This window comes from Ruegeria sp. CDSA079 (assembly GCF_059612245.1).
In genome coordinates this window covers 112354-167315 of record NZ_JBXWQF010000006.1, presented here as the reverse complement: position 1 = coordinate 167315, position 54962 = coordinate 112354, and the positions used below count along the sequence as shown (strand labels likewise).

General features: G+C 57.2%; 61 protein-coding genes (2 of these 61 only partly in view). 29 read left to right on the top strand and 32 right to left on the bottom strand.

Features of this window, described 5'->3' with window-relative positions:
• The 5 genes from AC2FJZ_RS08610 to AC2FJZ_RS08590 form a co-directional block, all read right to left on the bottom strand.
• Window positions 1-1289, bottom strand: the 5' portion of a protein-coding gene (locus AC2FJZ_RS08610) for an ATP-dependent DNA helicase (RefSeq protein ID WP_050604082.1). The gene continues 244 nt to the left of window position 1, outside the view; only the first 1289 of its 1533 coding nucleotides appear in the window; its start codon is at window positions 1287-1289; its stop codon lies beyond the left edge, outside the window.
• A gap of 60 nt (window positions 1290-1349) precedes the next feature.
• A complete protein-coding gene (locus tag AC2FJZ_RS08605; protein ID WP_496668613.1) occupies window positions 1350-1982 on the bottom strand; it encodes an acyl-homoserine-lactone synthase in 633 nt (210 codons plus the stop codon).
• Between the two features lie 83 nt (window positions 1983-2065).
• Window positions 2066-2785, bottom strand: a complete 720-nt coding sequence (locus tag AC2FJZ_RS08600; RefSeq protein WP_050604080.1) for a helix-turn-helix transcriptional regulator — start codon at window positions 2783-2785, stop codon at window positions 2066-2068.
• Window positions 2786-3152: 367 nt separating this feature from the next.
• Window positions 3153-4436, bottom strand: a complete 1284-nt coding sequence (gene ccrA / locus AC2FJZ_RS08595) for a crotonyl-CoA carboxylase/reductase (RefSeq protein WP_050604079.1) — start codon at window positions 4434-4436, stop codon at window positions 3153-3155.
• A 136-nt stretch (window positions 4437-4572) separates the two neighbouring features.
• Entirely contained in the window at window positions 4573-5937 is a 1365-nt protein-coding gene (locus AC2FJZ_RS08590) for a 1-acyl-sn-glycerol-3-phosphate acyltransferase (RefSeq protein ID WP_496777029.1), read from the bottom strand.
• A gap of 143 nt (window positions 5938-6080) precedes the next feature.
• Here AC2FJZ_RS08590 and AC2FJZ_RS08585 point away from each other — a divergent pair, with 143 nt between their 5' ends.
• From AC2FJZ_RS08585 to deoD, 3 genes are all read left to right on the top strand, one after another.
• Window positions 6081-8048 carry a protein meaA gene (locus tag AC2FJZ_RS08585; RefSeq protein WP_496777027.1) on the top strand — a complete coding sequence of 656 codons (1968 nt, stop codon included), beginning with the start codon at window positions 6081-6083 and terminating at the stop codon, window positions 8046-8048.
• A 122-nt stretch (window positions 8049-8170) separates the two neighbouring features.
• On the top strand, window positions 8171-8488 hold the full coding sequence (locus AC2FJZ_RS08580) for an H-NS histone family protein (RefSeq protein ID WP_496777025.1): 318 nt from the start codon (window positions 8171-8173) through the stop codon (window positions 8486-8488).
• Window positions 8489-8506: 18 nt separating this feature from the next.
• Window positions 8507-9217 carry a purine-nucleoside phosphorylase gene (gene deoD, locus AC2FJZ_RS08575; protein ID WP_496777024.1) on the top strand — a complete coding sequence of 237 codons (711 nt, stop codon included), beginning with the start codon at window positions 8507-8509 and terminating at the stop codon, window positions 9215-9217.
• 33 nt (window positions 9218-9250) lie between these two features.
• Here deoD and AC2FJZ_RS08570 read toward each other — a convergent pair whose 3' ends face one another.
• The 12 genes from AC2FJZ_RS08570 to AC2FJZ_RS08515 all read right to left on the bottom strand — a co-directional run bounded on the left by AC2FJZ_RS08570 (window position 9251) and on the right by AC2FJZ_RS08515 (window position 18393).
• Window positions 9251-10114 carry an urea carboxylase-associated family protein gene (locus tag AC2FJZ_RS08570; protein WP_496777022.1) on the bottom strand — a complete coding sequence of 288 codons (864 nt, stop codon included), beginning with the start codon at window positions 10112-10114 and terminating at the stop codon, window positions 9251-9253.
• A gap of 291 nt (window positions 10115-10405) precedes the next feature.
• The gene (locus AC2FJZ_RS08565) at window positions 10406-10546 is read right to left on the bottom strand and encodes a hypothetical protein (protein ID WP_172677882.1); all 141 of its coding nucleotides are present in this window, start codon (window positions 10544-10546) and stop codon (window positions 10406-10408) included.
• Window positions 10547-10667: 121 nt separating this feature from the next.
• Complete coding sequence (locus tag AC2FJZ_RS08560; protein ID WP_050604073.1) at window positions 10668-11447, bottom strand: succinate dehydrogenase iron-sulfur subunit; 780 nt, start codon at window positions 11445-11447, stop codon at window positions 10668-10670.
• Window positions 11448-11478: 31 nt separating this feature from the next.
• On the bottom strand, window positions 11479-12105 hold the full coding sequence (locus AC2FJZ_RS08555) for a sulfotransferase (protein ID WP_496777020.1): 627 nt from the start codon (window positions 12103-12105) through the stop codon (window positions 11479-11481).
• Window positions 12106-12200: 95 nt separating this feature from the next.
• Complete coding sequence (gene sdhA, locus AC2FJZ_RS08550; RefSeq protein ID WP_496777018.1) at window positions 12201-14006, bottom strand: succinate dehydrogenase flavoprotein subunit; 1806 nt, start codon at window positions 14004-14006, stop codon at window positions 12201-12203.
• Between the two features lie 18 nt (window positions 14007-14024).
• Complete coding sequence (gene sdhD / locus AC2FJZ_RS08545; RefSeq protein WP_050604070.1) at window positions 14025-14396, bottom strand: succinate dehydrogenase, hydrophobic membrane anchor protein; 372 nt, start codon at window positions 14394-14396, stop codon at window positions 14025-14027.
• Between the two features lie 13 nt (window positions 14397-14409).
• Window positions 14410-14796: a succinate dehydrogenase, cytochrome b556 subunit gene (gene sdhC, locus AC2FJZ_RS08540; RefSeq protein WP_050604233.1), complete on the bottom strand. Its 387-nt coding sequence runs from the start codon at window positions 14794-14796 to the stop codon at window positions 14410-14412.
• Between the two features lie 215 nt (window positions 14797-15011).
• On the bottom strand, window positions 15012-15674 hold the full coding sequence (locus AC2FJZ_RS08535; RefSeq protein WP_496777016.1) for a DUF1194 domain-containing protein: 663 nt from the start codon (window positions 15672-15674) through the stop codon (window positions 15012-15014).
• A gap of 54 nt (window positions 15675-15728) precedes the next feature.
• The gene (locus AC2FJZ_RS08530) at window positions 15729-16757 is read right to left on the bottom strand and encodes a MaoC family dehydratase (protein ID WP_496777014.1); all 1029 of its coding nucleotides are present in this window, start codon (window positions 16755-16757) and stop codon (window positions 15729-15731) included.
• Window positions 16757-16963, bottom strand: a complete 207-nt coding sequence (locus tag AC2FJZ_RS08525; protein ID WP_171093669.1) for a DUF1737 domain-containing protein — start codon at window positions 16961-16963, stop codon at window positions 16757-16759. Before AC2FJZ_RS08525 ends, AC2FJZ_RS08530 begins: the two co-directional genes overlap by 1 nt.
• A gap of 11 nt (window positions 16964-16974) precedes the next feature.
• Entirely contained in the window at window positions 16975-17529 is a 555-nt protein-coding gene (locus tag AC2FJZ_RS08520; RefSeq protein ID WP_496777012.1) for an NnrU family protein, read from the bottom strand.
• 6 nt (window positions 17530-17535) lie between these two features.
• Window positions 17536-18393: an HpcH/HpaI aldolase/citrate lyase family protein gene (locus AC2FJZ_RS08515; RefSeq protein WP_496777010.1), complete on the bottom strand. Its 858-nt coding sequence runs from the start codon at window positions 18391-18393 to the stop codon at window positions 17536-17538.
• 170 nt (window positions 18394-18563) lie between these two features.
• Between AC2FJZ_RS08515 and AC2FJZ_RS08510 the strand changes: the two genes are divergently transcribed.
• Window positions 18564-18869 carry a hypothetical protein gene (locus AC2FJZ_RS08510; protein ID WP_496777009.1) on the top strand — a complete coding sequence of 102 codons (306 nt, stop codon included), beginning with the start codon at window positions 18564-18566 and terminating at the stop codon, window positions 18867-18869.
• Here AC2FJZ_RS08510 and AC2FJZ_RS08505 read toward each other — a convergent pair whose 3' ends face one another.
• Window positions 18870-19625, bottom strand: a complete 756-nt coding sequence (locus tag AC2FJZ_RS08505; RefSeq protein ID WP_496777007.1) for a sulfite exporter TauE/SafE family protein — start codon at window positions 19623-19625, stop codon at window positions 18870-18872.
• Window positions 19626-19786: 161 nt separating this feature from the next.
• On the opposite strand from AC2FJZ_RS08505, the gene mdh reads away from it, so the two are divergent.
• From mdh to lpdA, 11 genes are all read left to right on the top strand, one after another.
• Window positions 19787-20749: a malate dehydrogenase gene (mdh, locus tag AC2FJZ_RS08500; RefSeq protein WP_050604062.1), complete on the top strand. Its 963-nt coding sequence runs from the start codon at window positions 19787-19789 to the stop codon at window positions 20747-20749.
• A 310-nt stretch (window positions 20750-21059) separates the two neighbouring features.
• On the top strand, window positions 21060-22253 hold the full coding sequence (gene sucC / locus AC2FJZ_RS08495) for an ADP-forming succinate--CoA ligase subunit beta (protein WP_171183956.1): 1194 nt from the start codon (window positions 21060-21062) through the stop codon (window positions 22251-22253).
• A 2-nt stretch (window positions 22254-22255) separates the two neighbouring features.
• Complete coding sequence (locus AC2FJZ_RS08490; RefSeq protein ID WP_496777005.1) at window positions 22256-22969, top strand: hypothetical protein; 714 nt, start codon at window positions 22256-22258, stop codon at window positions 22967-22969.
• A 4-nt stretch (window positions 22970-22973) separates the two neighbouring features.
• Window positions 22974-23855 (top strand): succinate--CoA ligase subunit alpha, encoded by an 882-nt coding sequence (sucD, locus tag AC2FJZ_RS08485; protein ID WP_480476431.1) that lies wholly within the window; start codon window positions 22974-22976, stop codon window positions 23853-23855.
• A gap of 122 nt (window positions 23856-23977) precedes the next feature.
• Window positions 23978-24475 (top strand): DUF805 domain-containing protein, encoded by a 498-nt coding sequence (locus AC2FJZ_RS08480; protein WP_496668586.1) that lies wholly within the window; start codon window positions 23978-23980, stop codon window positions 24473-24475.
• Window positions 24472-25011: a DUF805 domain-containing protein gene (locus AC2FJZ_RS08475; protein WP_050604056.1), complete on the top strand. Its 540-nt coding sequence runs from the start codon at window positions 24472-24474 to the stop codon at window positions 25009-25011. The genes AC2FJZ_RS08480 and AC2FJZ_RS08475 overlap by 4 nt, the downstream gene beginning before the upstream one ends.
• Window positions 25008-27965, top strand: coding sequence for a 2-oxoglutarate dehydrogenase E1 component (locus AC2FJZ_RS08470; RefSeq protein ID WP_496777003.1), 2958 nt, complete (start codon window positions 25008-25010; stop codon window positions 27963-27965). The genes AC2FJZ_RS08475 and AC2FJZ_RS08470 overlap by 4 nt, the downstream gene beginning before the upstream one ends.
• A gap of 3 nt (window positions 27966-27968) precedes the next feature.
• Complete coding sequence (odhB, locus tag AC2FJZ_RS08465; protein ID WP_496777001.1) at window positions 27969-29468, top strand: 2-oxoglutarate dehydrogenase complex dihydrolipoyllysine-residue succinyltransferase; 1500 nt, start codon at window positions 27969-27971, stop codon at window positions 29466-29468.
• A gap of 1 nt (window position 29469) precedes the next feature.
• The gene (locus AC2FJZ_RS08460) at window positions 29470-29739 is read left to right on the top strand and encodes a hypothetical protein (protein WP_496668578.1); all 270 of its coding nucleotides are present in this window, start codon (window positions 29470-29472) and stop codon (window positions 29737-29739) included.
• An 84-nt stretch (window positions 29740-29823) separates the two neighbouring features.
• On the top strand, window positions 29824-30234 hold the full coding sequence (locus tag AC2FJZ_RS08455) for an MAPEG family protein (protein ID WP_496776999.1): 411 nt from the start codon (window positions 29824-29826) through the stop codon (window positions 30232-30234).
• Between the two features lie 69 nt (window positions 30235-30303).
• Entirely contained in the window at window positions 30304-31692 is a 1389-nt protein-coding gene (gene lpdA / locus AC2FJZ_RS08450; protein WP_496776997.1) for a dihydrolipoyl dehydrogenase, read from the top strand.
• 22 nt (window positions 31693-31714) lie between these two features.
• Here the strand turns inward: lpdA and AC2FJZ_RS08445 are convergent, their stop codons facing one another.
• Window positions 31715-32293, bottom strand: a complete 579-nt coding sequence (locus AC2FJZ_RS08445) for a TetR/AcrR family transcriptional regulator (protein ID WP_496776996.1) — start codon at window positions 32291-32293, stop codon at window positions 31715-31717.
• Between the two features lie 102 nt (window positions 32294-32395).
• Here AC2FJZ_RS08445 and AC2FJZ_RS08440 point away from each other — a divergent pair, with 102 nt between their 5' ends.
• Entirely contained in the window at window positions 32396-32989 is a 594-nt protein-coding gene (locus tag AC2FJZ_RS08440; RefSeq protein ID WP_496668570.1) for an NAD(P)H-dependent oxidoreductase, read from the top strand.
• A gap of 21 nt (window positions 32990-33010) precedes the next feature.
• On the opposite strand, the gene AC2FJZ_RS08435 is transcribed toward AC2FJZ_RS08440, so the two are convergent.
• From AC2FJZ_RS08435 to AC2FJZ_RS08420, 4 genes are read right to left on the bottom strand one after another with little or no spacing between them, the layout of a single operon-like run.
• On the bottom strand, window positions 33011-33616 hold the full coding sequence (locus AC2FJZ_RS08435; protein WP_496668568.1) for a pyridoxamine 5'-phosphate oxidase family protein: 606 nt from the start codon (window positions 33614-33616) through the stop codon (window positions 33011-33013).
• The gene (locus AC2FJZ_RS08430; protein ID WP_496668875.1) at window positions 33603-34343 is read right to left on the bottom strand and encodes a lysophospholipid acyltransferase family protein; all 741 of its coding nucleotides are present in this window, start codon (window positions 34341-34343) and stop codon (window positions 33603-33605) included. Before AC2FJZ_RS08430 ends, AC2FJZ_RS08435 begins: the two co-directional genes overlap by 14 nt.
• Complete coding sequence (locus tag AC2FJZ_RS08425; RefSeq protein ID WP_050604048.1) at window positions 34340-35239, bottom strand: cell division protein FtsX; 900 nt, start codon at window positions 35237-35239, stop codon at window positions 34340-34342. Before AC2FJZ_RS08425 ends, AC2FJZ_RS08430 begins: the two co-directional genes overlap by 4 nt.
• The gene (locus AC2FJZ_RS08420) at window positions 35236-35913 is read right to left on the bottom strand and encodes a cell division ATP-binding protein FtsE (RefSeq protein WP_050604230.1); all 678 of its coding nucleotides are present in this window, start codon (window positions 35911-35913) and stop codon (window positions 35236-35238) included. Before AC2FJZ_RS08420 ends, AC2FJZ_RS08425 begins: the two co-directional genes overlap by 4 nt.
• 181 nt (window positions 35914-36094) lie before the next feature.
• Here AC2FJZ_RS08420 and AC2FJZ_RS08415 point away from each other — a divergent pair, with 181 nt between their 5' ends.
• Complete coding sequence (locus tag AC2FJZ_RS08415; RefSeq protein WP_496776995.1) at window positions 36095-36805, top strand: zinc-ribbon domain-containing protein; 711 nt, start codon at window positions 36095-36097, stop codon at window positions 36803-36805.
• A 3-nt stretch (window positions 36806-36808) separates the two neighbouring features.
• Here AC2FJZ_RS08415 and AC2FJZ_RS08410 read toward each other — a convergent pair whose 3' ends face one another.
• From AC2FJZ_RS08410 to argH, 4 genes are all read right to left on the bottom strand, one after another.
• On the bottom strand, window positions 36809-39301 hold the full coding sequence (locus AC2FJZ_RS08410) for a TIGR02302 family protein (protein WP_496777125.1): 2493 nt from the start codon (window positions 39299-39301) through the stop codon (window positions 36809-36811).
• 90 nt (window positions 39302-39391) lie between these two features.
• Window positions 39392-40657 carry a diaminopimelate decarboxylase gene (gene lysA / locus AC2FJZ_RS08405; RefSeq protein WP_496776993.1) on the bottom strand — a complete coding sequence of 422 codons (1266 nt, stop codon included), beginning with the start codon at window positions 40655-40657 and terminating at the stop codon, window positions 39392-39394.
• Window positions 40658-40961: 304 nt separating this feature from the next.
• A complete protein-coding gene (locus tag AC2FJZ_RS08400) occupies window positions 40962-41159 on the bottom strand; it encodes a hypothetical protein (RefSeq protein ID WP_050604229.1) in 198 nt (65 codons plus the stop codon).
• Window positions 41159-42547, bottom strand: coding sequence for an argininosuccinate lyase (argH, locus tag AC2FJZ_RS08395; RefSeq protein ID WP_496776992.1), 1389 nt, complete (start codon window positions 42545-42547; stop codon window positions 41159-41161). Before argH ends, AC2FJZ_RS08400 begins: the two co-directional genes overlap by 1 nt.
• A 21-nt stretch (window positions 42548-42568) precedes the next feature.
• On the opposite strand from argH, the gene AC2FJZ_RS08390 reads away from it, so the two are divergent.
• The 11 genes from AC2FJZ_RS08390 to yddG all read left to right on the top strand — a co-directional run bounded on the left by AC2FJZ_RS08390 (window position 42569) and on the right by yddG (window position 51004).
• Window positions 42569-43135, top strand: a complete 567-nt coding sequence (locus tag AC2FJZ_RS08390; protein WP_050604043.1) for a TlpA disulfide reductase family protein — start codon at window positions 42569-42571, stop codon at window positions 43133-43135.
• A 64-nt stretch (window positions 43136-43199) separates the two neighbouring features.
• Window positions 43200-43562, top strand: a complete 363-nt coding sequence (locus AC2FJZ_RS08385; protein ID WP_496776990.1) for a hypothetical protein — start codon at window positions 43200-43202, stop codon at window positions 43560-43562.
• Window positions 43563-43646: 84 nt separating this feature from the next.
• Window positions 43647-43976, top strand: coding sequence for a hypothetical protein (locus AC2FJZ_RS08380; RefSeq protein WP_496776989.1), 330 nt, complete (start codon window positions 43647-43649; stop codon window positions 43974-43976).
• Window positions 43977-44035: 59 nt separating this feature from the next.
• Entirely contained in the window at window positions 44036-44422 is a 387-nt protein-coding gene (locus AC2FJZ_RS08375; protein ID WP_496668557.1) for a hypothetical protein, read from the top strand.
• Window positions 44419-45390 carry a sterol desaturase family protein gene (locus AC2FJZ_RS08370; RefSeq protein WP_496776988.1) on the top strand — a complete coding sequence of 324 codons (972 nt, stop codon included), beginning with the start codon at window positions 44419-44421 and terminating at the stop codon, window positions 45388-45390. Before AC2FJZ_RS08375 ends, AC2FJZ_RS08370 begins: the two co-directional genes overlap by 4 nt.
• Window positions 45391-45483: 93 nt before the next feature.
• Window positions 45484-45672 carry a hypothetical protein gene (locus AC2FJZ_RS08365; protein WP_157054186.1) on the top strand — a complete coding sequence of 63 codons (189 nt, stop codon included), beginning with the start codon at window positions 45484-45486 and terminating at the stop codon, window positions 45670-45672.
• A gap of 111 nt (window positions 45673-45783) precedes the next feature.
• Window positions 45784-46617 (top strand): EAL domain-containing protein, encoded by an 834-nt coding sequence (locus AC2FJZ_RS08360; RefSeq protein WP_496776986.1) that lies wholly within the window; start codon window positions 45784-45786, stop codon window positions 46615-46617.
• 190 nt (window positions 46618-46807) lie between these two features.
• Window positions 46808-47983 carry an acetyl-CoA C-acetyltransferase gene (locus AC2FJZ_RS08355; protein ID WP_496776984.1) on the top strand — a complete coding sequence of 392 codons (1176 nt, stop codon included), beginning with the start codon at window positions 46808-46810 and terminating at the stop codon, window positions 47981-47983.
• Window positions 47984-48170: 187 nt separating this feature from the next.
• Window positions 48171-48893: an acetoacetyl-CoA reductase gene (phbB, locus tag AC2FJZ_RS08350; RefSeq protein WP_050604037.1), complete on the top strand. Its 723-nt coding sequence runs from the start codon at window positions 48171-48173 to the stop codon at window positions 48891-48893.
• 300 nt (window positions 48894-49193) lie between these two features.
• The gene (locus AC2FJZ_RS08345) at window positions 49194-50141 is read left to right on the top strand and encodes a transcriptional regulator GcvA (RefSeq protein ID WP_496776982.1); all 948 of its coding nucleotides are present in this window, start codon (window positions 49194-49196) and stop codon (window positions 50139-50141) included.
• A complete protein-coding gene (gene yddG / locus AC2FJZ_RS08340; protein ID WP_496776980.1) occupies window positions 50138-51004 on the top strand; it encodes an aromatic amino acid exporter YddG in 867 nt (288 codons plus the stop codon). The genes AC2FJZ_RS08345 and yddG overlap by 4 nt, the downstream gene beginning before the upstream one ends.
• Here yddG and AC2FJZ_RS08335 read toward each other — a convergent pair.
• The 3 genes from AC2FJZ_RS08335 to AC2FJZ_RS08325 all read right to left on the bottom strand — a co-directional run bounded on the left by AC2FJZ_RS08335 (window position 51001) and on the right by AC2FJZ_RS08325 (window position 52273).
• Complete coding sequence (locus AC2FJZ_RS08335; protein ID WP_083445267.1) at window positions 51001-51165, bottom strand: YdcH family protein; 165 nt, start codon at window positions 51163-51165, stop codon at window positions 51001-51003. The genes yddG and AC2FJZ_RS08335 overlap by 4 nt on opposite strands.
• A gap of 131 nt (window positions 51166-51296) precedes the next feature.
• On the bottom strand, window positions 51297-52061 hold the full coding sequence (locus AC2FJZ_RS08330; protein ID WP_496776979.1) for a tRNA1(Val) (adenine(37)-N6)-methyltransferase: 765 nt from the start codon (window positions 52059-52061) through the stop codon (window positions 51297-51299).
• Window positions 52058-52273, bottom strand: coding sequence for a putative signal transducing protein (locus AC2FJZ_RS08325; RefSeq protein WP_050604033.1), 216 nt, complete (start codon window positions 52271-52273; stop codon window positions 52058-52060). Before AC2FJZ_RS08325 ends, AC2FJZ_RS08330 begins: the two co-directional genes overlap by 4 nt.
• Window positions 52274-52329: 56 nt before the next feature.
• Between AC2FJZ_RS08325 and AC2FJZ_RS08320 the strand changes: the two genes are divergently transcribed.
• Window positions 52330-53328: a polyprenyl synthetase family protein gene (locus AC2FJZ_RS08320; RefSeq protein ID WP_496668546.1), complete on the top strand. Its 999-nt coding sequence runs from the start codon at window positions 52330-52332 to the stop codon at window positions 53326-53328.
• Here AC2FJZ_RS08320 and AC2FJZ_RS08315 read toward each other — a convergent pair.
• Together AC2FJZ_RS08315 and AC2FJZ_RS08310 are read right to left on the bottom strand one after the other, a co-directional pair.
• Window positions 53321-54142, bottom strand: coding sequence for a 4-(cytidine 5'-diphospho)-2-C-methyl-D-erythritol kinase (locus AC2FJZ_RS08315; RefSeq protein WP_496776977.1), 822 nt, complete (start codon window positions 54140-54142; stop codon window positions 53321-53323). The genes AC2FJZ_RS08320 and AC2FJZ_RS08315 overlap by 8 nt on opposite strands.
• Window positions 54132-54962, bottom strand: partial view of a tetratricopeptide repeat protein gene (locus tag AC2FJZ_RS08310; RefSeq protein WP_496776976.1) — the 3' portion only. It continues 882 nt past the right edge of the window; 831 of the gene's 1713 nt are visible here — the last part of the coding sequence; its start codon lies beyond the right edge, outside the window — the gene reads right to left on this strand; its stop codon occupies window positions 54132-54134. Before AC2FJZ_RS08310 ends, AC2FJZ_RS08315 begins: the two co-directional genes overlap by 11 nt.

Sequence of the window (54962 nt, the reverse complement as noted above, 5' to 3'; positions counted from 1 at the left end):
TGCGCCTTGTGAATCGTCACCGCCGCACCGTGCAGAAACGTCGCGCCCATGCGCGCGGCAAAAGGAATGAACGGTTCTTCCTCATCTGGCTTCTCGATCTGAACAATCGACGCCGCGCTGACCTGAGGGTCTTCAGCCCCCATAACATGCAACCGCGAGAATCCCGGCTTTCGCCCCGGCCCCAGATACACGACCTGAGCCCCCTTGATCAGTCCGCGCGCCTCAAGATCCAGACGTTTCTTGCGATGTTTCAACGGCAATTCGAGCCCGTCACAAATCAGCGGCTCTCCCTCCAACAACTCGGTCTCTGGTGCGCCATGGACGTTCCTAAACGCCTGAATCAGACGAATGCGCGTGGCATTGCGCCAGACCAGAACCGGGCTGCGCGCCATCAGGTCGACCTCGACCCGCTGCCCCCAGACCACCCGGTCGTCGCGGCGGGCTATCTCTTCGACCAAACGTTCGAAATCTTCAAACCCCATCGCCGGATCAGCCAAAGCATGGGCCAGATCGAGGATTGGATTGTCCGCATCCTGCCTGTGAACCCGTTCAAGCGTCAGCTTCCGGGGTTCGGGCAATGCCTCAAACACCATGCTGCCTGATTGATTTACCGGTGCCAGCTGTGCCGGGTCACCAAACAACAGAAGAGTTGCGAAAATCTCTTTCAGATCCTCGAACTGACGGTCGTCCAGCATCGACGCTTCATCGACAAATCCGATGTCCAAAGGTTCTTCGCGCCGTTTCCACCCCGTGATGAAATCCGATCCCCGCAAACCGGCCGCGGCCAGTGCCCCCGGGATGGATTTGTTGTTTTCGTAAAACGCCGCGGCCCGATCCAAGGCTTCATCTGTCAGCCCTTCGATCTCGGGGCGTTCATCGTTGCCCGCCAGCCATTCGGCAATGCGCTCGTATTCCGGGTCATAAACCGGCGTATAGAGAATGCGGTGAATTGTAGTGGCAGGCACGCCACGCAGTCGCAGAACGCTTGCAGCCTTGTTTGTGGGGGCCAGAATGGCAAGGCTGCGCTTGTCCCTGGACTTGCGACTTTCATAGTCACCGGACACGATCTGCACCCCGGTCTCTGCCAGCGCTTTGTACAGTTCAGCCAACAGCAGGGTTTTACCTGAACCGGCCTTACCGATTACGGCCATTACGCCGGATTTCCCTGCCCCCGGCAGCTTGAGTAGGGCGTCATCTTCCAGATCGACACCCGCTGATCTCAGCATCTCGGCGATGCTGTCAAATGCGGCGGCCTGGTCATCCGAGAAGGTTACATTTTGCAAAGACATGGCGCGACCCTACAGGGCCGCGCCGACCATCACCAGATGTGGAATGGCGTTTTCAACTGCTTACGCGGACAAGGCAAACCGGTGCTGTTTTTTGGGCCCAAACGCTGTGTTGAACCACAGGCGCGAAAGCTCGCGCGGGATACCAGCGCGTTCCGCCACGCGATTGCAGTCATCCGCCGAATAAGGCCACAACCCGATCGAGACCTGATCCCGTCCTCTGCCCTGGGTGCCCAGAACCTCGGGGGACGAGCCAATCAGACGACAGATACGGATCATACGCGCATCAAAGACACCGGCGATATGGGTCAGGCCAAAACCTTCCATCATTTCGCCGCCGCTCAGCATAATGGCTCCGGCCGTATGTGGACCTGCGTTGCGTGACAGGCAGAACCGGGTCACTTCCCAGATCAGCGGGCTGTAAATGGGTTTACCACCGTTAAGATGACCGAATATCTCGTTGATCATCACCCGGCCCGTTGTGGGCAGAACCCCCATTGACCCGCCATGACTGCCGTCCGGCTCTTCCCAAATGACATAGAGCGGGTTGAGCGCATCATGCTCATCCCGCTCTTCCCCCTGTTCATTGACATCCCACCCCAGCCGGGTTTTGAACTGATCCGCACGATCCTTGAACATCCCTTCCGCCAGAGTTGGAAATCTGTACAACTGATCGGCATATAAATAACGCAACATGACTTGTTCCCCTTGTCGTCCTGTGCAGGAACGAAGGGGGTACAGAGTCGTGGTTAATATTGCGTGTGGAAGGCGCACTCGCCTTAAACGACTATTAATCCTCGGCTGAGCGCAGTTGCGATGGCATGGGTGGTGTTATGGGCACCCAATTTGGACCGGGCGCTTTCGATATAGACACGCAGCGTATGCTCTGAAATCGAAAGAGAATGCGCCACTTGTGCCCGGCTGTAGCCCAAAGCCAAAAGGGTGATCGCGTCAATTTCCCGTGGTGACAGATTGCGTGCGGAATCCGGTTGCCTGTCTTTTTCGAATTCAAGCGCTTTGCGATTGATGTAATGCGCAACCAGAATTAACTCCCGCCCGTACGTTGAAATAAAGCGTTGCCAGGTCTGATCATCGCAACTGTGGTTTACAGTGAACAGGGCAAACTGCCCGTTCGGGCCCCTGATCGGAATGGAATAGCCCTGATTGCCAACACCGTGGCTTCTGGCATCTTCGAGAAAGGATTTTGCGATCCTGCTCGACCAGTCCAGAGATTTCCAGTCGACCGGATGAAATCTTTGGAAGCATCCAAGAATAACCGGGTCAATACGATGGTAATTCTTGTTTCGGTAGCGCTCGTCCCAGGCATCTGAATAGGTGGTGTAGCCGTATTGATCGCCAGCGCCATCGACCCAGTGATAGGTCAAATGTTCGACCTGCAGAATACCCCGCAATCGCTCTGCAACATTGCTGAGTTCTTCAAGCGTGTTGGTGTTTTCCAAATCCTGAAGGATCTGACCCAATTCGACTTCTGTTCCCATCCGCGGGCGCTTGTGCCTCGTTCTTCAGGGACGCAATCTCGGCCGCTGCGATCAATCTTGTGTCATCAAGCTGCTCGGCAAGCGCGCTCAACCCGTTCGCAACGGCGAAAGCATTGAGGTCCGACAGTACGTCCAATATCCACTCATTCTGCGCCATTAGGGTCTCTCTGAAACAGTTAACGAAGCGTTAACACAACCATAACATGTATGATCTTTTTCGACCTATTCACCGGTTTCTACTCCCCAAAAATAGCGGGGGAGGAAAATGTAAGTGTTTGAAAGTCCAAAAGGCTTTGTCGAAACGCAATACACCCGCGAATCGGACAGGCGATTCGCGGGTGTTTTTTGTCTACGACCCAAAGGGGGATCAGCCTGCGTCGAGAACCTCTTCCAAGGTCCGCAGGCCAGTGCGGGGCGCTTGAACAAGGACAGACATATTGCCCGGCTTATGTTCGTTCCGCAGCATCTTCATGTGGGCCTCGGGCAGATCGTTCCAGGTGAACACTTCGGACATGCAGGGGTCCAGACGACGCTCGACCATCAGCTTGTTTGCGGCAGCCGCCTGTTTCAGGTGGGCAAAGTGCGAACCTTGCAGGCGCTTTTGGTGCATCCACATGTAGCGCACGTCAAAGGTGCAGTTGAAGCCGGTGGTCCCGGCGCAGATCACAACCATGCCACCTTTTTTGACAACAAACGTCGAAACAGGGAACGTGCTTTCACCGGGGTGTTCAAACACCATATCCACATTGTTGCCTTTGCCGGTAATGTCCCAGATCGCCTTGCCAAACTTGCGGGCTTCCCTGAACCATTCGGCATATTCCGGGGTGTTTACCGTGGGCAATTGACCCCAGCAGTTAAAGTCCTTTCGGTTCAGTACACCCTTGGCGCCCAGCCCCATGACGAAGTCACGCTTGCTTTCGTCCGAGATCACGCCAATTGCATTTGCACCGGCCGTATTGATCAGCTGGATCGCATACGAACCCAGACCGCCCGACGCACCCCAAACCAGTACGTTCTGACCTGGCTTCAGATCGTGAGGTTCATGACCAAATAGCATCCGGTATGCGGTGGCCAGCGTCAGCGTGTAGCACGCCGCTTCTTCCCAAGTCAGATGCTTGGGGCGCGGCATCAGCTGTTGTGCCTGAACGCGGGTAAACTGGCTGAACGATCCGTCCGGCGTCTCGTACCCCCAAATCCGCTGGCTGGGAGAGTACATCGGATCGCCACCGTTGCATTCCTCGTCATCGCCATCGTCCTGGTTGCAGTGAATGACCACCTCATCACCCACTTTCCAGCGCTTCACCTTGTCGCCAACGGCCCAGACAATGCCCGACGCGTCCGAACCGGCGATGTGATAGGGGGCTTTGTGGCCATCAAACGGGCTGATCGGCTGCCCCAGGGCGGCCCAGACACCATTATAGTTGACGCCGGCCGCCATCACCAGAACCAGCACCTCGTTGCTGTCCAGTTCGGGTACGTCGACCACTTCTTGCTGCATTGCAGTGTTCGGCTCGCCATGGCGTTCCTTACGGATAGCCCAGGCATACATCTGCTTGGGGACAAATCCCATCGGAGGGATCTCACCCATTTCATAGAGGTCCTTTTCGGGTGCCTCGTACGACGCGATACCGCTTTCGGTGTCCAAAGCCATGCTGGCCTCCTATTCTCAATATCATTGCCGCAACGCAGAATCGCGCGCTTCACAAACTGAGATATTGGTCGATGGGTAATAATGCAACTGTTTTTGGTCGGGATTTGTAATTTTATGACCCTGCAAATGCAGAAAGCTATTTCGCAGCCGCAGTATTTCCAGATTTCTCATGGATGGGAACCGAGGCTGCATAATAATCCAACAGATCCTCACGTTGACCTGAAAAGGCCAGATTGCCCCTTTCCCGGCTTAAGATCCTGCGCTCGACCAACTGATTCAGGGCATTGTCGACCGCCGCTTCGTCTCCATCTGATGCATGACCACCTTCAGCCAACATGGACAGTATTTGGGATCGTACGGCTTCTTCAGGCAAAGACCCGTTTTCCTGCAACAACCGGCACGCAGCCGGTGCCGGAACCAGCGGGATGGCCTGACCGATGCGTTGCATCAATTCTCGGGCGAGGTCAGTCATGACATCGTCATCGCTGACAGCGCGAAATTCCTTGAGTGAAATCGGAACCCCATATCGCACCGAGGCAACGCCAAACCGCTTGTACCGCCCGATCAGGCGTCGCCAGAGCTGCTTGAGAACCCAGCGCGAGATTACCCCGATCCGAGCACGGAACCGGCGCTCAGAGCCCAAGGCGGCGCGAGTCAGGATCGTATCTTCAAGCACCCGATCGTAGTTCAGCGCCACAGGAACAAAAACGACATCGCGCCCGTCGATCGAAGTTCCATCCATAATGTATTTCAGCAAACCAAGCTTGGGACGACCCAACGCGCCGGTCAGGCTTAAACCGCCTTCCGGGAACATGGCTTGCGTCACACCAGCTTCGGTCGCGTGGCGCACATAACAGGACAGAACCTGCCGGTAGAGCTCGCTGCCCGATTTGCGCCGAATGAAATACGCCCCCATCGCACGGATCAAACGGCTAAGCGGCCAAACGCGCGCCCATTCTCCGACGGCATAAGACAAGGCCGACTGCTGTGCTGCCAGATAGGTGACAAGCACATAGTCCATATTGCTGCGATGGTTCATCACAAATACCACGGTCGCATCAGGGTCGATGTTTTTTATCGCAGCCTCGTCTTTATAACTGAGTCGGACCTCGTAAAACGTATTGCTCAGCAGGCGAGCCAGACGGATAGCAAAGCTGAAATATGCAAAGGCTGAAAACGACGGGACAATTTCGCGCGCATAGCGGCGCGCCTTTTCAGAGGCCACCGCTTCGGGAACGCCTTCGTCCCGCGCGTGTTGCTGAACGGCCTGGCCGACCTGTGGATCGTAAATCAACCGCTGGATCATGTCGTGTCGCCGCGCCAACTTGAACGGCTGAATGGGACGTTGAAGCCTTTGATTGAGGCGTGAAACGGCCCGTTCCAGCCTACGGCGAAAAAACCAACGCACCGAAGGGAACAGGAAATGCGAAGCAAAAGTGACCATGGCAAAGACCACGATCAGCAGGAAAAGCCAAAGCGGAAGTTCCACGGTTTGCGTCATGGCCGCACATTGCCATCAATCGCAACCGCTCACAATCTGAACAATCAAACGATGCCGCAACGCAGCGAATTGACATATCCCGAAAATTGCGCTTTAGAGCTTCAAGACGTAATTTTATTGCCCACTGAAACACGAGGTCCGCTATGACGCAGACGCAGAAAGATCGCCCCTGGCTCATCCGAACCTATGCCGGTCATTCCACGGCCAAAGCCTCGAACGCGCTTTATCGGGGGAATCTGGCGAAAGGGCAAACCGGCTTGTCCGTGGCCTTCGATCTGCCGACGCAAACAGGTTATGACAGCGACCACACATTGGCACGCGGTGAAGTCGGCAAGGTGGGTGTACCGGTTTGCCATCTGGGCGACATGCGGGTTCTGTTCGACCAGATTCCGCTGGAGCAGATGAACACCTCGATGACCATCAACGCAACTGCCCCATGGCTTTTGGCGCTTTATGTCGCCGTCGCGGAAGAGCAAGGCGCAGATGTGTCGAAACTGCAGGGCACGGTGCAAAATGATCTGATCAAAGAATACCTGAGCCGCGGCACCTATGTTTGCCCGCCCAAACCATCGCTCAAGATGATCGCGGACGTGGCCGAGTATTGCTATACCAACGTTCCCAAGTGGAACCCAATGAATGTGTGCTCGTACCACCTGCAAGAAGCGGGCGCGACACCAGAACAGGAACTGGCATACGCGTTGGCCACCGCCATCGCCGTGTTGGACGAATTGCGCCCGCGCGTTCCAGCAGAGGATTTCCCAGCCCTGTGCGGCCGGATTTCGTTTTTCGTAAACGCAGGCATCCGCTTTGTCACCGAAATGTGCAAGATGCGCGCCTTTGTCGACCTTTGGGATGAGATTCTGCAACAACGCTATGGTGTCGAGAATCCGAAATTCCGTCGATTCCGCTATGGTGTACAGGTGAACTCGTTGGGTCTGACCGAACAGCAGCCTGAAAACAACGTCTATCGTATCCTGATCGAGATGCTGGCCGTGACGCTATCGAAAAACGCGCGCGCGCGAGCGGTGCAGTTGCCCGCGTGGAACGAGGCGCTTGGCCTGCCGCGCCCGTGGGATCAACAATGGTCGATGCGGATGCAGCAAATTCTGGCTTATGAGACTGACCTGCTGGAATTCGATGATCTGTTCGACGGCAACCCTGCAGTCGATGCCAAAGTCGAAGACCTTAAAACAGGCGCGCGTGCCGAGCTGGCGAACCTAGACTCGATGGGCGGCGCTGTGGCCTCGATCGGGTATATGAAATCTCGCTTGGTGGAGTCCAACGCAGAACGGCTGAACCGTATCGAACGCAATGAAACCGTCGTTGTTGGCGTTAACAAATGGATCGAAGGTGAGCCATCCCCCTTGCAGACCGAAGATGGCGGCATCATGGTTGTCGATCCAGCCGTGGAACAGGAACAGATTGACCGCCTGAACGTCTGGCGTGCCGAACGGGACGACTCGGCTGTTGCAGCAGCTCTGGCTGCGCTGCGTGAAGCCGCACAGGCCGGGGCCAACGTGATGGAGCCGTCCATTGCGGCCGCCAAGGCGGGCGTCACCACAGGCGAATGGGCGGAAGAGATGCGCAAGGTCTATGGCACCTATCGCGGCCCTACTGGCGTTTCGGGCTCAGTTTCAAACAAGACCGAAGGGCTGGACGATCTGCGTGCCGCTGTCGATGCGGTCAGCGACACATTGGGCCGCCGCCTGAAATTCCTTGTCGGCAAGCCGGGGCTGGACGGCCATTCCAACGGCGCCGAACAGATTGCCTTCCGCGCCCGCGATTGCGGTATGGATATCAGCTATGAGGGTATCCGCCTGACCCCAGAGGAAATCGTGGACGCAGCACGCGAAGACGATGCGCATGTGATTGGCTTGTCCATACTGTCCGGCAGCCACCTGCCGCTGGTCGAAGAGGTTTTGGCGCGCCTGCAAAAAGCAGGGCTGTCCCATATACCGGTTGTTGTTGGCGGAATTATTCCCGATGAAGATGCCGAAAAATTGAAAGCCATGGGAGTGGCCAAGGTTTATACCCCAAAAAACTTCGAATTAAACGCAATCATGGGCGATATCGTCGTTTTGGCAGACCCGAAAACACTTGCTGCTGAATAATTGAAGCGCCTGCGTCTTATTCCCGTTTCTATCCATTAGGGATTGGGGATGGAATAAACCGGCATTTGGAATTACGGTGCGCGCCGATACGCACCGTAATTAAGTTTGCTCGGAGAAGAATAATGGGGATAAATCTGGAAGAGATGTCACGAAAAGAGCTGTTGGCTTTACGTAACGACATCGACAAAGCGCTTGTTAGCGCCGAAAAACGCGATCGTCAGGACGCGCTGAAGGCGGCCGAGAAAGCCGTCGCAGAGTTTGGCTTTTCGCTGTCTGAGTTGTCCACCGACGGACCACGCAGTGGAAAAGCGCCGAAAACCAAAGCCAAATATCGCAACCCGTCGAACCCGGACCAGACGTGGTCAGGCCGTGGCCGTAAACCTCAATGGGTGCATGATGCCCTAAAGGCGGGTGCCGATATTTCTAAACTGGAAATTTGATCTGGGTAACTTGAGCAAATGACCATTCACATTGGCGCCGAACAAGGCGAAATCGCGGAAACCGTTCTATTGCCCGGAGATCCTTATCGGGCAAAATGGGCCGCTGAAACGTTTTTGACCGATGTAAAACAGGTCAATGACGTTCGAGGAATGCTTGGCTTTACCGGAAATTGGAAAGGAAACCCTGTTACAATTCAGGGCAGTGGCATGGGAATGCCTTCTCTTTCCATTTACGTGAACGAGCTGATCCGCGATTACGGTGCAAAAACCCTGATCCGTATCGGTTCATGTGGTGGAATGCAGGACAGTGTCAAACTGCGCGAGGTCATTCTGGCGATGACTTCTACCACGCTGAACACACCGTCCAGCGGCATCATGAAAGAACTGAACTTTGCCCCCTGCGCTGACTGGGATTTGTTGCAAGCTGCGGCAGTGGCAGCAGCGGCAAAGGGAACACCGACCCATATTGGTGGAATCTACTCATCCGACGTCTTTTATGACGAGCGCCCGGATCTGAACGAACAGATGGTGCGTCACGGCATTCTGGGCGTCGAGATGGAAGCCGCGGAACTGTACATACTGGCGGCACGCCACAAATGCAGGGCTTTGGCCGTACTCACGGTTTCCGATCACCTTCTGACCGGAGAAGCTTTGCCTTCGTCCGAACGCCAGAGCAGTTTTGGTGACATGGTGGAAATTGCGCTTCAGGCGGCTTTCTCGAACAGCTGACAAAAGACAGGTACCGCTCGGTGCCTGTCAGTTTTATCGCCCGTGCGTGCGATCATACCCGTTGCGCGCCGGGCTTTCCCGCCACTTCAAATCACCTTCGACAGGGGCGAAGGTTTCGACCAACAGCGGGAAACAGGCCGCCGTGTCCGATGAATGCTCGGACGAACAATCCCCGCCCGGGCAAGCGCTCAGATTGCCCAGCAGATCAATCTCGGCAAAGAACTCAAGATAGTCACCGGGGCGCACGGGTGAGGCTTTCATGAAATACTGACCAGTGTCACGGGTGAACCCCGTGCACATAAAGACATTCAGAACATCGTGCACCGCAGGTTCGGCTTCGGCCAGTGGAAGATCCAGATGGTCTGCAAGTGCGCGGGTCAGATTTGAATGGCAGCAATGATGATATTGCGTGCCCGACAACAGATTGCCCGTATATGGATCGCACCGCGTCCCGATCACATCGTGAACCGACCCACCAAAAGGATCAATCCCGTACCATTCCAGCGTGTCCGCAATGATCGTGGCCATCGGACGCAGGTGGGGAAAGCTGGACCACATCCGCTCGCCTGTGGTCAGATGCGTTCCATGTAAAGCGCGGGTTTTCCCGGAATAGAACCGCTCGGACAAGTCATTTAGGTTCCACAGGTTCAAATCACCGACCTGTGGCCCTTCGACTGACGTGATACGAAAGAAATGCCCAGCGGGCGCCTCAAAACAGCGCGCATCGCGCGGAGGAATCAGGACCTCGCCAGTTTTTACCGCACGTTGGCGAACGGATCGCATCCGTGAAACATCGGGACGCGGCAAGGCATCGTTCGGATAGCAGATGACAGGGGCCACTGCGCGACGCGCTTCTGCATCTTCGGGCGGGCGGGTAGTGGTCTCAATATTGGTCATGCGACGCAGATTGACGCATAACTCTGTCGGCGAAAAGGCATGACTTTCACGCGTCACGTGCCTTCAAACATCGCAGAGGTTGGCTTTGGGCCGTGATTTGGGCACCGCAGTAGCTGCACCGCCAAACACCATGGCTTTTGTCTTGTCGCCACCGACACTCACGCGTAAGCGCAGAATGGCGCGCGCGCCAGAAAAAATAGGCGAACACTCCGGCCGCCAGAATAAGCAGAAGAACAGGCATTCCTCTGCTTTGCTGATTAACGGACGCTTTTCAAGTGCCGCAGCCCGTTATCAGGCCGCGTTTGCGTATTCGAACAGCTCGGGTTCCTTGTCGGCCTGAACCGGCTCTGGCGTGTAATAAGCCCATGCCTGTTCAAGCAGTTTCAGTGCCTCTTGGGCGTCGACTTTCTGTTTGGATGTCGCTGTGCTCATTGGAGTGATCCTGACTTAATCTCATCACTCCTCCCTGACCAAAAAATAAGGCAACACAGCCAGGGCTGCATCGCCTAATTTTGCAAGTTGGACATGCGCTTATCGCAAACCGACTTCGCGCTTAAACTGCGCGTTCGACCATCATCTTCTTGATTTCGGCAATCGCCTTGGCCGGGTTCAGACCCTTCGGGCAGGTCTTGGCGCAGTTCATGATGGTGTGACAGCGATAGAGCTTGAACGGATCTTCCAGCTCGTCCAGACGCTCACCCGTGGCTTCATCCCGGCTGTCGATGATCCAGCGATAAGCGTGCAGCAACGCGGCGGGGCCAAGATACCGATCGCCGTTCCACCAGTAGCTGGGGCAAGATGTCGAGCAACTGGCGCACATCACGCATTCATACAGACCATCCAGCTTTTTTCGGTCCTCGATCGACTGCTTCCATTCCTTCGCAGGGCGGTTGGTCTTGGTTTCCAGCCACGGCATGATCGATGCATGTTGAGCATAGAAGTGTGTCAGATCAGGGATCAGGTCCTTGACCACCGGCATATGTGGCAGCGGATAGATTTTCACGTCGCCCTTGATCTCATCCATGCCATAGATACAGGCCAGCGTGTTGATCCCATCGATGTTCATCGCACAAGAGCCACAGATGCCTTCGCGGCAAGACCGGCGGAATGTCAACGTCGGATCGATCTCGTTCTTGATCTTGATCAGCGCGTCCAGAACCATCGGACCGCACGTGTCCATATCGACGAAATACGTGTCGACGCGCGGGTTTTGTCCGTCATCGGGATTCCAGCGATAGATCTGGAACTTGCGCACATTCTTGGCGCCGTCCGGCTTGGGCCAGGTCTTGCCGGTGGTAATCCGGGAATTCTTGGGCAGGGTCAGTTGAACCATGTCAATTCTCCATTCAGCACAAGGCCGCCTTTCAGCCTGTCCGGGCGTTCTGGGACGCCCCTCGATTGTAATGCCCCCAATGGGCGATGTTCACGTCAAAATCCGGCGAGAGCCAGTCCGCAACGCTTTGCGGGTCATCTTTGTCGATATCATAGCGCAGGAAACGGGGTTTTCCGTCGAAATAGGCTTCGACCTCGGCGTGGTGCACATCGTACATATACGCCCAGCCTTGTTTCACCTCATCCGCTGCCAGGCCATTGGCCTTGCAGCATCGTTCCAGATAGCCACCGCCGGAATGGCTGGCCCGTGAGTTGATCCATTCCTTGCGATTACGTGTGTTCAGCAAAAAGTAGGCGTCCGGGTAAGCCGCGTGCAGTTCACGAAAGAACCGTGCACCGTCCAGCACGAAGCGCGAATTGACAAAGGCGATGTCGGTGAAAGCCCGAACCGCACCGAACCCATCCAAGGGCCTACGCCCCATGGCAATATTGGTCATCATGCGATGTGCAAGGTTTTGGCCCTGCTCATCTTCCCAATGTACGGACGGAATTCCGCTGTTTTGGAACAGCTTATGAAACGAGGTCGTCGCACAGCGGTTCAAACCGATCAGGATGATCTTGGGGTCGCTTGACCCCGAATTCAGAACTTCGACCGTCATGACAAGCACCAAGCACACGTCATCTGCAGGCTGATCGCCAACGTCAGGGTTGTGGGAATTTGGCGCTTGCACTGCATTGCGAGGTTTCCCAGCCCTTAGAACGTCCGCGCTTTGGGCGCGATCTTCTGCAGGCTGATACCGCCTTGATCTTCGGTCGTCAGCGGATCAACGATGACCGGGCGATAGCTGAGGTCAACTGCGCTGCCCTCAACCCGGCTGACCGTATGCACCCGCCAGTTTTCATCATCACGCTCGCTGAAGTCCTCATGCGCATGGGCACCACGGGATTCCTTGCGGGCTTCAGCACCGACGATAGTGGCCAACGCATTGGGCATCAGGTTCGTCAGTTCCAGCGTTTCCATCAGATCGCTGTTCCAGACCAACGAGCGGTCGGTAACTTGCAAATCATCCATTTTGGCAGCAATCGCGGTCATCTTTTCGACGCCCTCGGCCATGGTTTTGGCGGTACGGAATACGGCTGCGTCCGCCTGCATGGTTTTCTGCATCTCCAGCCGAAGTTCTGCGGTCGGGACCGAGCCACTGGCGTTGCGAACCGCATCGAACCGGTCAAAGGCTTTGTCGACCGACGCTTGGTTCAGAACCGGGTTGGCAGCTTCGGCATCCACGACTTTACCAGCCCGGATTGCAGCCGCCCGGCCAAACACCACGAGGTCGATCAGCGAGTTCGAACCCAGACGGTTTGCGCCGTGGACCGAAGCACAACCAGCTTCACCCACGGCCATCAAGCCGGGGACAACAGCCGTCGGGTCATCGGCAGTCGGGTTCAGAACCTCACCCCAATAGTTGGTCGGAATACCGCCCATATTGTAATGCACGGTCGGCAAAACCGGGATGGGTTCCTTGGTGACGTCCACGCCTGCGAAAATCTTGGCGCTTTCCGAGATGCCGGGCAGACGCTCGGCCAGAGCTTCGGCAGGCAGGTGCGACAGGTTCAGGTGGATGTGATCCCCTTCCGCCCCGACACCGCGGCCTTCACGGATCTCCATCGTCATCGAACGCGATACATAGTCACGCGGCGCGAGGTCCTTGTACTGGGGCGCATAACGCTCCATGAACCGCTCGCCTTCCGAGTTGGTCAGATAGCCGCCCTCGCCGCGTGCACCTTCGGTGATCAGGCAGCCCGAACCGTAGATACCAGTTGGGTGGAACTGCACAAACTCCATGTCTTGCAGCGCAAGGCCCGCGCGCGCCACCATACCGCCACCGTCGCCGGTGCATGTATGGGCAGAGGTGGCGCTGAAATAGGCGCGACCATAACCACCGGTCGCCAGCACCACCATCTTAGCGTTGAAAACATGCATCGTGCCGTCGTCCAATTTCCAGCAGACGACGCCCTGACATTCACCATCATCGGACATGATCAGGTCAATGGCGAAATATTCGACATAGAACTCAGCATTGTTTTTCAGCGACTGACCATACAGCGTGTGCAAGATCGCGTGGCCGGTCCGGTCCGCCGCAGCGCAGGTGCGCTGCACGGCTGGGCCTTCGCCGAACTCGGTGGTGTGACCACCAAAGGGGCGCTGATAGATCTTGCCTTCTTCGGTACGGCTGAACGGAACCCCATAATGTTCCAACTCGTAAACCGCCTTGGGCGCCTCGCGCGCCAGGTATTCCATCGCGTCGGTGTCGCCCAGCCAGTCCGAGCCCTTGACGGTGTCATACATGTGCCACTGCCAGGTGTCTGGACCCATGTTCGATAGCGATGCGGCGATGCCGCCCTGCGCTGCCACAGTATGAGAGCGGGTCGGGAATACCTTGGTCACACAGGCCGTGCGCAAACCTTGCTCTGCCATGCCCAAAGTCGCCCGCAGACCGGCCCCACCGGCGCCGACAACGACCACGTCATAATCATGCGTTTCGTATTCGTATGCAGCCATTTCTTTCAGCTCCGGGAATTAAAGGGCAATGCGCGCGATGGCGAAGATGCCAGCCGCTGCTGCGCCATAAGACAAACAGGTCACCAGAATGATCAGGACCTTTTCAAGCGTGCCATGAACATAGTCTTCCAGCATCACTTGCGCGCCGTCTGCGAAATGTTTGAAGCCGACCGCCAGCGTCAGCGCTGCAACAATTGCAGGGAAGGGACGTGAATAGTAATCCAGAACCACGTCAAACGGCTGACCCAGAACCGGGCCGAAAGTGAAAACAAACAACGGCACGAGGATCAGCAAAGCCACCGAGCTGACTTTCATGGCCCAGAAATGGGCAGTACCGGATTTCGCCGAGCCCAGACCCGCTGCGCGTTTTCGATCGGTTAGGTAACGCATCTCAGTCCTCCAATCACGCGACAATAACAAGGGTCAGAAGGGTCAGGACGACCGACCCGATCACAACCGCCCAGCCAAGCTTTGTAGCGGTGGGAAGGTCCAGGCCAACCGCGTTGTCCCAGATCAGGTGCCGGACGCCTGCCAGCGTATGATACCAAAGGCCCCAAACGGACAGCGCCATTACCAGATCCCCAAGCATCGAGGTGATCACCCCATTTGCCACTGCAAACGCCTCGGGCGACGTGGCAGCGGCCAAGAACCACCAGACGATCAGCAGGCCAGCCACAAGCAGGGCGTTGCCGGTAATGCGTGTCAGGATGGATGTGACCGACGTCAGCTGCGGACGGTAGATCGACAGATGCGGCGAAAGTGGGCGGTTGCCCCGATTTACATCGGCCATGGCGGCTCCTTTTCGGTTGGCTACCGAACGTTTTACTGTTTTTTGCGATACTGTCACGTGCTGCGGCTGCAAAAAACAGTAAATTCGGCGCAAATTGGCGGATATTCTCAATATGTGATCACACAAAATAATGTCGTGATCACATATGACATTCCTCTTCATCAATGTTAGCGTTTTCAAAGGTAAAAGGATGTGATCACGAATCCTTTAACATGTCATCTCAACCCTGCGGTTTGCTGCGTCACTTCGCGCAGCAGTTTTCTGCGAATTCTTTCCGGGTAGTCAGCGAACCCAGCTGCGGAAACCACAAAAGCGCCTTCGCCCACGATGACATTTTCAAAGAAGTATGCCGTCAGATCCGGTTCGCTTTCCTCAATGGCCAGTGCGTTGACCACAACGCCTCGGTCCCGCAAGGCCGTGTGGACCTGGGTCGGCTCGACGCCTTCATTCGAGACGCCGTCACCTGACAAATCGATTAGATGCCGGGCGCAGTTGGAAACCGGCTCGAACGAGTCGAGCGTCGTTTGGAGCGCTTCCCCAATCGCAGTTGAGAAATTCCGCCAGATGCGCGGATCAGCAGAAACCTGACCCGCAAACCGATCCAAAGCAGCGAAACTGTCGATACGGGTCCAGGGAATCGTAATCCGTTGGCGCGACGATCCGGTCCATTGCACCAGCATCAGCTGCGCCTGACCACGGACCAATGCCTCGGACACGATTGGGTCACGCAGACCGGCGGCCAGGCCATCCATCTGAATGCGGTATTCATTGCTGTCAACCGAGCCGGACACATCCACCGCCAAGGCCAAAGCCAAATCGCAGGCGTGGGCCGCCGGTGCCAAAAAGAGGCTGGTCACTATCGCGCGCAGAACATGCATGGTGCAAACCTAGCACGCCCTGCACGCTATGAGGTCACATAACCGTCAGTTCGCTTATTGCGGCATCAGCGCCCAATAATCGAGATCCAGAAGCACGTCTGGCAAATACCGCCCCTGGTCGTTTTTCAACGCGAACGGCGCACCTCCTTTGGTCGCCACCAAGCGCAGCCGGATCGCACCCACACCTGGTACGCCGGTTTCTGCCTTGTCCAGAACCTCGGACCAAGCCTTGATGGTATCGCCTGCAAAGCAAGGGTTGGCATGTGCCCCACCGTTCAGGCCAACGATCATCTGCGCATTTGCCAAGCCATTGAACGACAAGGTGCGCGCCATCGAAATGACATGGCCCCCATAGATCAACCGGCCTTCAGGCCGGAACGTCAGATCGAAATGCACCTTGGCAGTGTTCTGCCACAGGCGGGTGGCCAACATATGCTCGGCCTCTTCCACGGTGACACCATCGACATGGTCGATCTTCTCGCCGATTTCATAGTCCCCCCAGCGGTGCGGCTCACCAGCCAAAGCAAAATCGTAGTTCGAGAAATCGAGGCCTTCGGGAACGATGAGGTCCTTCGGATCGAGCGTCTTTTTCAACTCGGGAACAACTGTTTCGGGCGCTGGCGCGTCGACATTTGCTTTGCGCACCATGACCCAACGAACGTATTCGAGCACAACCTCGTCCAACTGGTTCAGACCGCGGGTACGCACCCAAACAACACCGGTTTTTCCGTTCGAGTTCTGCTTGACACCGATCACCTCGGATACTGATCGAAGCGTATCACCTGCATAGACGGGTTTCAGCCAACGACCCTCTGCGTAACCAAGGTTGGCAACCGCATTCAGCGAAACATCAGGCACCGTTTTACCAAACACCAGATGAAACGCGGCCAGATCATCAATCGGGCTTTCAGGCAAACCGCAATCCCGGGCAAATTCGTCCGAGGAGTACAGCGCATGACGTGCAGGATAGAGCGCATGGTACAGGCCGCGCTCTCCCTCAGTCACCGTGCGTGGCACGGCATGTTGCAACACCTGCCCTACGGAATAATCCTCAAAAAATCGGCCCGGATTTGTTTTTGCCATTACTGCTGTCCCAGTTTCATTTCGGGGGAATAGTCGGCCTCGACCTCTTTGGTCACGGCCTGCGCACAACGCATCACGTTGTTTGCAGTGTCAAAGGCATAGGACGGGTCGCCATACAGCTCCCACCCTTTGGCCAGCGCGTCAGACACTTTGTGGCAGAAGGCCGATGTGTCTTCTTCGGTCAACAAGCGATAGAGTTTTGCCATCAGTCAGGTCCCTATGAGCCGAACGGAGACGGGCCGACCAGCCCATGGATATAGCCGATAACCCCCAACAGAACGATCGAACCCACAAAGAACATAGCATCCTTGCCATAAGTGCCGGGCTCAGCCGGGGTCCAGTCGGGTTCGGACTTGTTGATTACGATCACCTCGACCACTGCCCAAGCCAGAAGGCCGCCGAACAGGATGATCGAGGAGAGATCGCCGTTCACCAACAAATGCGCAAAGGCCCACAGTTTGAAACCGCCCAGCATCGGGTGGCGCAGCTTGTTCAGCACCCGGCCTTTTGTACCGGCAGGGCTCATCATGTAGATCGCGATCAGCACCAACAGGTTGTTGACGTGGATCAGGAAGGTTGGAGGTGCCCAGACATAGATGAAATCGGTCATACGATAGCCGAAGATCATCAACAGAATGGACGCGACCAGAGCCAAAGCAACGGCGCCTTTACCCTCGCCGCCCATCGCTGCGCGGCGTTCAGGCGCCACGCGTTTGAAAAGATGTGCCGCCCACCACAGCGCCACACCAAGAATTAGAAGAACAAAGCCCATGATGGCTTACCCCGCTTGCAAAGCTGAAATCGCTTCTGCTTTTGCCAGAATTTCACGGGCGGTTGCAACGTGCAGGTTCTCAACAATTTTGCCATCGACGACAGCGACACCCTGCCCTTGCGCTTCGACTTCTTCAAACGCAACGATCTGTCGGCGCGCCAGATCTATCTCCGCGTCAGACGGTGCGTAGGCGGCATTTGTGATCTCAACCTGCGCGGGATGGATCAGAGTCTTGCCATCAAAACCCATGTCGCGACCTTGCGCACATTCAGCGGCCAGACCTTCGCCATCCTTGAACGCGTTATAAACACCATCGACGATGATCAGCCCTTCGGCCTTGGCCGCCAGCAAGCACAGACCCAGCGAGGTCATTAGCGGCAGACGGTCAGGACGGAAACGGGTTTGCAGTTCTTTCGCAAGGTCGTTTGTGCCCATCACAAACCCGGCCATCAGGGGATGAGTGGCGATCTCTGCCGCGTTGAGCATTCCGCGCGGCGTTTCCATCATGGCCCAGATCGGCAGATCTCCGGTAATCGCTGCCAGTGCATCCACGTCGGCCGCCGAGTTCACCTTGGGCAGAAGGACAACGTCGGCATCCATATCGCGCACCGCCTCGGCATCGGCACGGCCCCATTCGGTGTCCAGCCCGTTGATCCGGACGATCTTGACCCGCGCCCCGTAACCTCCGGCAGCCAGAGCCGCCTTGAGAGTTTCGCGTGCATTGTCCTTCTCGTCCGCTGCGACTGCATCCTCCAGATCGAAGATGATCGCATCCACAGGCAAAGTGCGGGCTTTGTCCAAGGCCCGGTCTTTCGAACCCGGGATATAGAGAACCGAACGGTAGGGGCGCTGACGAGGATCCATGGACCACTCCATCTGAAATAAAGTTGCGCGAAATGGGGCATTTTTTGTCGGAAAGTTCAAGGAGAAAAACGCCGCAGCGCAGCGAAAGCGACGCAACGTGCTTTGCCTTAACTGAAATTCGCCGCCTCCGCCCTACCCTGACCAGAACGTGGAATCGAAAAGGGTACGGGATGGAAAAGACACTGCTTAAGATGACGGTGGGTCTTGGGATCATGGTTCTGGCAGCACAACAGGTTCAGGCTCAGGGTCAGAATTGCGGACCGCGAGAGGACGTGTTGACGCGGTTGCATGAAGCCTATGGCGAAACACGCCGGGGCCTTGGGCTAGCCCGACAAGGCGCTGTGATGGAGCTTTTTGCCTCGGGCGAAAGCGGCAGTTGGACAATCACCGTGACTTTGCCCAACGGGATCACCTGCCTGGTGGCTTCTGGTCAGGCGTATGAGGACGTGGCCGATGCCCTGCCCCCAAATGCCTGATCACGTGAGCGCGTCCCAGATCAGCTTGCTGCCCGTCAACGTCAGCAACACATAGGCAATTCCAAAGAAAAGGCGCTCGGACATCATGAAATGCGCCCGAACGCCAAGCCATGCCCCAAGGATGGCAAAGGGTGTCAGCAACATATCCGCCAATGCTGTATGCCAAGTGAACATGCCCAAAAACGCGTAGGGTATAAATTTCGCGACATTGATGACCCAGAAGACCAGCACGGTGCTGGCTTGAAACTCGGTCTTCGACAGCCGTTGCGACAACAGATATACAGCGGCGGGCGGTCCTCCGGCGTGGCTGACAAAACTGGTGAAACCAGCGACCAACCCGGCAAACAGCCCAGCCGAAGGTGGCAGGCGATTGACGAATCCACGTACCCAACCTCTGGTCTGCGCAATGTGCCAGATAACAAACCCGACCGAAATGCCCCCGATCAGCAATCGCAGCAGATCGTCATCCGTTGCCCGAAAAAGCCATGCGCCCAGCGCGACACCCGGCAAGGCGCCCAAAATCAGCTGGCGTGAATCCGGCCAGTTCCACCGTTCCCAATAAGGGCCCAAAGTGGCCATGTCGATTACCATCAGGATCGGCAGCATCAGCGACAAAGCCTGTCCGGGCTCCAATATCAATGCCAGAATCGACGAGGATGCAAAGGCCACACCAGAGCCGAACCCACCCTTCGAAATACCGGCAAAGATCACCGCAGGGATCGCCACAGCAAAAAACATCAGGTTCAATTCGAACATGCGCCGATCCCGGTTTTGGCTTGTCTCAAAGGCCGTTTAGCGCAATCACACCTGGGCATGCAAACGGTATGCGGTTGTATGCCACGCAGCAGGAGTCTTGCTTATTGCCGTTATAGCGACTAGCACAACCGCGATTTCAAAACCGACCGGAGATATTCCAAATGGCCAGACCCAAGATTGCGCTGATCGGCGCGGGGAACATCGGCGGCACGCTTGCGCATCTTGCAGCTGTCAAAGAACTGGGTGACGTAGTCCTGTTTGACATCGCTGACGGCTTGCCGCAGGGCAAGGCGCTCGACATCGCCGAGTCCGGCCCGTCCGAAGGCTTTGACGCCTCAATGAAAGGCACCAGCGACTATGCCGATATCGCCGGTGCGGATGTGTGCATCGTGACCGCAGGCGTGGCCCGCAAACCGGGTATGAGCCGCGATGACCTGCTGGGTATCAACCTGAAAGTCATGAAGTCTGTCGGCGAAGGCATTGCCGCACATGCGCCCGATGCGTTCGTGATCTGCATTACTAACCCGCTGGACGCCATGGTCTGGGCGCTGCGCGAATTCTCTGGCCTGCCGCATAACAAAGTCTGCGGCATGGCTGGCGTGTTGGACTCGGCACGCTTTGCACACTTCCTGTCGGAAGAGTTCAACGTCTCGATGCGTGACGTCACCGCTTTTGTGCTGGGTGGCCACGGCGACACCATGGTGCCGTCGGTACGTTACTCGACCGTTGCCGGTATCCCGCTGCCCGATCTGGTCGAGATGGGCTGGACCACGCAGGAAAATCTGGACGCCATCGTTCAGCGCACCCGTGATGGCGGTGCCGAAATTGTTGGCCTGCTGAAAACCGGCTCGGCTTATTACGCGCCTGCCACCTCGGCGATCGAAATGGCCGAAGCCTTTCTGAAAGACCAAAAGCGCGTTCTGCCTTGTGCGGCGTACTGCAACGGTGAACTGGGTGTAGACGGCCTGTACGTTGGTGTCCCGACTGTAATCGGTGCCGGTGGCGTGGAACGTATCGTCGACATCAAGCTGAACGAAGACGAACAAGCCGGTTTCGACAACTCGGTCAACGCCGTGAAGGGCCTGATCGACGCGTGCAAAGGCATCGACAACTCGCTGGCGTAAGTCAAACCATAAACTCACAGATAAGGCCGGCCCATTTTTTTGGGCCGGTTTTCTTTTGATCCAGGCTAATCCGGGTCGCCAATGTTGGCGCAAACGTCGCAAATCCTTTTTTTGAATGTGATTTCCAGTACCTGCACAAGTTTTTCGAATCAACGAGTAAAGCAGCAAATTTTGTGATCACACCCCAAAAACCCGTGATCACAAATAGCAAAAATCTTCGCTAAAAACCTCATGCACGTCAAAAAACCCTTTAAATTTGACCGCTAGACACCCCTATAACGGTTAAACGCAGTCAGACGGGACAATTTCGATGAACATTCACGAATATCAGGCCAAGGCTCTTCTACGCAGCTATGGCGCTCCGGTCTCCGATGGTCGCGCCGTGCTGCGCGCCGAGGAAGCCAAAACCGCAGCCGGTGAACTGGACGGCCCCCTTTGGGTGGTCAAGGCTCAGATCCACGCAGGCGGACGCGGCAAGGGTTCCTTTAAAGAGGCCGATGCAGGTGAAAAAGGCGGTGTCCGTCTGACCAAGTCGGTTGAAGAAGCGGCCGAGGAAGCCAAGAAGATGCTGGGCCGTACGCTGGTCACACATCAGACCGGCCCCGCAGGCAAGCAGGTCAACCGCATCTATATCGAGGCCGGCTCCGGCATCGAGCGCGAGCTGTATCTGGCCCTGCTGGTAGATCGCCAGACCAGCCGCATCTCGTTCGTCTGCTCGACCGAAGGCGGCATGGACATTGAAGAAGTGGCCGCTGCCACGCCCGAAAAAATCCTGTCCTTCTCGGTCGATCCGGCCACCGGCTATCAGCCCTACCATGGCCGCCGCATCGCCTTCTCGCTGGGTCTGCAAGGCGCGCAGGTCAAGCAATGCGTAAAACTGATGAACCAGCTCTATAACGCCTTCGTCGAGAAGGATATGGAGATGCTGGAGATCAACCCGCTGATCGTCTCTGACAGTGGCGACCTGAAAGTGCTGGACGCCAAGGTCGGCTTTGACGGCAACGCGGTCTACCGCCACCCGGATATCGCCGAGCTGCGCGACACGACCGAGGAAGACCCCAAGGAACTGGAAGCCTCGAAATACGACCTGAACTACATCGCGTTGGATGGTGAGATCGGCTGCATGGTCAACGGTGCCGGTCTGGCGATGGCGACGATGGACATCATCAAGCTCTATGGGGCCGAGCCTGCCAACTTCCTCGACGTGGGTGGTGGTGCGACCAAAGAGAAAGTGACCGAAGCGTTCAAGATCATCACCTCGGACCCGCAGGTCAAAGGCATTCTGGTCAACATCTTCGGCGGCATCATGCGCTGTGATGTGATTGCCGAGGGCGTTGTCGCTGCGGTGAAAGAGGTCGGCCTGCAGGTTCCGCTGGTCGTGCGCCTGGAAGGCACCAATGTCGAGAAAGGCAAAGAGATCATCAACACCTCTGGCCTGGACGTGATCGCAGCGGACAACCTGAAAGACGGTGCCGAGAAGATCGTGAAGGCGGTTAAGGGTTAAAGATGGCAATAGGGACAACCGATCTTGAGCCACACGGTTCTTTGGATCGTGAAGCTGCGCTGAAACTTGCAGTAGTTGCTTTTCAAGATGCAGGATCGGAGATTTCTTCGAGACTGGCAATGCGAGAGAAACTTGTCGAAGTTTACTTAGTTTCTTCGATCTCGTTACTCGCGGCTTTCCTGGTTGCAGCGCGGCTTGTTCCTGACTTCCCAATCTCGCTTTATGTAGTGGCACCGATTTTGTCTCTAACAATGTCACTACTTATTAAGTCCCACTACGTGGCACTTGAAGCTTTAGCCAACTACATAAGAACTGACCTTAACACGTCGTTTATCCATCTGGGCGCTTGGGTCCCTTATTGGGACTACCACAATCGAAATGGTGACACAGGGCGTGGGACAAAGCTGGACAAAAGCAGAGCACGCTTTGCTGCGCATGTTTGTGCAATACATACGCCAACTCTTGTCTCGCTTATCGTCTTTGGAGCCACGGTTATTTATGAAGGCAGGAACAACATTTCTGCAACTGACGGAATGGTGTACTTCAATGGTTTTGTCTTCATAATCTCCGTCTTCATTTTCCTGTATGCCGTAGGCTGCACTGTCAGCACCATTGGAATCCGAGACACTACAAATCAAACTTCTCCCGCTGTGCCTTCTTGGGCAAGTAATCTAGTGGGCGAACAAATGAAAACTCAAAAAACCGAGGAAATTTAGACAAATGGCAGTCCTCATCGACGAAAATACCAAAGTGATCTGTCAGGGCTTTACCGGCTCGCAGGGCACATTCCACTCTGAACAGGCCATCGCCTATGGCACCAAGATGGTCGGCGGCGTGACCCCCGGCAAAGGCGGGATGACCCATCTTGACCTGCCCGTGTTCAACTCGGTCCACGAGGCCAAGCATGTGACCGAAGCCAATGCCTCGGTGATCTATGTTCCGCCGCCGTTTGCTGCGGATTCGATCCTCGAAGCGATTGATGCCGAGATGGAAGTGATCGTCTGCATCACCGAAGGCATCCCGGTTCTGGACATGATGAAGGTGAAGCGCGCGCTGGAAGGCTCAAGCTCGCGCCTGATCGGCCCCAACTGCCCCGGTGTCATCACTCCCGACGCCTGCAAGATCGGCATTATGCCCGGCCACATCCACAAGCGTGGCTCGGTCGGCGTTGTGTCGCGTTCGGGCACCTTGACCTATGAGGCGGTCAAGCAGACCACCGACGTGGGTCTGGGCCAGTCCACCTGCGTGGGCATCGGCGGCGACCCGATCAAAGGCACCGAGCATATCGATGTGCTGGAATGGTTCCTGGCCGATGACGAGACCCACTCGATCATTATGATCGGTGAGATCGGTGGGTCAGCCGAGGAAGAAGCCGCACAGTTCCTGGCGGATGAGGCCAAGAAAGGCCGCAAGAAGCCGACCGCTGGTTTCATCGCAGGCCGCACAGCCCCTCCGGGCCGCCGCATGGGCCACGCGGGCGCTATTGTCGCCGGTGGCAAAGGCGGTGCCGAGGACAAGATCGAAGCCATGCGCTCGGCCGGTATCGTCGTGGCCGAAAGCCCGGCGCAGCTGGGTGAGGCTGTGCTGGAAGCGATTGGGTAAACTGTGACTGTCCCTTGCACATATGTGCTGAGGGCAGCGCCCGTCCGCGGGTGGGTGCGAAGCGCCCGCCCATGGGAGCGGTCGGGCGCTGCCTGGCAGTGTCGCTGGGCAGGATGGCCTTGATGGGACCTAAACAAGCCATATCGTTTGGTTTTCTAAAAGCGCTCGTCTTCTCGGGCAGGGCTCCCCGCGCCGAGTTTTGGTGGTTCGCGCCAGTGGCCGCTATGCTGCCTGCAGCTGTAGCAATGAGCCTTGAATGGAGCGTTTCCTTGAGCTGGGGAATTGGGCAGTTGCTTTTGGTGATGGCGGCCTCTCTCCCTTTGCTCTCTGCTATGAGCCGACGGCTACAGGATGCTGGCGAGGAGTGTCACCAGGCCGTGTATCCTTTCCTATTGATTATCCTCGTCTGGCTCGGATATCAGGTCTTCTTGGGGTTTAGTTTGCTGATAGGTGGGCCGATTTTGTGGCTGATCTTAGCATTCCTGACCCTAGGGTCAGTTTTTCTGGCGGCACTCGTAGCGAGTGTGATGGTAACAGCAAACATCGTAGGAATGATGCTTGTTGCGTCTGAGCCCAAGATTAATCGATTTGGCGTGCCATGTGGAGATGTGCCCGCATGACCTTCTCTGACGCCATCCGCACCTGTTTCTCCAAGTTCTTCACCTTCTCGGGCCGTGCCTCGCGCCCCGAATACTGGTTCTTTTTTCTTTTCATCGTGATCTGGAGCTTCATCGCAGGGATCATCGACTGGCAGTTCTTCACTCAGGTCGCGATCACAGAAAGCGACGAGGTCAAATCCATCACCGCTACGTCCCGCCAACCGGTGCAGAGCATCGTCGGTCTGATCGTGTTCTTCCCGCATCTGGCGGTCGCGTTCCGGCGTATGCACGATACAGGGCGCAGTGGGCTGTATGCCCTGCTGCCGATCCTGCTGATTGTTGGGGCCTTTGCCGTTCTGATCTTTGGTATCGGCCTTGCCAGCCAGTTCCATGGCGGAACGCTCGACATATTGTTTACCCGCGCAACATTGCTGATCGTCATTCCGACACTTATCGTTCTGTTTGTGTCGCCCCTTCTGGTTCTGTGGTGGCTGACCCGCCCCAGCCAACCAGGTGCCAATCAATACGGTCCCAACCCAACAGAGGTAGCCCAATGACCGAACACTCGCCCAACTCTGCCTTTCATGCCTCGAGCTTCATGCAGGGGCATAATGCCGAATACCTGGAGCAACTTTATGCCCAATACACCAAGAACCCCGGTGCAGTAGACGCTGCCTGGGTCGAGTTCTTCAGGGCCATGGGCGACGCCGCGCCGGATGTGCAACGCGAAGCCGAGGGGCCGTCCTGGGCGCGCACCGACTGGCCCCCGGTGCCTGCCGACGATCTGACCGGTGCCCTGACCGGGGAATGGGCCGAGATTGATGCCAAAGCGGCGGGCAAGAAGATCAAGGACAAGGCCGAGGCAAAGGGTGTTGAGGTCAGTGATGACCAGATCAAGCGCGCGGTACTGGACAGTTTGCGGGCGCTGATGCTGATCCGGGCCTATCGTATTCGGGGGCATCTGGCCGCTGATCTGGACCCGCTTGGCATGCGCGCGGCAACTAATCACCCTGAGCTCGACCCCAAGACTTATGGCTTCACCGACACCGACATGGATCGCCCGATCTTTATCGACAACGTCTTGGGACTTCAGGTCGCCTCAATGCGGCAGATCGTCGAGATCGTGAAGCGGACGTATTGTGGCACCTTCGCGCTGCAATACATGCATATCTCGAACCCGGAAGAGGCAGCGTGGCTGAAAGAGCGGATCGAGGGCTATGGCAAGGAAATCGCCTTCACCAAGGAAGGCCGCAAGGCGATCCTGAACAAGATGGTCGAGGCCGAAGGTTTCGAGAAATTCCTGCATGTCAAATACATGGGCACCAAGCGCTTTGGTCTGGACGGCGGTGAAGCTCTGATCCCCGCGATGGAACAGATCATCAAACGCGGTGGCGCGCTTGGCCTTAGCGACATCGTGATTGGGATGCCGCACCGGGGTCGTCTGAACATACTGGCCAACGTGATGCGCAAGCCGTATCGCGCCATTTTTAATGAATTTCAGGGTGGTAGTTTCAAGCCGGACGAAGTGGATGGCTCGGGTGACGTGAAATACCACCTTGGGGCCTCCAGCGACCGCGAATTCGACGGCAACTCTGTGCACCTGTCGCTGACCGCCAACCCCTCACACCTTGAGGCGGTGAACCCGGTGGTTCTAGGCAAAGTTCGCGCCAAGCAGGATCAGCTTGGTGATACTGATCGCACCAAGGCAATGGCCATTCTGCTGCACGGGGACGCGGCGTTTGCCGGTCAGGGTGTTGTGGCCGAAGGCTTTGGTCTGAGCGGTCTGCGCGGGCATCGCACCGGCGGGACCATGCATATCGTTGTGAACAACCAGATCGGGTTCACCACCGCGCCGCACTTCTCGCGCTCCAGCCCTTATCCGACGGATATCGCGCTGATGGTTGAAGCACCGATCTTCCACGTGAACGGTGATGACCCAGAGGCCGTGGTCCATGCGGCCAAAGTGGCGACCGAGTTCCGTCAGAAATTCCACAAGGACGTGGTTCTGGATATCTTCTGCTACCGCCGGTTTGGTCACAACGAGGGCGACGAGCCCATGTTCACCAACCCGATCATGTACAAGAAGATCAAGACGCACAAAACCACGCTGTCTTTGTACACCGAGCGCCTCGTCAAGGACGGACTGATCCCCGAGGGTGAGATCGAGGACATGAAGGCCACCTTCCAGGCGCATCTGAACGATGAATTCGAAGCCGGAAAAGACTATAAGCCCAACAAGGCCGACTGGCTGGATGGGCGCTGGTCGCATCTGGACAAGAACAAAGACGAATACATGCGCGGCGAGACCGCGATCACGCCGGACACTCTGGCCGAAATTGGCGGTGCGCTGACCCGCGCACCAGGCGGATTTGCCATGCACAAGACAGTCGGTCGTCTGCTTGAGCACAAAAAGCAGATGTTTGAAACCGGTACGGGCTTTGACTGGGCCACCGGCGAGGCTCTGGCCTTTGGGTCGTTGCTGACCGAGGGGTACCCGGTACGTCTGGCCGGGCAGGACGCCACGCGTGGCACCTTCAGCCAACGCCATTCGGGGTTCATCCACCAGGAAACCGAAGAACGGTATTACCCGCTGAACAACATTCGTGCGGGTCAGTCGCATTACGAAGTAATCGACTCGATGCTGTCAGAGTACGCGGTTCTTGGATTTGAATACGGCTACTCGCTGGCCGAACCCAACGCGCTGGTTCTGTGGGAGGCGCAATTTGGCGATTTCGCCAACGGAGCGCAGATCATGTTCGACCAGTTCATCAGCTCGGGTGAGTCAAAATGGCTGCGGATGTCAGGTCTGGTAAACCTGCTGCCGCACGGGTTCGAAGGGCAAGGCCCTGAACACTCGTCGGCGCGACTGGAGCGGTTCCTGCAGATGTGCGGTCAAGACAACTGGATCGTGGCTAACTGTACAACGCCTGCGAACTATTTCCATATCCTGCGTCGGCAGCTGCACCGCACCTTCCGCAAGCCGCTGATCCTGGTGACACCAAAATCGCTGCTGCGCCACAAACTGGCAGTCAGCACGGCGGAGGATTTCACCACCGGGTCCAGCTTCCACCGAGTGCTTTGGGATGATGCGCAGAAAGGTAACTCTGATACCAAGCTGGTGGCAGACGAGAAGATCAAACGCGTCGTGATGTGTTCCGGGAAAGTCTATTTTGACCTGCTGGAGGAACGCGATGCACGTGGAATCGACGACGTCTACCTGATGCGGATCGAACAGTTTTATCCCTTCCCGGCCCACTCGCTGATCAACGAGCTCGAACGGTTCAAGAATGCCGAAATGGTCTGGTGTCAGGAAGAGCCCAAGAACCAGGGTGCGTGGACCTTTATCGAACCCAATATCGAATGGGTTCTGTCCCGTATCGGCGCAAAACACACTCGTCCGGCTTATGCTGGTCGCGCAACATCGGCCTCGCCCGCGACGGGTCTGGCCAGCCAACACAAAGCCCAACAAGAAGCGCTGGTTAACGAAGCGCTAAGCATCGAAGGAAAGTAAGCGATGACGATTGAAGTTCGTGTTCCCACGCTTGGCGAGTCTGTCACCGAAGCCACTGTCGCAACATGGTTCAAAAAACCCGGTGATGCGGTCGCCGTGGACGAGATGCTGTGTGAGCTGGAGACTGACAAGGTCACGGTCGAAGTGCCCTCTCCCTCTGCCGGTGTGATGGGTGAGATTGTAGCCGCCGAGGGCGATACCGTTGGTGCCGATGCTCTGCTGGCCACCATTACGGCTGGCGAGGGCGCGGCCCCCGCCCCAGCGGCGGCGGCAGCTCCGGCAGCTTCGCCCGCTGCGACTGGCGGGTCGGTTGATGTGATGGTGCCTACACTCGGTGAATCTGTCACTGAAGCCACCGTCTCGACCTGGTTCAAACAAGTCGGCGACAGCGTCGCACAGGACGAGATGTTGTGTGAGCTGGAAACCGACAAAGTGTCGGTTGAAGTACCGGCCCCGGCTTCGGGCGTTCTGGCCGAAATCGTCGCGCCGGAAGGTGCCACTGTGGATGCAACTGCTAAGCTGGCTGTAATCTCTGGCGCTGCCGCAGGTGCTGCGCCCGCACCCGCTCCGGCGGCTCCTCCGGCTGCAGCAAGCACCGGCAAGGACGTGGCAAACGCTCCATCCGCCGAAAAAGCGATGGCAGAGGCCGGGTTGTCCGCCGATCAAGTCACCGGCACAGGTCGCGATGGCCGCATCATGAAGGAAGACGTTGCAAAAGCCGTGGCGACGGCTGCGGCCCCGGCACCTGCAGCGGCTGCGCCCGTTGCCCAAGCGCCACGCGCACCTGTTGCAGCCGAAGATGAAGCACGCGAAGAACGCGTGCGCATGACCCGTCTGCGTCAAACCATCGCCAAGCGTCTCAAGGATGCACAGAACACAGCTGCGATCCTGACCACCTATAACGAGGTGGACATGACCGAGGTGATGGCGCTGCGCAACCAGTACAAGGACCAGTTCGAAAAGAAGCACGGCGCGCGTCTGGGCTTCATGTCTTTCTTCACCAAAGCCTGCTGCCATGCGCTGAAAGAAGTTCCCGAGGTCAACGCCGAGATCGACGGCACCGACATCGTGTACAAAAACTTCGTCCATATGGGCGTTGCTGCTGGCACGCCTCAGGGTCTGGTGGTTCCGGTGATCCGCGATGCGGACTCAATGTCCTTTGCTGCGATCGAAAAAGCCATCGCCGAAAAGGGCAAGCGCGCCCGTGACGGCAAGCTTTCGATGGCCGAGATGCAGGGCGGTACGTTCACAATCTCGAACGGAGGTGTCTATGGCTCGCTGATGTCGTCACCGATCCTGAACCCACCGCAGTCGGGCATTCTGGGGATGCACAAGATCCAGGACCGCCCGATGGTCATCAATGGTGAGATCAAGATCCGCCCGATGATGTATCTGGCCCTGTCCTATGATCACCGGATTGTTGACGGCAAAGGCGCGGTGACGTTCCTTGTTCGCGTGAAAGAGGCGCTGGAAGATCCGCGCCGCCTACTGATGGATCTGTAAAATGGCGACACATGTACTGTGGCAGGCCGATGTGGCCGATTTCGACGTTTGGTTGAAAGTGTTCCGCGAGGACAAACCAATGCGCAAGGCCGCGGGTATCCGCGACCTTCACATCTGGCGAGATCCGGAGCAGAAGGACCACGCGGTGGCGTTGTTCGAAATCACCGATCTGGACCGCGCACAGAACTTTATCGAATCTGAAGAATTGGCCATGCACCACGAACGCGGCGGTGTGGCGCATATTCAGACCAAGGTTCTGACACCTGTCTAAACGCGATGGCAGAGCGCAAGCGGTGACACATCTGCTTCTGCGCCCTGCCGTCATACACATCAAACTCCAATGCGGCGTCTTGTAATGAACGCAGAACTGACAGCACTGACTTTGGCGGCCCTTCTACAGGTCTTGCAGTTTGTTCTTATGGCCGTCCCTGCAAACCTGGAGTTGGGCACGGGCAAAACCATGTCACCCCGTGACAGTGCCAGGTTGGGTGGATCTTTGGAGGATCAGCTCTCGGATGGGACCGCCCGCCTATACCGGGCCCTCAACAACCATTTCGAAGGGCTGATCCTGTTTGCGGTCGCTTGCGTTGTTGTCACCGTGTCAGGCAAAGACAGCGCGCTGACGGCCGCCTGCGCTTGGGCCTATCTGGTCGCGCGCGTGCTGTATGTTCCTGCGCACTATTTTGGTTGGAAACCCTGGCGCAGCGTCGTTTGGTTCGTCGGGTTTTTCGCCACCACCCTCATGCTTTTGGTGGTGTTGTTGTGAGACCACCAGTCCATATCCTGTTCAGAGGTTCCCGCCCTGCAGCAGCCCGAATTCTCAAGGAGATTTTCCATGGCAAACTATGACGTTATTGTAATCGGTGCCGGTCCCGGTGGCTATGTCTGCGCCATCCGCTGTGCCCAACTGGGCCTGAAAACCGCTGTGGTCGAGGGGCGCGAGACGCTCGGCGGCACTTGTCTGAACGTGGGCTGCATCCCGTCCAAAGCGCTGCTGCACGCCAGCCATCAGTTGCACGAGGCCGAGCATAACTTTGCCAAGATGGGCCTGAAGGGCAAAAGCCCGTCGGTCGATTGGAAACAGATGCAGACCTATAAGGACGAGGTGATCGACGGCAACACCAAGGGCATCGAGTTCCTGTTCAAAAAGAACAAGATCGACTGGCTGAAAGGCTGGGGATCAATCCCTGCCGCTGGTCAGGTCAAAGTGGGTGACGAGGTCCACGCCACCAAGAACATCATCATTGCTTCGGGCTCCGAGCCATCTTCGCTGCCGGGTGTAGACGTGGATGAAAAGGTCGTTGTGACCTCGACCGGGGCACTGTCGCTGGGCAAGATTCCGAAGAAAATGGTCGTCATCGGCGCAGGTGTGATCGGGCTTGAGCTCGGCTCGGTCTATCAGCGGCTCGGTGCCGAGGTCACGGTGATCGAGTTCCTCAAGGAAATCACACCTGGCATGGACCCCGAGGTACAGAAGACGTTCCTGCGTATTCTCAAGAAACAGGGTCTAAAGTTTGTCATGGGCGCGGCGGTGCAAAAAACCGAAGCCACCAAGACCAAGGCTAAGGTGACGTACAAGCTGCTCAAGGATGACAGCGAGCATGTGATCGACGCTGATACCGTGCTGGTCGCCACCGGACGCAAGCCTTATTCCGACGGGTTGGGGCTGGATGCCTTGGGTGTTGAGATGACTCCACGCGGCCAGATCAAGGTGGGTACCGACTGGCAAACCAACATGCCGGGCATCTATGCCATTGGCGACGTAACCGAAGGTCCGATGCTGGCGCACAAAGCCGAAGACGAGGGCATGGCCGCAGCCGAACAGGTTGCAGGTAAGCATGGCCATGTAAATTACGGCGTCATTCCGGGAGTGATCTATACTTGGCCCGAGGTTGCCAATGTGGGTGAAACCGAAGCGACACTCAAGGAACAGGGCCGCGCCTATAAGGCTGGCAAGTTCATGTTCATGGGGAATGGGCGCGCCAAGGCGAACTTTGCCTCTGATGGGTTCGTAAAAATACTCGCCGACAAGGAAACCGACCGCATTCTGGGCGCACATATCATCGGCCCGGCCGCTGGTGATCTGATCCACGAGGTTTGCGTTGCGATGGAATTCGGTGCTTCGGCTGAAGATCTGGCCCTGACTTGCCACGCGCACCCCACCTATTCAGAGGCAGTACGCGAGGCCGCGTTGGCTTGCGGGGACGGTCCGATTCACAGCTAAGAATTTTGACCCCGGCAACCCATCAGCCTGTCGGGGTCAGCCACGCATCCAAATAAGTCTCGAGCCTGTCGGTGAATGTCGTTGCTGAATGCAACGCGCAAAACGTCAACGACATGGCCTGAATGGCAAAAGCCTGCACACCTTCGGCCAAAAGCTCGGATGGCACGTCCTTGCGCATGTCAGCAGCTTCAAGCCACAGCATCACGACACGGAAGTATCGCTCAAAGCAATAGGCAATCGGGCCTATGTCTGCGATAGCCGTCGCGCCGGAATACCTGATCAACAGATCGAATACGTATCGCTCGGACGTCATGAAGCTGTGCGCCGGTTCAAGTGCAGCGATGATCTCAGGAACGGTTTTTGGCGGTATTCCGGCTTCGGCCTGATCCAGACACGCATTCAATCTTTCACCGATCAGGATTTCCATAAGCGCATCCTTGTCGTTGAAATGCGCAAAGAAAGTGCCCTTGGCGACACCCGCCGCCTTTACCACTTCTTCCACTCGCAAAGCTTGGTAGCCATCACTTTGGATAACAGCCTCAGCAGCCGAGAGAAGCTTGGCGCGGGTTTTGATTGTACGATTCTGAATCGTCTTCTGCATACCGCTCAATCGCACAGTTTTTGACCGTGGTCAAATTTAATATTGACCGTGGTCATTTTTCTGCCCTACTAATTGACCGTGGTCATTTTTAGGAGAATCACGATGCAACCCAAGAAAATCCTCATCCTCGACGGACACCCGGCAGACAGCAGTCTGTCCCGCACCTTTGCCGAAACATATCGAGACGCCGCCCTAAAAAACGGGCACGACGTCCGAATGGTTCATCTGAGCGATCTGCAGTTCGATTTTGATTTTGGTCATGGCAACTATCACGATTTCAAACCACTTGAGCCGGTTCTGGAACAAGTGTTGCAAGACTTTGAATGGAGTGATCACCTGGTTCTGACCACCCCGATGTGGTGGGGCGGCCTTCCGGCAAAACTCAAGGGATTGATCGACCGAACGTTCATCCCTGGCCGAACTTTCGACACGCGCAATACTACAAAGATCGGGTTCCCTGCCCCCATGCTGACAGGGCGGACTGCACGCGTCATCCTGACGTCAGACACACCGGGCTGGTTTATGCGGCTGATCTATCGGCAAGCTCTTATCCGACAGGTTCGGGATCAGATCCTTGGATTTGTCGGCTTCAAACCAACCCGTTTCACCTATTTCGCAGGCGCGAGTTATCCCAAACCGGGAAGCGTAGACCGCTGGATCGAAAAGGTTTCCAGGATCGGAGCAGCCGCGGTTTGAAACCGCAGCAGCATGTTTCGTCTACCACATCGTTTTGGCGGCGCGCGCAGCCCATTCACTATCATACTGCGCGCCGCCTTCTTCGCCTTCTGACGCCTCGGACAAAAGTTGCCCAATCGTTGGCAGGGCGCCACTTTCATCCTCGCTGGTCCAGGTACCTGCACGCATCAGAGCACGCGCGCATTGGCTATAAATCTCGGCGATCTCAACAACAATGACCGTCGCGGGGCGCTTGCCGCCCTTCTCGAATTGTCGCCTCAAACCATCATCCGCCGTTACCCGGCCCATCCCATTCACTCGGACGACATTATTGGAACCAGGAACAAAAAACATCAGCGCAACACGCGGGTCTCGCACGATATTCCGCAGCGAATCTAGCCGGTTGTTGCCACGCCAATCCGGCACAACCAGCCTCCGCTCATCCAGTTCCAGCACAACCGGGCCGTCGTCGCCTCGGGGGCTGCCATCCACACCTTCCGGACCGACAGTACTCAGCACACAAAGACGCGATGCCATAATCCACTGGCGATAGAGCGGCGTCAGTCGATGCACGACCTTTCGCAAGGATGGTGCGCCGGGCGCGCCATACAGTGCTTCCAGCGCTGTTACGTCGTCAATGTACTCCATCTGGATCAAACCCCACTTGGCGCATCAGCTTATTCGAGCGTGTTTCGATCACGTCTTCCAATCGGCCAAGAAAATCGTCGCGCTCAACGCCGGGTTCGATTGGCTCAAGAAAATCCACGATCGCAAGGCCGGGTTTGCGCAGTACACCCGTTCGGGGCCAGAAAACCCCGGCATTTGTCGCAACCGGAACGCAAGGAAACCCAAGACCTTCGTACAAAACGGCAGTCCCAACCTTGTAGGGTTTCGTTGCACCCGGTGCCACACGTGTCCCCTGTGGGTAGATCACAAGTTGCCCGGGTTCCGAGAACTCTTTCGAAACATCCTTGACCATCTTGGCCACAGCCGCGCCACGCTTGCCGCGATTGACCGGAATGCAGCCAAGTCGTCGAGCATACAATCCGATTACCGGAGTCCACAGAAGCTCTCGCTTCATGATGAATTTGCCATGCGGAATAGCGCTGAAAATCATGATGATATCGAGAAACGATTGGTGTTTCGCCGCGATGACCACTTCGTTGGTCGGTGGTTTTCCGCGAACTTCACAGCGGATGCCAACCATCCAACCTGCCAACCACATGGTGTTGCGTGCGTAGGTCCGGCAGGCCAGTGCGGCGCCACGCTTGGAAAACAGTGCATAAGGCAGGAAGACGATGCCAAGGATCAGCATCCAGGCGTAGATCACGATCATGAAGATCAACGAACGGACCCATTGAATAGCCATCATCAGGAAAGCTCCTTCAACTTGCGACGGGCCGCAGCCCAGGTGGCGAAAAAGGCAACAGCCGCGCCCAGGATCGGGATGAGAACCGGCAGTAACCAATCCGTGCCCTGAAAGCCAACCCCGGTCAGAAACCCGCCGGCATCTGATGCTTCGGGCAATAGCAAAACGCCCGTCATCCCCAGCAAGGTCCCAACCAATGCCCCGAAAAAGGCGCGATAGGTAAAGCGCCGGACAAAAGCCCCAGCTATAAACCCGTCGCGCGCGCCGACCAGACGCAAAACTTCGATGATCTGCGCATTTGCCGCCAGAGATGCGTTTGCCGCGAGCGTAATCATTGCCGCCGTCGCCCCCCCGATCAGCAGGATCGAGATCCACCCCAAGCGCCGTAGTGACATTGCTGCTTCGACAAGAGGTTCGCGCCATCGCGTGTGATCATCCAGCACCGCGCCCGGCACTTCGGCACCCAGACGCAAGCGCAAGCCCATCACATCCATTCCCGGCTCACCTTCGGTGATTTCGATGAGCTGCGGGATAGGTAAAGTCTCCAGGGGCAGGTCTGGTCCGAACCACGGCGACAGCAACGCGGCTTGTTCCGCGGCGCTTAAGGCGCGCGCCGACGCCACGCCGGGCGTCTGGCTGAGCACCGATAAGGCGGCTTCGGTCTGCGCGGCGAGCTGCTCTGCCGGAGCATTGATCCGCAGGGTTGCGGCCCCCGCCAGTTCCGAGGCCCAGCGGTCGGCAATCCGACCGGACGCAAGCGCCAGCGCCAATGCAAACACCGCCAGAAATGCCATGGCTCCGGCCACAAACAAGGTTAGATGAGCGGTGTATCCGGTTGGGGGAACAACGCGGTTCGCCCGCGTATCTCCACGCAACAAAGTGTTCACTTCAGGGCCGGTCATAGGTCAGCCCCCGCCAATTGCAGCTTGCGCTGAGATATCCGTAACACGCGCGCCTGAACCTGGCTTTTGGCTGCGCGGATAAGGCTCATGTCGTGGGTTGCGATCAATACCGTCTTGCCCATGCGGTTCAGTTCGACCAACAGGCGCAGCAGGCGCTGGGACATCTCCCAATCGACATTGCCGGTGGGCTCGTCCGCCAACACGACATCCGGCGACAGGATAACAGCACGGGCCAAGGCGGCGCGTTGACGCTCGCCACCGGACAATTCAGGCGGATGCGCTTCAAGCCGCGCGCCAAGACCCACCCAGCTGAGCAGTTCGGTCAGATTGTCCTGTTCTGACGCTTCCGAACGCCCAGAAACCATCAATGGCAAGGCGACGTTTTCCGCTAGCGTCATGTGGTCCAGAAACTGACAATCCTGATGCACCACACCAACACGTCGGCGCAGCACGGCCAACTGATCCCGATCAAGGGACGAAATGTCCTGATCAAACACACTCAGTCGCCCCGAAGTTGGCAGCAAGGCCCCATAGCATAGCTTGAGCAGCGTTGTTTTACCTGCCCCCGACGGTCCGGTCAGAAAGTGAAACGACCCCGGCTGCAATTGAACCGAAACATCGCTCAGCAATTCGCCGCCACCGTAGGTGTAGCTGACATTTTCCAGCTCGATCACACGTGCCCCCATTATTTGCCGCTCTTCTTGCCCGAGCAGGGTGGCGGATTCAATGGCTCTACCGAGTCCAATTGGTGACACTTGACCGATGAAACCGAAAACGCCCTTTGCTGACGGGTCTTAACGGAATATCATCCTTGAAAAAACTATTATCGGCCCTTCGGCCGGCCGAGGAGGCAGTATGCGTCTTACATGTCCGAATTGCGGTGCGCAGTACGAAGTACCTGACGAGGTTATCCCAGAAGAAGGTCGCGACGTGCAATGCTCGAACTGCGATCAGACCTGGTTTCAGCCCAAGCACCCGGAAGAACCGGCTGCCGCGCCGGTTGAAGACGCCGAACCGCCAGCACAGGAAAAGGTCGAAGAAGCGGATCAGCCGGCAGAAGAACCTGAGATTGTGGAAGAGGCCACCGCCGAGGTTACGGACACCGCTGCTGCCACAGGCAATGTCGACCCTGCCGTCGCCAACATTCTAAAAGAAGAAGCTGCGCGAGAGTCGGAGTTGCGTGCGCAGGAAGGCGGCAATCTGGAAAGCCAGCCTGATCTGGGGTTGGACCAACCGCCAGAACCCAAGGTCAAACCCAAGCGACCCGAAGCCTCGGAAACCGCAGTTGATGCCGGGCAAAAAGACGCGCTGCCGGATGTCGAGGCGATCAATTCCAGTATGCGCGCGACCGAAGCGGAAGATTCCACGCCGCCCCGCAAATCAGGCGGGTTCCTGCGCGGATTTGCGCTGATGCTGATCATCGGCGTGGTTCTGTATCTGATCTACGGCAATGCACAACGGATCAGCGAGGCCGTACCACAGGCCGACCCGCTGCTCAGCTCGTATGTGTCTCTGGTGGATCAGGCGCGGATTTGGCTTGAAGCTCAGGCCGGAGCTCAGAACTGAGGTTTAGAACCGCTCCAATAGACGCTTGAGGTATTCCAGCTCGATCTCGGGGCGGTCCGTTTCTCCGCTCCGGCGGCGGATTTCATCCAGCAACTCGCGCGCCCGGCGATAGACGTCTTCACCTTGCAGCAGGTTCTCGTCAGTTGAAATTGAACCACCGGCCCCGGGGTTTCGACCCAGAGGATCGCGATTATTGGCTTGCGCCTCACCTTCCTGCGCGCCCTGACCCGGCTGGTTCTGCTGGTTCTGGGCCATAGCCTCGCCCAGTGAGCGCAGTCCTTCGCGCAGCGCTTCCATGGCCTCAGACTGACGGTCGATGGCTTCGGCCAGATCATCACCACGCAGGGCTTGCTCCGCCTCGTCCATGGCGCGCCCGGCCCGGCCAAGCGAATCCCGAGCGGCGTCCCCTTCAGGCGTTCCTGCGCCGGGCAGGTTTTGCTGTTGGCGGCTCAGTTCGTTGCGCAGGGCCTGCTGACGGTCTGCCAGTGTTCCTTGCCCTTGCTGACCCTCTCCGGTTTGATCCGAGCCTTGGCCCTGACCACCCTGACCTTCGTGGCTTTGCCCTCGGCCCAGCCCGCCATTGCGGCCTTCATTACCCTGACTTTCGCCAGATTGAGCCCCCGGGTTAAACTGTTCCTGCAAGTCGCGGAACGCCTGATCGCTTAGCCCTTGTTGTTCGCGCAGAGTTTCAGCCAGACCTTCCATCGCCTGCTGACCCTCGGACTGTTGCCCTTGCCCCTGTCCTTGAGTCACGCGCATGTTTTCCATCATCTGCTGGAACTCTTCCAGCGCCTGCTGCGCCTCGGCCATGCGGCCCTGTTCCATCAGTTCCTGAATGCGGTCCATCATGCGCTGCAGGTCATCCTGCGTCATCTGAAGGGACTCGCCACTCTGTCCGGGCTGATTTTCACCTTCCTGACCGTTTTGCTGGGCAAGACGCTGCAATTGCTGCAGGTAGTCTTGCGTGGCTTCGCGCAGCTCTTGCATAAGCTCAGCGATTTCTTCGTCGCTGGCCCCGTTCTGCATCGCTTCGGTCAAACGCTCCTGCGCACGACGCATCCGTTCCAGGGCGTCCGCCAGTGTGCCGTCTTCGATCAACACAGCAAGGTCCCACAAGGCCTGTGCGATCTCATCCTGCTGCTCAGGGTTCAACGCTCCGTAAGTCTGGAAAGCTTCCAGCCGCCGCAAGGCCACACGCAAGCGCAGGTAGGCGGTGTCAGACCGAAACAGATCCTCTGGCAAGTGAGAGACCGCCCGCAACAGCTGGGCCACACGCGGCGCGTTGGACCGAGACCAAAGCAGGTCCCGCCGCTGTTCAATCACCGCCGCCGCCAGCGGATCAAAGAACCGACGGGCCGGAAGAGCCGTCATGTATGGTTCTGACGCCGATTGCTGATCAGCCGCATCCACGGCCATCAAAGTAATCTTCACCGGCAGATGGGCCCAAGGGTGCTGCGAAAAATCCTCGATCAGGTCTTCGCTGAAATCCGCGCGGTCGCCGGTGATCGGCATCGGCAATTCGACTTCTATCACCTGTCGTGGTTCGGGTTTGATCGTCAGACCATGACGGCGATCTACCGATACCAGATCCAATTCGATCCGGGCCGAGCCCGAAACGATGCCATAATCGTCGCTGGCGACAAAGGGCAGCTTCATTTGACCGCCTGCCTCTGCCTCGGCGGATCCCGCAACTGCGATCTTCGGTGTTGCATCATCGATGACTTGCACGGCCCATTCGCGGCCAGCGGGACCTTCGATACGCATCTGGCCAGAACGCTCGGCTACAAATTCCTGTTCGGGATCGGTTGCGACCTCGGTACCCATGACAGAGCTGTTTTCGGTCAGGCTATGCGCGCCGACCTCACCATACATCCGCAATGTAATGCGGCTGCCTTTCGGGACTGACAGCTCTGTATCGGCCTGATCAGCAAGATACAACGTTGGCAGGCCCGTATATCTTGGGGGTTCAACCCATCCTTCCCAGGTCGGACCTTGCCCTGCATCCGCGCTTCCCGGTGCCATATCGGCCACCGACCCCACACGCCACAAAGAGCCAAACAGAATCGCCACGACAAAGGCCAATAACGCCGCATAGCGCAGCGCGTAAGGATCACGCGAGGCCAGCCTAAGATCAGGTTTGGCTGGTTCAGCTGCCGCAGCGCGTTGTGCCATTCGGGCTTTATGGGCCTGCCACAACGCAACCGAATCCCGATCTGTTGAACCAATCGCCTGATCATCCAGAAGGGCCTGGATCGGACGACCGGGCAATGTCTCATCCAACCGCATGAGCGCATCTGCGCGAGAGGGCAGGTTGAGTTTTCTCAGCCCCAAAACACCCGCAACGACAATTGAAATTAACGAAAGTGCACCCGCGCCCCAAACGACCTCAACAGCCAGTTGGTCTTGCAGCCCCAGCATCAACGCCGCCAGCAGGACCATAAGGATCGAGAACAGTGGCCAAAACGCCCGCAATACCTGTTCAGCCACCATACCCATGTGGGTCAACCACAGGGACAGGCGCGGAATGGGCAGGTTCGATCTGTTGGTCAAGGCGGGCCTCCGGGTTGGGCCCGCGCGATTATCGCGTCAAAGCCACGATGGTATGGTATCGCGGTTTATGATTTCGTCAAAGCTTGGCCGTTCACGAATGACTGCAAATTGATCACCATTGACCAGAACTTCGGGGATCAGGGGGCGTGTGTTGTATTCACTGGCCATAACCGCGCCATACGCACCCGCGCTGCGGAAGGCGATCAGGTCGCCCGACTTCAATGGTGGCATATTACGTTGCTTGGCGAAAGTATCGCCCGATTCGCACACCGGACCCACGATGTCATAAGGTTGCTGTTCGACCCCGGCAGCCGGTTCCTGCACCGCAACGATGTCGTGGTGTGCCTCATACATCGCAGGGCGGATCAGGTCGTTCATGGCTCCGTCGAGGATCAGGAAATCGCGACCTTCCCCCGACTTCACATAAATCACCTTGCTGACCATCAACCCGGCATTGCCTGCGATAAGGCGACCCGGCTCGATTTCGATCTCGCAGCCCAGATGACCGAGTGTTTTCTTGATCAGGGCGCCGTATTCCACCGGTAGCGGCGGCGCGTCATTCGAGCGCGTGTAGGGGATGCCCAACCCGCCCCCCAGATCGAGGCGGCGAATATTGTGACCTTTGGCGCGCAATTGTTCCGTCAGCTCTGCAACCTTGGTATAGGCCAGTTCGAACGGTTCAAGCTCGGTCAGTTGCGAGCCGATATGGACGTCAATGCCGATCACCTCCAACCCCGGCAGGCTGGCGGCGTGGGCATAAACCTCTGAGGCACGGGCAATCGGGATGCCGAACTTGTTTTCGGACTTGCCGGTTGCGATCTTGGCGTGGGTCTTGGCGTCCACATCCGGGTTCACCCGAACAGTGATCGGCGCGACAACGCCCAGTTCCAGTGCAACGGCGTTGATCACGTCCATCTCTGGCTCGGATTCGACGTTAAACTGGCGGATGCCACCAGTCAGCGCGGTGCGAATCTCATCGGCTGTTTTGCCCACGCCCGAGAAAACGATCTTGTTACCCGGAACACCTGCCGCCTTGGCCCGCAGATACTCCCCGCCCGAGACCACATCCATTCCCGCGCCCGCCTGCGCCAGCGTTTTCAGGATCGCCTGATTGCTGGCTGCCTTCATCGCGTAACAGACAAGGTGGTCCGTACCTTCGAGCGCATCATCGAACAACTGGAAATGCCGCAGCAAAGTCGCCGTGGAATAGACATAAAACGGCGTTCCGACCGCGGCTGCGATTTCGGAGACAGGGACATCTTCGGCGAAAAGCGCGCCGTCGCGGTAAAGAAAATGATCCATGCCTGCGCGCTTAGACCAGAAGACAGCTTAAAATCAATGGATTCCGAATCCCTCGACCCGGTTAATTTCGGGTCGATACCCCAACCCGGCCATAGCCCGAGATCGATATGCCACTGCCGGACTGCCTAGGTTCGACCGCAGGCTCTGGTCGTCTCGATGAAGACGGTTCACACGCTGCCAGCACCGAAAGCACCAGTACCAGTCCTATTGTTCTCATTTCAGCATCTTTTCTTTTGATGTCACGTGCGTTGGCACTCTGGCGCAACGTGGCGTTTCCCGGGTGGGTCCGCAATACCAAGACTGGTCAGAAACCAAGATAAATTCCAAGCGGCCCACGGCTCAGGCCTACTCCTCCGCCGACATAGGCACCGCTTGAGCCAACCCCGATGGTTGCACTGACTGTGGGTTGTGGCGCTGTGGGTTGAACTGGCTCGCCATCAGCCCCGCAACCGGCCAGCGTGAGGCCGGTGACAATAATCAGGATTGCACGCAGCGCAGACATCACATCATCGCCTTCCATCGTTCGACCTGGGCACGCACCTGATCTGGGGCCGTACCGCCGTAAGACTGGCGCGAGTTTACCGAATTTTGCACGGTAAGAACAGAATAGACGTCGTCGGTGATTTCTGTGTGAACCGATTGCATATCCTCAAGCGTCAGATCAGGCAGGTCGCAGACTTTGCTTTCGGCCATCGCCACCAGCGAACCGGTCACGTGATGGGCATCGCGGAAAGGCAGGCCCAAAACCCGCACCAGCCAGTCGGCCAGATCGGTCGCGGTCGAGAAACCAGACCCCGCAGCCGCAGCCAGACTGTCCTGATTGGCGGTCATGTCCTTGACCATGCCCTCCATCGCGGCCAGCGCCAGCATCCAGTTGTCGGCCGCGTCAAAGACCTGCTCTTTGTCTTCCTGCATATCCTTGGAATAGGCCAGCGGCAGCCCCTTCATCACCATCATCAGCGCTGTGTTGGCCCCATAGATACGCCCCACCTTGGCGCGGATCAGCTCTGCCGCGTCGGGGTTTTTCTTCTGTGGCATGATGGATGAGCCGGTCGAAAAGCGGTCGGACAGCGTCACAAACCGGAACTGGGCCGAGGACCAGATCACCAGCTCTTCGGCAAACCGCGACAGGTGGACGGCACAGATCGAGGCGGTCGACAAGAATTCCAACGCAAAGTCGCGGTCGCTGACAGCATCCAGCGAGTTTGCAGCAGGGCGGTCAAAGCCCAGCGCCTCAGCCGTCATGTGGCGGTCGATGGGAAATGACGTTCCGGCCAGGGCCGCAGCGCCCAGCGGGGATTCGTTCATGCGCGTGCGCGCATCGCGGACGCGCGACAGGTCGCGGCCAAACATCTCGACATAGGCCATCATGTGGTGGCCCCATGTCACTGGCTGCGCTGTTTGCAGGTGGGTAAAGCCGGGCATCACCCAATCGGCCCCCGCCTGAGCCTGCGCCAAAAGCGCGCGGATCAGAGCCAAAAGGCCGGATTCTGCCGCGTCCAGCTGATCACGGACCCAGAGTTTGAAATCGGTCGCCACTTGGTCGTTGCGCGACCGACCCGTGTGCAGACGGCCTGCGGGCTCACCAACCACTTCTTTCAGCCGCGCCTCGACATTCATGTGAATGTCTTCCAGCGCGGTCGAGAACTGAAACTCTCCGTTCTGGATTTCTGACAAAACGGTGAGCAGCCCTTCCCGAATAGCCTGCGCATCACTATCACTTATAACGCCTGTGGCAGCCAGCATGGCGGCATGGGCGCGCGAGCCTGCGATGTCCTGGGCTGCCATCCGCTGATCGAACCCGATCGAGGCATTGATTGCCTCCATGATCGCGTCTGGACCGGCGGCAAAGCGGCCGCCCCACATCTGGTTCGAAGATTGATCGGTCATGTAAGAAAACCCGGAGTTGATATGCGCCTATTTCGTCTGATCCCCCTTTATATGGCCCTTGCGCTGGGTGCAAACGCCGCATTAGCGACCGATGCCGAGACACTCGCCCCGCTGCGGGAAGACAGCCTGAAGCGTTTGATCCTGCACAAGGAACCCAAACCCGCCAAATCGATCGAATTCCAGCTGGAGGACGATGGCGGTGTTGGCACGCTTGCGGATTATGAGGGCAAATATGTGCTGCTGAATTTCTGGGCCACGTGGTGTGCACCTTGCCGCAAGGAAATGCCTCAGATTGCTGAGCTTCAGGAAGAATTCGGCGGCGACAAGTTTCAGGTCCTGACATTGGCCACGGGTCGCAACTCACCTGCCGGTATCAAGAAATTCTTTGAAGAGAATGGCATTGCCAACCTGCCCCGCCATCAGGACCCCAGCTCGGCTGCCGCGCGTGAGTTCGGGGTAATTGCGCTGCCGATCACGGTCATCCTGAACCCTGAAGGTCAGGAAATCGCCCGCCTGATCGGCGATGCCGAATGGAATTCTGACAGCGCCAAGGCGATCATCTCGACGCTTGTTGGCGCAGAAAGTTAACACGATTAGAAAAATTTGCAGAATTATGGTACCGTCTCGCGCTTAAAGCGTGGGAGGATAGTTTATGAAACTCATTTTCAATCTGGCTGTTGCTGCATGTCTTGTCACCGGACTAACGTCTGTGGCTGATGCCAAAGACATTAAGAAGAAACAACAATTCATGGAAACCATTGTAGGCAAGAAGCTTGTGAGCGGTAGTACATGGCTAATTGTTTCAGCAGACGGGAAGATCACGGGTGACACAGGAAAAAACGGAAAAGTCGTCGGTGCCTGGGTTTGGAACAAAAGATACTTTTGCAGAAACGTCGTCATAGGCAAAAATCAACTTCCTGAAGATTGTCAGAAAGTCTCGATCGACGGCAATCAGGTAACCTTCACCCGCGAGAAGGGCAAAGGTAAGGCCACAGCCATGACGATTTCGAACTAGTCACGAAGCCCGATTCCAAATGTGCTATAGTGGAACAAGCCCGAAACGGGCCGGTTTTGTATGCCCATTGGAAAGGAGGCAACGATGAAACCTGTCGTACTGCTAATCGGACGGTTGCCAAATGTGATTGGGGATGTAGCACGGCAACTGGATCACCTGCCGATTCAATGGCTGGGTGCGCACGACACGGACGAAGTCAGAAAGCAGTTGGATGCTGAGCCTCGGATTGCCTGTGCCATTTTGGGGGCGGGTCTGGACGACACGGTCCGCGGCGAAGTGGTAGGCATCATTGCTGCCCGCCGTCCGGATATCTGCATCCACCTCAAGGATCGGGCCTCGGGCCCTGATGGGTTGGTGCCCTTCGTTCAGCGCGTTGTCCAATATGAAATCCTTGAACGTCTGGAACGTACCTGACGCAACGCCACCTTTGACAGCCTCAACACGTCTTTGCAGGGTATCCGCAGGAGGATGGGATGCCCTTGGAAATTCTATTGATTCTGGTGGTCGGAGGAATCGCCGGGATCACACTGCTTTTACATCTGACGGGTCGGTCGGAACCTTTCGTGCTGACACCCGAAACCGCACGCGATCAATGGTTGCGACACGCACCGGACGACACCATCATTGATGTCACGGTCTCGAATGACCGTCACGCTGCGCTGGTGCGCACAGAAACCGGCGCAGGGCTGCTGTGGTCGTTTGGCGCCGATACCGTGGCCCGTCATCTGCTGGATTTCGACTGGATCGAGCACCCCGAAGGTTTTGAGATCCAGTTTCATGACTTCGGCACCCCTGGCACCCTCATCCGCCTGGACGAAATAGAGCGCGCGCACTGGCGTCACCTGATGGAGCCCGAATGACAGATCAGATCAGTTTCCCCGATGCCGTTCAATGGGCGGTTCCCTTTTTTGTGGCTGCGATTTTGGCAGAGTTCTTGTGGATCGCCGTCAAGGGCAAAGGCGGGCGGTACGAGACGCGTGATGCAGTGACCTCGCTGATCATGGGCGCGGGCAATATTGCGTCCGGGTTTTTGCTGGGCTTTATCGCCTATGGCTTTTTTATGTGGCTGTGGCAGATCACACCGCTTGATTTGGGAACTTCGATCCCAGTGATCATCCTGTGCTTTGTGCTGGACGATTTCCGCTATTACTGGGTGCATCGTTTTGGCCATCGCATCCGCTGGGTTTGGGCCAACCACGTCAACCACCACAGCTCGCAACATTACAACCTGACAACCGCTCTGCGGCAGCCCTGGACTTATACCTTTACGCTCATGATGGTTGTGCGCGCGCCATTGATCCTGATCGGGTTCCATCCAGCCATGGTTCTGTTTGTAGGCGGATTGAACCTGATCTATCAGTTCTGGATCCACACCGAAGCCATCGGAAAGATGCCCCGCTGGTTCGAGGCCGTTATGAACACACCCAGCCATCACCGCGCCCATCACGGCCGAAATGCACGGTATCTGGATTGCAATTACGCGGGTGTCTTCATCATCTGGGACAAGATGTTCAGTACTTTCGTGCCAGAACAGGAAAACGACCGCGTCGATTTCGGGCTGGTTCACAATATCGGTACCTTCAACCCGCTGCGTGTGGCCTTTCACGAATGGGTAGGCATCTGGCGTGATGCGATCCAACCCGGTCTGACACTGCGTCAACGGTTGGCTTATTGCTTTGCTCCGCCGGGATACAGTCACGATGGCAGCCGCGACAGCTCGGAACAGATCAAGGCCAAACATCTGGCCCACCATCCAGAAGATCGCGGAACGCCCGGATTTGAACAATTCGACACTAAACTGCCCAGCGGACAGGCAGAACGTGTTTGATACAGGCTGCGGCACCCGCAATACCCCTTGAAAATTAGGCCTTACGGGCCATATCGACACTCAACTGTGGTCAAAGAGTGAACGAGGGTCGATATGAACCGTTTGGCAGTGATTTCTACCTATTTCGGGTTATCCGGCCTTTTGCTCGCGATGTTTGCAGCATTGAATGGCGCTGCACCTGTGTGGATCGTGTTGGGCTTTGCCCTGATGTTGTCAGGCGCCATAGGAGCTGTGTTGAGTGCAGCATCGTCCCTTGCCCGCGCTTGGAACACCTCTCGATAATTCCTGAAACTGCTGGCACCTTAACCGCAGATTCATCTGTTTACCCCGAAACTGTGTCGAAACACCTGCCCTGGACAAACCAACTGTCACGGGCACATGGGAATCGGCGCTATGGGAAACAAGAAACTCGCTAATCTGCCCGATGGATCGGAAAACCCGCTGAACGCTGCGGTGTCGACCCGTGATCGTTCGGTTGTTCAGATGGCAACCGATGCGGTGAAACACAAACAGTGCAAGCTGGCTTTTCAGCCCGTCGTGCAAACACATCCTCCGCATGGTATTGCGTTTTACGAAGGGTTCATTCGCGTCCTAGATGAAACGGGGCGGGTCATCCCTGCGCGCGAGTTCATGCCACAGGTTGAGAATACCCCCATTGGCCGGGACCTGGATTGTGTTGCGCTGGAGTTTGGGCTGCGAACTCTGGTGCGGAACCCTGAGATTCGTCTGTCGATCAATATGTCGGCGCGATCGATCGGATATTCGAAATGGTCGGCTATTCTTGATCGGTTCCTCAAGCGGGACTCCGCACTGGGTGAGCGGCTGATCCTTGAAATATCTGAAAGCTCGGCGATGCAGGTGCCCGAATTGGTCATCGACTTTATGGATCGCCTACAGGATCGCGGTATCGCCTTTGCACTTGACGATTTTGGTGCCAGCAATTTCAGTTTCCGTCACTTTCGTGAGTTTTTTTTCGATGCCGCCAAGATCGACGGTCAATTTGTTCGGGGCATCAGTAACAATCCCGACAATCAGACACTGGTGCGCGCCTTGATCGCGGTGGCACGGGAGTTTGAGATTCTGGTCACTGCCGAATCGGTCGAAACTCAAGAGGATGCGGCGTTCCTGATGTCCGTTGGTGTGGATTGCCTGCAAGGCTACCTGTATGGCGCGCCCAGCGTCTCGGCCCCCTGGAACCAGGAAAAAATATCAAAGTCAGGGACTTAACCCTGTTTAATCGGGAAAGTGTTTTCCTCAATTGACGCTGAGACAAGCTGACCGTTGCTGCAAGTGCAGCATTACGCTATTGCATGGGTACTTGAGCGGGGGATCACGGGGCGCTCTTGTTTCGAGAGGGCTCCTCTCGGCCTGCGCCGTCAGACATTCCGCTGGCCCATGACGGTAAAGGACTGATCATATGACCAACGTAGTAATCGCATCCGCCGCACGCACAGGTGTCGGCAGCTTTGGTGGTTCGTTTGCGAACACCCCTGCACATGATCTGGGCGCTGCCGTCCTGGAGGCAGTTGTCGAACGCGCCGGAGTAGAGAAAGGCGAAGTCAGCGAAACCATTTTGGGGCAGGTTCTAACAGCCGCCCAAGGCCAGAACCCTGCCCGTCAGGCCCATATCAACGCCGGCCTGCCGCAGGAAAGCGCGGCCTGGGGGATCAACCAGGTTTGTGGTTCGGGCCTGCGCGCCGTGGCCCTTGGCGCACAGCACATTCAGTTGGGCGATGCCGAGATCGTCGCTGCCGGTGGTCAGGAAAACATGACTCTGTCACCCCACGCCGCCGCTTTGCGCGCTGGCCACAAGATGGGCGATATGAAGTATATCGACACAATGATCCGCGACGGTTTGTGGGATGCTTTCAACGGCTACCACATGGGCCAGACTGCCGAGAATGTTGCCGAAAAATGGCAGATCAGCCGCGACATGCAGGATGAATTCGCTGTTGCCTCGCAGAACAAGGCCGAAGCCGCTCAAAAAGCAGGCAATTTCGCGGATGAGATCGTGCCCTTCACCATCAAGACCCGCAAGGGTGACATCGTGATGGACAAGGACGAGTACATCCGTCACGGCGCAACAATGGATGCCATGGCAAAGCTGCGTCCGGCTTTCGCCAAAGACGGTTCGGTGACCGCCGCCAACGCGTCGGGCTTGAATGACGGTGCCGCCGCGACCCTGCTGATGTCCGCTGAAAACGCGGAAAAGCGCGGGATCGAACCCCTGGCCCGCATCGCATCTTATGCAACTGCAGGTCTGGACCCGTCGATCATGGGCGTAGGCCCGATCTATGCCTCGCGCAAGGCGCTGGAAAAGGCAGGCTGGTCGGTTGACGATCTGGATCTGGTCGAAGCCAACGAAGCCTTTGCCGCGCAAGCCTGCGCTGTAAACAAGGACATGGGTTGGGATCCTTCAATCGTGAACGTCAACGGCGGCGCGATTGCGATTGGCCACCCGATCGGCGCCTCGGGCTGCCGCGTTCTGAACACGCTTCTGTTCGAAATGAAGCGCCGCAACGCGAAGAAAGGTCTGGCGACCTTGTGCATCGGTGGCGGCATGGGTGTCGCCCTGTGTGTGGAGCGCGACTAAGTGTTCCAAAAACCAAATAGAAAAGGGCGTCCGCTGGACGCCCTTTTTTGTTACATTGGGGTATTGCCCCTTTGATGCGACGATATTGCCATTCGGAATCCGAAGAATAATGACGAAACAATATTGCGCAAGATCACCTCTCAAAGTAACAGCATTATCAAGACAACTGAAATTGGAGGAGTCATAAATGGCACGTACAGCACTCGTTACCGGCGGTTCCCGCGGCATCGGCGCAGCAATTTCCAAGGCGCTCAAGGCCGAAGGGTACAATGTTGCGGCCACCTATGCAGGGAATGACGAAGCCGCCGCGAAGTTCACCGAAGAGACCGGTATCAAGACCTACAAGTGGAACGTCGCCGATTATGACGAATCCAAAGCAGGCATCGAGAAAGTGGAGGCCGAAGTTGGCCCCATCGATATCGTTGTCGCCAACGCAGGCATCACCCGCGATGCACCATTCCACAAAATGACGCCCGATCAGTGGAAAGACGTGATCGACACCAATCTGACCGGAGTGTTCAACACCGTGCACCCTGTTTGGCCTGGCATGCGCGAGCGCAAGTTTGGTCGCGTGATCGTCATCAGTTCGATCAACGGTCAGAAAGGCCAGTTCGCGCAAGTAAACTATGCCGCGACCAAAGCAGGTGATCTGGGTATTGTGAAGTCTCTGGCGCAGGAAGGCGCACGTGCAGGCATCACCGCCAACGCGATCTGCCCCGGCTACATCGCAACCGAAATGGTTATGGCAGTGCCCGAAAAGGTCCGCGAGGCCATCATCGGCCAGATCCCGGCTGGACGTTTGGGTGAGCCTGAAGAAATCGCGCGCTGTGTTGCGTTCCTGGCCTCGGATGACTCGCAGTTCATCAACGGCTCGACCATCTCGGCCAACGGTGCGCAGTTCTTCGTCTGATCCGTATATCAGAAGAAAAAACGGGCCGGTCCATTTGGACCGGCCCTTTCTTATCCCGTAAGATCGCGCGCGCAGCGATCAGCGGGAACCGAAAATCCATCCCCAAAACTGCCAGACCACCTGGCTGCGCTCTTGATGGGCGCGCAGGATCGCCATCTGGGCGGCGGGATTTGTCGTCATCTCGATCATGGCCGTCTCCTTGTTTCAACTTAGATTTGCTTGACCTGATGCGAATATGTGCTTCTAATTACAAGCCGACAAACGAGCTTTCTTGGACCTTCAGTTAAGATTTACTTCACTATGAGTGACTATCTTCCACCGCTGACCGCGCTCCGTGCGTTTGACGCCGCGGCCCGGCACATGTCTTTCGCGAAGGCGGCAGAGGAATTGCATGTAACGCCAGCCGCCCTGTCCTTTCAGATCAAATCGCTTGAGGAACATCTGGGGCGACCGCTGTTTCGCCGTTTGAACCGCGCCGTTGAACTGACCGAGGCAGGTCGCGCTCTTGCTCCTGGCGCGTCTGAAGGCTTTGCAACATTGCAATCCGCGTGGCGCGCAGTGCGAAGGCAAGAAGACAACAACAGCCTGACCGTTACCGCAGGTCCCGCGCTGACGGCCAAATGGCTGGCCCCACGGCTGTACGAGTTCGCCCGAGCACATCCTGAAATCGATCTGAAATTCTCGGCCACGCTGCGCAACATGGACCTTGAGCGGGACGACGTGGATGTCGCCATCCGTTTCGGCAACGCGGCAGACGAAGGGTTGTACTCTGTTCCTGTGCGAAAGGAATGGCTGACCCCTGTCATGACCCCGGAATTGGCGGAACAATTCCCCACTCCGGATAGCCTGCAAAAAGCCCCTTTGATCCATGACGAGTCGATCAGCTTTCTAACCCCGCCCTGCGACTGGCCTGCCTGGTTCCGCGCCGTGGGCATCGATTTCACCCCAACCCATGGCGCGCATTTTTCCAATGCCGATCACGCGATCGATGCTGCCGTCGCCGGTGTTGGCGTGGCACTTGGGCGGCGCGCCATGATTCTCAAGGATCTGACCGAAGGCCGATTGGTTGCGCCGTTCAAAACAGCCTTGGAAACCAAAGGTCGGTTCCGGTTCTTGTGCCTTCCGGGGGCCGAGAAAAAACCTCAAATCGCGGCTTTTCGCGATTGGTTCCTGACTGAAATTGAAAAAACCGCGCATATATCGGATGAGTTCAAAATCATACCGATTGAAGAGGTTTCCCCCCTATGACAAAAATGCATGCAACGGCTATCGGTTTTGTGGCCGTTTTACTGTGGTCCCTACTTGCGTTGTTCACTGTCGGGTCTGCGCCCACTCCGCCTCTTCTGCTGAACACAATATGCTTTACGATCGGCGGCGCTTTGGGTCTGATCTGGGCGACGGCAACCGGCGGGTTGAGCGGTTTGAAAAAGGTTCCCTGGACCACTTACCTGTTTGGTACTTTGGGTCTGTTTGGCTATCACGCGCTGTATTTTTCAGCCCTGCGCATGGCCCCCGCGGCCGAGGCTGGGTTGATCGCCTATCTCTGGCCTCTGCTCATCGTGCTTATGTCGGGACTGCTTCCGGGTGAACATCTGCGCATCGGGCATCTGATCGGGGCCTGTCTTGGCTTTGCAGGGGCTGCTGTGATCATCGCAGGCGGCGGCGGGGCAGGTTTTCAGGCACAACACTTGCCCGGATACGCATTGGCCCTGCTCTGCGCGCTGACATGGTCGGGCTATTCCGTCCTGTCGCGCAAACTGGGTGATACACCAACCAGTTCGGTCGCGGTATTTTGCCTTGCAGCCGCGCTGGCGTCTGGCCTGCTACATCTGGCTTTGGAAGACACGGTATTTCCAGACACAACTCTTGGCTGGGTCTCGGTTCTGGCGCTTGGCCTGGGGCCTGTCGGAGCGGCGTTTTATGTTTGGGATATTGGGGTCAAGCAAGGCGACATTCAAATCCTCGGAACCTCATCTTATGCGGCCCCGTTATTGTCGACCCTTGCTTTGGTGGTCGCCGGAATCACCGCCCCATCCTGGGGTCTGGCGATTGCGGCCTTTCTGATCACTGGCGGGGCCTTGATCGCGGCCCGCGCCAGCCTGAAAGCTTAAGCGGACAGGCGTTCGATCTCTTCTTTGAGTTTGAGCTTCTGTTTCTTTAACTGAGCTATATGGAGATCATCAATGCCCGGCGAGCGTTGGGCTTGTTCCACTTCGAGACCGAGAGATTCGTGCTTTTTCTTCAGTTCCGTCAGATGTGCGCTCACGCTCATTGCGATCCTCCTTGTTTACGTGTCTGTATGTCACGTAAGAAGTTGACCACATCGTTTCCACCCTGTCACGCTGCACAAGCACAGAATCTGAAATAAATCCGACAAAATAGGCTGGTCATTGCCGATGGACGTCAGAACCGGGGCAACGGGGCGGCCTGCCGAAGAACTGCGGAAACCTGCTCGGTATAGCTTTCGCCATCTGTTTCGTGGTGCTCGCCCGCGTGCAAAATCAATGGCGCATGGAGGCGAAATGCCGCACGCCCCCCCTTGCGAGCCCGCAATATGACCAGTTCGGCCTCTCGACCTGCGCGTGCGCAGAGCGGCAACACTTCAACCGAGCCCAGTTTGCCCGCACAGGCCACTATCATGTCCGGCAGGCGATCTGCCTTCTGGACCATATGCAGATACCCTTGCGGGGCCAGACGTTTGGCCGCAACAGTAATCCAGTCATGCAAGGGGGTGTCTTCCCCCAAAGCAATGCTTCGGCCAGCGTCGCGGGCGCGACTATGCGCTCCGGCGCGGTAATAGGGGGGATTGGCAATGACGTGATCGAACTGGCGCTGCCGGATCTCGGCCGGCAAAGCGGATAGGTCTGCCTCAATCAAATCCAGTTCCACACTGTTGATCTCCGCGTTCCGGCGCGCCAGATCGGCATAAGCCTGTTGCAATTCGATACCTGTCAAATGAAGGCCGGGAACCCGTGCCGACAGACACAGAATGGCCGCTCCGGCACCACATCCCAGTTCCAATACGGACTGCCCGGCCTTAGCAGGAACAGACGCAGCCAGCAAAACCGGGTCTAACCCGGCGCGATACCCCGACACGGGTTGCAACATACGAATCTGGCCACCCAGGAAATCGTTGCAGGTCAATTCTTTGTCATCAAAGCGGGTCATCGGCCCAGCGGAATCTCATTATCGCGCATTACACGCTCGGCCCGAGTCAGGTCTTCGGCCCGAACCATGAGGCGCCGGGGGAAGATTCCGATACCACCTTCGAGGATGCTCATATTTACGTCCATCTGAAAGCAGTCTATATCCTCGCCCTCAAGGAGAGCGGATGCAAAGGCCAGGATTGTCGGATCGGTACTGCGCAGTAGTTCTTTCATGGGGATGGATGTAAGGGCAAGGCGAGGCGGAAGTCGAGCCTTGTATCAGGAGTGTGATGACCGTCGACATGATCTCAAAACCGCATGAGCGCCTCGCTGAACTGTTGGCGGGTGAGATGGAGGCCGTGAATGGCCTGATCCGCACACGGATGGCGTCGGACCACGCGCCGCGTATCCCCGAGGTGACTCAGCATCTTGTTGAAGCGGGTGGAAAGCGTCTGCGTCCAATGCTGACATTGGCCGCCGCGCATCTGTTTGGCTATGCTGGCGACCACCATGTGCGCCTTGCCGCTACTGTTGAATTTATTCACACCGCGACCCTGCTGCATGACGACGTGGTGGACGAAAGCGATAAACGACGCGGTCGTCCAACCGCAAATCTGCTGTGGGATAACAAATCCAGCGTTCTGGTCGGCGATTACCTGTTTTCGCGTAGCTTCCAACTGATGGTCGAAACCGGCTCACTTCGGGTATTGGACATTCTGGCCAACGCCTCGGCCACCATTGCAGAAGGCGAAGTGTTGCAGATGACGGCGGCAACTGATCTGCGCACGGATGAAAGCGTTTATTTGCAGGTTGTACGCGGCAAGACAGCCGCGTTGTTCTCTGCTGCGACCGAGGTCGGCGGCGTGATCGCTGGCGCGTCGGAAGAACAGGTCAAAGCCCTGTTCGACTACGGTGACTCATTGGGCATCGCTTTCCAGATTGCGGACGACCTGCTGGACTATCAGGGCGACAGCAAGGCAACCGGTAAGAACGTGGGCGATGATTTCCGCGAACGCAAGCTGACCCTTCCAGTGATCAAGGCCGTGGCTCAAGCCACACCCGAGGAGCGCACCTTCTGGGAGCGTACCATTGAAAAGGGTCGTCAGCAGGACGGCGATCTGGATCATGCGCTGCGGCTGATGGAAAAATACGCCACGCTTGAAGAAACCCGGAAAGACGCTTTGGGTTGGGTCAAGAAAGCCAAAGCCGCATTGGACCTGTTGCCTGATCACGAGATTCGCAGCCTGCTGCGTGACCTGGCCGATTACGTGGTCTCGCGCCTCAATTAAGCTGAGTGGCGCGGCACCACCAACCAGAATGGGCTGCGCCGATCTCATAAGCTGCGAAATGTGCGTCTTTCATCGTCGGGTAAAGCGCAAAGCAGGTTGACCCCGACCCCGACATGCGCGCCACAAGGGCGCGATTGGTCGTGCTCAACTCATCCAGAACCTGCTCGATCTCGGGCGCAACGGCCACGGCAGGCTGCTCCAGATCGTTTCGCTGTTCGCGCAGCCACTGGGCGCAATCGTAAGCGTTTTCGAATTCAGGGATACACTCTGGCATCGGTGGATTGTCTCTGGACGCCAGCCCGTTGAAAACGGCGCCTGTCGGCACTGGTATGTTCGGGTTGACCAATAGGGCCGGCAGGTGCGGAAGGTTCACATCAACCAATCGGTCACCAATGCCCTGCATCCTGATCGCTCGGCCCGCCTGACAGACGGGCACATCTGCCCCCAATGACAACGGCAAATTCGGTGGAACATCAAAGCCTTGCCCCGCCAAAGTCCGAAGTGTGGTAGCGGCATCCGACGAACCGCCCCCGATACCCGCACCGTGGGGCAAAGATTTGCTGAGCTCGATATGCCCGGTCCAACCAACGCCCTCGGCTGCTTTCCACACCAGATTGCGGTCGTCCGTGGGAACCCCATTGGAAAACTCTCCGCGCACATCCATGGACAATGCAGGTCCGGGTTCAAATGTCAGCTGATCGCCCATGTCTGCAAAGACCACCAGCGAATCCAACAAATGATAGCCGTCGTCCCGGCGACCGGTCACATGCAGGGTCAGGTTGATCTTGGCGGGCGCAAACGCCTCAATTTCCATTAGCGACTTTCAAAGGTTCGGCACCTTCTTCGGCCAGCACGGCATCCAGCCCCACCTCGATCTTGCGCCTAATACGATCCGGGTCGGCCTCACTATCGGTATCTTCCGGGTCGATAAAAGACAGCGCCCGTTTCCACTGGAATTCGGCCTCACGCGCCCGGCCCACTGCCCAATAGACATCGCCCAGATGGTCATTCACCACCGGATCGACCGGCATCAGCTCTACGGCACGCTCCATCTGCTCAACAGCTTCGTCATAGCGACCCAGACGGAACAGGACCCAGCCCAGGCTGTCGACAATGTAACCGCTGTCCGGACGGGCCGCGGCGGCGCGTTGAATCATGTCCAGCGCCTCGTCCAGTTTCTCTTTGCGCTCGACAAGGGAATAGCCCAGATAATTCAGAACTTGCGGCTGATCCGGGTTCAGCTCAAGAGCACGGCGGAAATCTGCTTCGGCCTCGTCCCACTGTTTCAGCCGCTCGTGGCTGATGCCGCGGGCATAGTGCAAGAACCAGTTGCCCCCTGCCGCATTGTCTGTCAGCGCGATTGCCGTGTCATAAGACGTCACTGCCGCCTGATAGTTTTCCTGACGCCGCTGCAGATCGGCCAATGCCACATGCACACCCGGAAGGTCAGGATCTTGCGTTGCCAGGTTTTGCAGCACCTCGACGGCAGCATCGGTTTTACCCGAGCGGTCCAGAACCTCGGCCCGACCCAGCTCTGCCGCGTGGTGATCGTTGCTGTCCGCCGGAACCGTACGATAGGCCGCAACCGCCAGGTCGTATTGCTCCAGCTGGTCAAGTAGGTCTGCGCTCAGCAG

Coding starts and splice junctions, on each gene's coding strand:
- AC2FJZ_RS08605 (WP_496668613.1), bottom strand. CDS start 1,982: ATGTTGCGTTATTTATATGCCGATCAGTTGTACAGATTTCCAACTCTG.
- AC2FJZ_RS08600 (WP_050604080.1), bottom strand. CDS start 2,785: ATGGGAACAGAAGTCGAATTGGGTCAGATCCTTCAGGATTTGGAAAAC.
- ccrA (WP_050604079.1), bottom strand. CDS start 4,436: ATGGCTTTGGACACCGAAAGCGGTATCGCGTCGTACGAGGCACCCGAA.
- AC2FJZ_RS08590 (WP_496777029.1), bottom strand. CDS start 5,937: ATGACGCAAACCGTGGAACTTCCGCTTTGGCTTTTCCTGCTGATCGTG.
- AC2FJZ_RS08585 (WP_496777027.1), top strand. CDS start 6,081: ATGACGCAGACGCAGAAAGATCGCCCCTGGCTCATCCGAACCTATGCC.
- AC2FJZ_RS08580 (WP_496777025.1), top strand. CDS start 8,171: ATGGGGATAAATCTGGAAGAGATGTCACGAAAAGAGCTGTTGGCTTTA.
- deoD (WP_496777024.1), top strand. CDS start 8,507: ATGACCATTCACATTGGCGCCGAACAAGGCGAAATCGCGGAAACCGTT.
- AC2FJZ_RS08570 (WP_496777022.1), bottom strand. CDS start 10,114: ATGACCAATATTGAGACCACTACCCGCCCGCCCGAAGATGCAGAAGCG.
- AC2FJZ_RS08565 (WP_172677882.1), bottom strand. CDS start 10,546: ATGAGCACAGCGACATCCAAACAGAAAGTCGACGCCCAAGAGGCACTG.
- AC2FJZ_RS08560 (WP_050604073.1), bottom strand. CDS start 11,447: ATGGTTCAACTGACCCTGCCCAAGAATTCCCGGATTACCACCGGCAAG.
- AC2FJZ_RS08555 (WP_496777020.1), bottom strand. CDS start 12,105: ATGACGGTCGAAGTTCTGAATTCGGGGTCAAGCGACCCCAAGATCATC.
- sdhA (WP_496777018.1), bottom strand. CDS start 14,006: ATGGCTGCATACGAATACGAAACGCATGATTATGACGTGGTCGTTGTC.
- sdhD (WP_050604070.1), bottom strand. CDS start 14,396: ATGCGTTACCTAACCGATCGAAAACGCGCAGCGGGTCTGGGCTCGGCG.
- sdhC (WP_050604233.1), bottom strand. CDS start 14,796: ATGGCCGATGTAAATCGGGGCAACCGCCCACTTTCGCCGCATCTGTCG.
- AC2FJZ_RS08535 (WP_496777016.1), bottom strand. CDS start 15,674: ATGCATGTTCTGCGCGCGATAGTGACCAGCCTCTTTTTGGCACCGGCG.
- AC2FJZ_RS08530 (WP_496777014.1), bottom strand. CDS start 16,757: ATGGCAAAAACAAATCCGGGCCGATTTTTTGAGGATTATTCCGTAGGG.
- AC2FJZ_RS08525 (WP_171093669.1), bottom strand. CDS start 16,963: ATGGCAAAACTCTATCGCTTGTTGACCGAAGAAGACACATCGGCCTTC.
- AC2FJZ_RS08520 (WP_496777012.1), bottom strand. CDS start 17,529: ATGGGCTTTGTTCTTCTAATTCTTGGTGTGGCGCTGTGGTGGGCGGCA.
- AC2FJZ_RS08515 (WP_496777010.1), bottom strand. CDS start 18,393: ATGGATCCTCGTCAGCGCCCCTACCGTTCGGTTCTCTATATCCCGGGT.
- AC2FJZ_RS08510 (WP_496777009.1), top strand. CDS start 18,564: ATGGAAAAGACACTGCTTAAGATGACGGTGGGTCTTGGGATCATGGTT.
- AC2FJZ_RS08505 (WP_496777007.1), bottom strand. CDS start 19,625: ATGTTCGAATTGAACCTGATGTTTTTTGCTGTGGCGATCCCTGCGGTG.
- mdh (WP_050604062.1), top strand. CDS start 19,787: ATGGCCAGACCCAAGATTGCGCTGATCGGCGCGGGGAACATCGGCGGC.
- sucC (WP_171183956.1), top strand. CDS start 21,060: ATGAACATTCACGAATATCAGGCCAAGGCTCTTCTACGCAGCTATGGC.
- AC2FJZ_RS08490 (WP_496777005.1), top strand. CDS start 22,256: ATGGCAATAGGGACAACCGATCTTGAGCCACACGGTTCTTTGGATCGT.
- sucD (WP_480476431.1), top strand. CDS start 22,974: ATGGCAGTCCTCATCGACGAAAATACCAAAGTGATCTGTCAGGGCTTT.
- AC2FJZ_RS08480 (WP_496668586.1), top strand. CDS start 23,978: ATGGGACCTAAACAAGCCATATCGTTTGGTTTTCTAAAAGCGCTCGTC.
- AC2FJZ_RS08475 (WP_050604056.1), top strand. CDS start 24,472: ATGACCTTCTCTGACGCCATCCGCACCTGTTTCTCCAAGTTCTTCACC.
- AC2FJZ_RS08470 (WP_496777003.1), top strand. CDS start 25,008: ATGACCGAACACTCGCCCAACTCTGCCTTTCATGCCTCGAGCTTCATG.
- odhB (WP_496777001.1), top strand. CDS start 27,969: ATGACGATTGAAGTTCGTGTTCCCACGCTTGGCGAGTCTGTCACCGAA.
- AC2FJZ_RS08460 (WP_496668578.1), top strand. CDS start 29,470: ATGGCGACACATGTACTGTGGCAGGCCGATGTGGCCGATTTCGACGTT.
- AC2FJZ_RS08455 (WP_496776999.1), top strand. CDS start 29,824: ATGAACGCAGAACTGACAGCACTGACTTTGGCGGCCCTTCTACAGGTC.
- lpdA (WP_496776997.1), top strand. CDS start 30,304: ATGGCAAACTATGACGTTATTGTAATCGGTGCCGGTCCCGGTGGCTAT.
- AC2FJZ_RS08445 (WP_496776996.1), bottom strand. CDS start 32,293: ATGCAGAAGACGATTCAGAATCGTACAATCAAAACCCGCGCCAAGCTT.
- AC2FJZ_RS08440 (WP_496668570.1), top strand. CDS start 32,396: ATGCAACCCAAGAAAATCCTCATCCTCGACGGACACCCGGCAGACAGC.
- AC2FJZ_RS08435 (WP_496668568.1), bottom strand. CDS start 33,616: ATGGAGTACATTGACGACGTAACAGCGCTGGAAGCACTGTATGGCGCG.
- AC2FJZ_RS08425 (WP_050604048.1), bottom strand. CDS start 35,239: ATGACCGGCCCTGAAGTGAACACTTTGTTGCGTGGAGATACGCGGGCG.
- AC2FJZ_RS08415 (WP_496776995.1), top strand. CDS start 36,095: ATGCGTCTTACATGTCCGAATTGCGGTGCGCAGTACGAAGTACCTGAC.
- AC2FJZ_RS08410 (WP_496777125.1), bottom strand. CDS start 39,301: ATGGGTATGGTGGCTGAACAGGTATTGCGGGCGTTTTGGCCACTGTTC.
- lysA (WP_496776993.1), bottom strand. CDS start 40,657: ATGGATCATTTTCTTTACCGCGACGGCGCGCTTTTCGCCGAAGATGTC.
- AC2FJZ_RS08400 (WP_050604229.1), bottom strand. CDS start 41,159: ATGTCTGCGCTGCGTGCAATCCTGATTATTGTCACCGGCCTCACGCTG.
- argH (WP_496776992.1), bottom strand. CDS start 42,547: ATGACCGATCAATCTTCGAACCAGATGTGGGGCGGCCGCTTTGCCGCC.
- AC2FJZ_RS08390 (WP_050604043.1), top strand. CDS start 42,569: ATGCGCCTATTTCGTCTGATCCCCCTTTATATGGCCCTTGCGCTGGGT.
- AC2FJZ_RS08385 (WP_496776990.1), top strand. CDS start 43,200: ATGAAACTCATTTTCAATCTGGCTGTTGCTGCATGTCTTGTCACCGGA.
- AC2FJZ_RS08380 (WP_496776989.1), top strand. CDS start 43,647: ATGAAACCTGTCGTACTGCTAATCGGACGGTTGCCAAATGTGATTGGG.
- AC2FJZ_RS08375 (WP_496668557.1), top strand. CDS start 44,036: ATGCCCTTGGAAATTCTATTGATTCTGGTGGTCGGAGGAATCGCCGGG.
- AC2FJZ_RS08370 (WP_496776988.1), top strand. CDS start 44,419: ATGACAGATCAGATCAGTTTCCCCGATGCCGTTCAATGGGCGGTTCCC.
- AC2FJZ_RS08365 (WP_157054186.1), top strand. CDS start 45,484: ATGAACCGTTTGGCAGTGATTTCTACCTATTTCGGGTTATCCGGCCTT.
- AC2FJZ_RS08360 (WP_496776986.1), top strand. CDS start 45,784: ATGGGAAACAAGAAACTCGCTAATCTGCCCGATGGATCGGAAAACCCG.
- AC2FJZ_RS08355 (WP_496776984.1), top strand. CDS start 46,808: ATGACCAACGTAGTAATCGCATCCGCCGCACGCACAGGTGTCGGCAGC.
- phbB (WP_050604037.1), top strand. CDS start 48,171: ATGGCACGTACAGCACTCGTTACCGGCGGTTCCCGCGGCATCGGCGCA.
- AC2FJZ_RS08345 (WP_496776982.1), top strand. CDS start 49,194: ATGAGTGACTATCTTCCACCGCTGACCGCGCTCCGTGCGTTTGACGCC.
- yddG (WP_496776980.1), top strand. CDS start 50,138: ATGACAAAAATGCATGCAACGGCTATCGGTTTTGTGGCCGTTTTACTG.
- AC2FJZ_RS08335 (WP_083445267.1), bottom strand. CDS start 51,165: ATGAGCGTGAGCGCACATCTGACGGAACTGAAGAAAAAGCACGAATCT.
- AC2FJZ_RS08330 (WP_496776979.1), bottom strand. CDS start 52,061: ATGACCCGCTTTGATGACAAAGAATTGACCTGCAACGATTTCCTGGGT.
- AC2FJZ_RS08325 (WP_050604033.1), bottom strand. CDS start 52,273: ATGAAAGAACTACTGCGCAGTACCGATCCGACAATCCTGGCCTTTGCA.
- AC2FJZ_RS08320 (WP_496668546.1), top strand. CDS start 52,330: ATGACCGTCGACATGATCTCAAAACCGCATGAGCGCCTCGCTGAACTG.
- AC2FJZ_RS08315 (WP_496776977.1), bottom strand. CDS start 54,142: ATGGAAATTGAGGCGTTTGCGCCCGCCAAGATCAACCTGACCCTGCAT.